This window comes from Parasphingomonas frigoris (assembly GCF_036663815.1).
In the GTDB taxonomy this organism is placed as follows: domain Bacteria; phylum Pseudomonadota; class Alphaproteobacteria; order Sphingomonadales; family Sphingomonadaceae; genus Sphingomonas.
On the sequence record NZ_JAXOJQ010000001.1, the window covers coordinates 1 to 57,671 of the forward strand.

Consider the following 57,671-nt stretch of genomic DNA (forward strand, 5'->3'; position numbering starts at 1 on the left):
TGGGCAACCGCGGCTCGATCACACGCCACTCAAAGTCCGTCAGATCATATCGGCTCATGCCGAGCATGAATCAGAAAATCCCGATCCTGGGAATCATATTTATGGGTTCACGGCCTAATGCGTGAACATCCGCGCGCCGATTACTGGATCGTCGAGCGTCGCGCGGATGGGCCCGGCCCGCACGCCCCCATCCCCATCGGCCGCTATTATCTCGATCGTCGCGGTCGCGTGTGGCGCGCGATGGACATGGGATTTCTGCCGGGCAGGCGCGGATTTGGCGGGGCGCTGCTCAGGTGGACGACGGCATCCGCGGTGGCGGCAGGCGCGCACGGGGTCGACCTGCATGTCGCACATGACAATCTCCGCGCGCGGAGATTGTACCTGCGCATGGGCTTTCGCGACGTCGATCCGCCGCTCGATTTCCATCAGCGGATGATCTGGCAGGCGGCGCACCAGGAGCATCGCAAGCGGCTCGACGGGTGACGGGCTCGCGGACGCGTGGTGCGCGCAGTGGGGACGTCAGCCGTCGCCGTCGGGCGCGCAGCGCAGCGTATCGATCAGCGCGCGCAGCGCCGGTGTGACCTGGCGGCTCGGATAATAGAGATAACAGCCGGGAAAGGGCGGGCACCAGGCGTCGAGCACCTGGATCAGCCGACCGTCGGCAATCTCGTCGGCGACATCGTGCTCCAGCATGTAACCGAGCCCGGCCCCGGCGCGCATCGCAGCGGCGGCGAGCGTTTCGTCGTTGACGATGAGCTGCCCGCTCGGGCGAAAGCGGATCTCGCGGTCTTCGCCGGTAAACTCCCACGGCAGCAGGCCGCCACCGCCGAGCAGCCGATAGTTGATGCAATTGTGCGCCTCGAGATCGGCCGGCACCGCGGGCAGCGATCGCGTCGCGAAATAGCCGGGCGTGCCGACCACCAGCGTGCGCAGCGCCGGCCCGACCGGCACCGCCACCATGTCGAGATCGACCGTTTCGCCGAGCCGGATGCCGGCATCGTAACCGCCCGCGACCAGATCGACCAGCCGGTCGTCGACGATCACCTCGACCGAGATGTCGGGATGTTCCTTCAGGAAGCGCGGCAGCGCCGGGGCGAGCACCGTTCGCGCGGCATAGCCGAAGGTGGTCAGCCGGATCGCGCCCGACGGCATGCCGCGCCAGTCGGCGAGCGCAGACAGGCCGCGCGCCACCTCCGCCAGCGCCGGGTCGAGCGAGCGCAGCAGGCGCTCGCCCGCCGCAGTCGGTGCGACGCTGCGCGTGGTGCGCGCGAGCAGGCGCACGCCGAGCCGCTGCTCGAGGCCGCGCATCGCGTGGCTCAGCGCCGAGGGGGACAGGCCGAGTTCGGCGGCGGCGCGGATGAAGCTGCGCGCGCGTGCGACCGCCGCGAAGGCTGCCAGATCGTCGAGATCGCCACGCTTCATTGCTGCATGTCCTTCACAAGCCCTTGCCGCCGATGACGGCTAATCCTAGCGTCAACAAGGGCTATCTTGCGAAGAGACTTTCCAAGGAGCCACAGCAATGACCCTCGCCACCTATCGCATGCTCGGACGCTCGGGGCTGGCGGTCAGCCCGCTCGCGCTCGGCACGATGACCTTCGGCGCCGGGCGCTGGGGCGCCGACGAAGCGACCGCGCGCGCGATCTTCGATGCCTATGTCGAGGCCGGCGGCAATTTCGCCGACACGGCGGATGTCTATTCGGGCGGGCAGAGCGAGGAGATGCTCGGGCGCTTCGTCGCCGAGCGCGGCAATCGCGACCGGATGGTGATCGCGACCAAGTCGGGCTTCCCGCGCACCGCCGGCACGCCGCTCGCCGGCGGCAATTCCGCGCGCAACATCCGCGACGGGATCGAGGGATCGCTCCGCCGGCTCGGCACCGACTTCATCGACCTGTACTGGACGCATGTGTGGGACCGCACGACCCCGCCCGAGGAAGTGCTGCGCGCGCTGACCGATGCGGTGCGGCGCGGCGATATCCTCTATTACGGCTTTTCCAATGCGCCGGCCTGGTATGCCGCGCAGATCGCGACGCTGGCGCGGGCGCATGGCCTGCCCGAACCGATCGGCCTGCAATATGCCTATTCGCTGCTCGATCGCGGGGTCGAGCTCGACGTGGTGCCCGCGGGGCAGGCGCTCGGCCTGGGGCTGGTCGCGTGGAGCCCGTTGGCGGCGGGGATGCTGACCGGGAAATATGGCCGCGAGAAGATTGCGCAAGCCGGGCCCGCCGGCAGCCTGCCCAATCGCGCCGGGGCGGCGGTGGCGAGCGGGAGCGACGGGCGGCTGAACGGCGACAATCCGTTTGGCGGCCTGCTGTTCACCACACAGAATTTCGACGTGGTCGATGTCGTGCGGTCGGTCGCGGCCGAGATCGGGCGGCCGATGGCGCAGGTCGCGCTGGCGTGGGCCGCGGCGCGGCGTGGGGTGGCGTCGGTGCTGGTCGGCGCGAGCCGGCCTGAGCAATTGCACGAGAATATCGCGGCGCTCGATATCGTCTTCAGTGCCGAGCAGCAGGCGCGGCTCGATGCGGTGGGGGCGCCGCCGCCGCTCAACCCCTATTTCATCTTCGACCTGCCGCGCGCCGGGATCTTCGGCGGGCAGACGGTCGAACCGTGGGCGCCGACCATCGTGTGACGCGATAGAGAGCGTAGCTGGCAGGGCATCGCGCGGAAACTTCCCGGCGCGACGCGGGTTGAGGGGCGGACTCGGCCACGCCCGGTGCGGGCGACTGCCGCCCCGACCATCGTCTGTCGACGGTCTCCACAGAAAGGAATTCCAATGCGAGCCATGATCTTGCAGGCGCCGACCGGACTCGACCGGCTCGAAGCCACCGATCGTGCCGATCCCGGCGCACCGGGCGCGGGCGAAATCCGCGTCGCGCTGCACGGCAGCACGCTCAACTTCCACGATCTCGGCGTCGCGACGGGCCGCATGGGCAGCCAGGCCGGGCGCATCCCGCTCGCCGACGGTGCCGGTGTGGTCGAGGCGGTCGGCAGCGGGGTCGACGAGTTCGCGCCGGGCGACCTAGTCGTGTCGTGCTTCTTCCCCGAATGGCGCGATGGCGGCGCGACGATCGGCGACTTTGCCGGCACGCCCGGCGACGGGATCGACGGCTTTGCGCAGGATGTCGTGGTGCGGCCGGCAACCGCGTTCACGCATGCGCCGAAGGGCTATGCCGCGGTCGAGGCGGCGGCGATCACCACCGCCGGGCTGACCGCGTGGCGCGCGCTGGTCGTGGATGGCGGGTTGAAGGCCGGCGACACGGTGCTGCTGCTCGGCACCGGCGGGGTGTCGATCTGGGCGTTGCAGATCGCCAAGGCAATGGGCGCGTCGGTGGCGATCACCTCGTCGTCCGACGAGAAGCTCTCGCGCGCGGCCGGACTCGGCGCCGATTTCACGGTGAACTATCGCACCACCACCGCGTGGGGCGCCGCCGTGCGCGACTGGACTGGCGGACGCGGGGTCGACCATGTCGTCGAGGTCGGCGGGCCCGGCACGCTTGCCCAGTCGATCGAGGCGGTCCGAGTCGGCGGGCATATCTCGCTGATCGGCGTGCTGACCGGGGGCAATGGCGACGTGCCGACCGCCGCGTTGATGAGCAAGCAGGCGCGGTTGCAGGGGCTGATCGTGGGCAGCCGCCGCCAGCAGCAGGATTTCGTGCGGGCGCTCGACGCCAGTGGCATCCGGCCGATCATCGATCGTCGCTTCCCGCTCGACCGGCTCGCCGATGCGTTCCGCTACGAGATGTCGGGCGGGCATTTCGGCAAGATCGGGATCGAATGGTAGCACGGCCGCCGGTGCCTGCGAGGTGACGGGGCGGGGGGGCTCCGTCGCCGTCGCAAGCAGACACCGATCTATATTAAAAAAAATAGGTGAACCGAAACTGAATAGGGCCGTTCAGGCCCGATCGTGGCGGGGTGGGTAGGCTCCGCGACTGTTTCCGCCGTCGGCGCGCCGCCGCACGGCCTGTAAGCGTGGAGCGTAACCAACGATGGGTGATCCAACGGCATCCGCCTCCGCGTCGCGGGCGGACACGGCGCGGGGCAAGACGGCGCTGCAGGCGCTCAATTTCTTCATGGCCGACATGCAGGCGGGGATCGGGCCGTTCCTCGGCGTGTTCCTGCAGCAGCGCGGCTGGACGACGGGGCCGATCGGCACGGTGATGACCGCCGGCGGTGTCGCCGGGATGCTGATGACGGCGCCGGCGGGCGCGTTCATCGACCATACCGAGAAGAAGCGCCTCGTCGTCATCGTCACCGGCATCTCGACCGTGGTGGCGTCGTTCCTGATCCTGTTGTCGCAATCCGCCTGGATCGTCACCGTCAGCCAGGTCGCGACCGCGATCGCGGGCGCGGCGATCGGCCCGGCGGTGGCGGGCATGACGCTGGGCATCGCGCGGCAGAAGGGCTTCAACGCGCAGAATGGGCGCAACCAGGCGTGGAATCATGCCGGCAACATGGTCGGCGCGGGGCTGTCGGGGTGGCTCGGCTACCGGTTCGGGATGCCGGCGATCTTCTATCTCGCCGCCGTGTTCGGCGTGCTGGCAATCGTCTCGGTGCTGGTCATCCCCGAGCGCGCGATCGACCACCGCGCGGCGCGCGGGCTCGAAGGCAAGGAAGGGGATGACAGTCGCGGAGGCAAGGCCGAGGGATTTCGCGCCCTGCTTGCCAACAAGCCGATGCTGATCCTCGCGGCGTCGCTCGCCTGTTTCCATCTCGGCAATGGCGCGATGCTGCCGCTCTACGGGCTGGCGGTGGTCGGCGCGGGGAAGGGCAATGCCGCGCTGTTCGTCGCCGAGACCGTCGTCGTTGCGCAGGCGGTGATGGTCGTCGCGTCGCTGCTCGCGATGCGCATGGCGTCGAACCGCGGCTATTGGCTGGTGCTTTTGATCTCCTTTGCGGCGCTGCCGCTGCGTGGCGCGCTCGCGGGGACCTTCATCGAACATTGGGGCGTGTGGCCGGTTCAGGCGCTCGACGGCATCGGCGCGGGATTGCAGAGCGTTGCGGTGCCCGGGCTCGTCGCCTGCCTGCTCAACGGCACCGGGCGCGTAAACGTCGGGCAGGGGGCGGTGATGACCGTCCAGGGCGTCGGCGCCTCGCTCAGCCCGGCGATCGGCGGCTGGCTCGCGCAGATGCTCGGCTATCACATCGCCTTCTACGTGCTTGGCAGCTTCGCGCTGGTGAGCGTCGGCTTGTGGGTCGGTTTCGCCGGCACTTTGCGCCCCGCCTGTGTGGGGCAGCGCGACGATGATGGGGAGGGCGCGCGATGACCGCCACGCTCAGCTGGGTCCATATCGGCGACCTCCACATGGACGAGGCCAATGGTTGGCAGAGCCGCGACCGGCTTGCCGCGATCGTCGCCGAGATCAACACGCAGATCGGCGATGCGGCGGATTTCGTATATCTGCCCGGCGACAATGCGAACCATGCGACGCCCGAACAATATCGCGTCATCATCGACACGCTCGCGCCGCTGCAGCGGCCATGGCGGGTGATCCCGGGCGACCATGATTTCGAGAGCGGCGATCTCGCGGCCTATGACGCGGCCTTTCCCACGGCCAATCGACCGGAGGTCGAGGTGATCGCGCAGCATCGCTGCATCTTCCTCGACATCGTCTCGGGCGGTGCCGGCGGCCCCGACTTCCGGCTGACGATGCACCACCGCAATCGCTTGCTCGAGGAGCTCGCACGCGCCGAAGCCGAGGGGCAGACGCCGGTCGTGCTGATGCACGCTTACCCCGCCGACCTCGCCGCCGATGGCGAGACGATCGCGCGAATCTTTGCCGATGCGCGCGTTGCCTTCGTCGATACCGGGCACACGCATTATAACGAACTGCTCAACGACGGCCGCGTCGTCTATGGCGCGACGCGCTCGACCGGGGAGATCGAGGAGGGCGACGGACGGCCAGGCTTCTCGCTCGTCACGGTCCGCGACGGCGTGCCGAGCTGGCGCTTCAAGGAGACCGGCGGGGCGTGGCCGTTCGTCCAGATCGTCGCGCCCGCCGACCTCCGGATGGTGACGCGTCCCGCCGATCCGCGCCAAGTGTCGCGGCCGGGCGCGGTCGAGATCGTCGCCAAGCTGTTCGGCCGCGTCGATGCGCCCGTCACGTTGCTGGTCGGTGATTCAGCCGGCGTGGAGATGGCGCCGGTGGCGGGCGACACCGCGCTGTGGCAGGCGCGCGTGACGCTCGCGGCCGGGCTGCACCGCATCACCGTGGCGTGCGGCGGCGATCGCGACACGATCGAGCTGCTCGTGCGTGCGCAGGACGATATCCCGCGCCGTGGCCCGCCGGTCGCGCTGGGCAATCCCAGCCATGCGATCGGCGCGTGGCCCGAGCATGGCATCGCCGGCACGCAGCTCGGCCCCAACAAGAACGGGATGCACTGGTGATCCTCGCGACGGGTGCGACCTGGGGGATTTGCGGCGCCGCGACCGCTGCGGTCATTACACGGCCGCTGCGCTTGCCCGAGGCGATCTGGGCGGTGCTCGGCGCGGTCCTGCTGGTGCTGCTCGGGCTGATGCCGATCCCGGCCGCGCTCGGCGCGGTGGGCAAGGGGCTCGACGTCTATCTGTTCCTGATCGGCATGATGCTGCTGAGCGAGACCGCGCGCGAGCAGGGCCTGTTCGACTGGGTCGCGGCGACTGCGGCGATCAACGCGAAGGGTTCGTCGACGCGGCTGCTGCTGCTCGTCTATCTGACCGGCATCGTCACCACGACCTTCCTCTCCAACGATGCCACCGCGGTGGTGCTCACCCCGGCGGTCTATGCCGCGGCGCGCAAGGCCAAGGCCGAGCCGCTGCCGCTGCTGTTCGCCTGCGCGCTGATCGCCAATGCGGCGAGCTTCGTGCTGCCGATCTCCAATCCGGCCAATCTGGTGCTCTATGGCGGCAAGATGCCGTCGCTCGGCACCTGGTTCGGCTCGTTCGCGCTGCCGTCGCTCGCGGCGATCGCGGTGACCTATGCGATGCTGCGCTGGGTCGAGCGCAAGCGGCTTGCAGCACCGTGCGCCAGCGACGTCACGCGCGAACCGCTGTCGCGCGGCGGCAAGCTCGCGCTCGGCGGGATCGTCGCGACGGCGGTGCTGCTCGTCGGGGTGTCCGCATTCGACCTGCCGCTCGGCGCGCCGACCTGCTTTGCCGGCGTCGCGACGATGCTTGGTGTGTGCGGCTTCACGCGCAGTTCGCCGCTGAAGCTTGCCGGCGCGATCTCGTGGAGCGTGCTGCCGCTCGTCGCCGGGCTGTTCGTGCTGGTCGAGGCGCTCGACCGCACCGGGGTGATCGCGCAGGTCGCCGCGGCGTTGCGTACGGCATCGGCCAATCCGACGCAGGGCGCGGCGGCGGCGGGCACGATCCTCGCCTTCGCCTCGAACGTGATGAACAACCTTCCCGCCGGGCTGGTCGCGAGCACTGCCGTGGCGCAGGCGCATCCGCCGCGGCTGATCGTCGATGCGCTGCTGATCGGGGTCGATCTCGGGCCCAACCTGTCGATCACCGGGTCGCTCGCGACGATCCTGTGGCTCCAGGCGATCCGCCGCGAGGGCGAGGATGTCGGCTTCTGGAGCTTCCTCAAGGTCGGCGCGGCGACGATGATCCCGGCGCTGGCGGCCGCGCTCGGCGCGCGGCTGCTAATCGGGTAGCGCGACAGAATATCCCGATCCATCCCCTTTTGCGGCAAACGCCGTGCTACACGCCGGGGGGGCGTGTGTTGAGCCGTGGCTGGAGTGCAAGTTGGAAACCGTATCGATCGTCCTGATCCTGCTGCTGGCGGTCGTCGTCAGCGGCGCCATCTCGCGGATGCTGCCGGTGGCGGTGCCGACCCCGCTGGTGCAGATCGCGCTCGGTTTCGTCGTCGGGCTCGCCGCGCATCTGCGGGTGGTGCTCGACCCCGAGCTGTTCATGTTGCTGTTCCTGCCGCCGCTGCTGTTCCTCGACGGCTGGCGCATCCCCAAGGATGCGCTGCTGAAGGATCTGTCGACCGTCGTCGAGCTCGCGCTCGGGCTCGTTTTGCTGACCGTGGTGGGGATGGGGTTCCTGATTCACTGGATGATCCCGCAGATGCCGCTGGCGGTGGCGTTCGCGCTCGCCGCGGTGGTGTCGCCGACCGATCCGATCGCGGTGTCGGCGATCGCCGCGCGCGTGCCGATCCCCAAGCGGATGATGCACATCCTCGAGGGCGAATCGCTGCTCAACGATGCTTCGGGGCTGGTCTGCCTGCGCGTCGCGATCGCCGCGGCGTTGACCGGCAGCTTCTCGGCGACCTCGGCGGCGCTGAGCTTCCTGTGGATGGCAGGGGCGGGGATCTGCGTCGGCATCGTGCTGACGCTCGTGGTGACGCGCGGCAAGGCGTGGGTGTCGCGTCGCTTCGGCGAGGAGACCGGCTCGCAGATCCTGATCAGCGTGCTGATCCCGTTCGGCGCCTATCTCATCGCCGAACATGTCCACGCCTCGGGTGTCCTCGCGGCGGTGGCGGCCGGCGTGACGATGAGCTTCGCCGAAATCTCGCGGCAGGCGCTGGCGGTCACGCGGATGCGGCGCAACTCGGTGTGGGACACGATCCAGTTCGCCGCCAACGGCATGATCTTCGTGCTGCTCGGCGAACAATTGCCCGAGATCCTCTCGGGGCTCGACCGCACCGTCGCGCTGACCGGCCATACCAATCCGTGGTGGCTCGCCGCTTATGTCGCAGCGATCATGGCGGGGCTTGCCGCGCTGCGGTTCGTCTGGGTGTGGGTGTCGTTCCGCATCACGCTGCTGCGCCGCGCGCCGGGCCGCGAATTGGGGTCGCGTCCGCCGTGGCGGCTGGTCGCGGCGATGTCGTTTGCCGGCGTACGCGGCGCGATCACGCTGGCGGGTGTCCTGACGCTGCCGCTGGTGATGGGCAACGGCACGCCGTTCCCCGGGCGCGAACTGGCGATATTCCTTGCGACCGGGGTGATCCTGGTCTCGCTGATCATGGCCAGCCTGGTCCTGCCATGGCTGCTGCGCGGCCTGACGATGCCGGCCGAGCCGTCGCAGCAGGCCGAGGAGGACATGGCGCGCGTCGCCGCGGCCGAGGCGGCGATCAAGGCGATCGAGCGCGTTCAGCATGCACTGGCCGAGGGGCGCAACGATGCCGACGTCTATGCGGCGGCGGGCGCGCGGATCATGGATGGCTATCGCGAACGGATCGAAAGCCGCAGCGCGAGCGGCGACGTCGCGCGGGCGGCGCGCGCCAGCGAACGCATCGAGCGCGACCTGCGGTTCGCCGCGGTGCGCGCCGAACGCAGCGAGATCGTCCGCATCGCGCGCGATCGCGGTATCGGCAGCGAGCTTGCGACCCGTCTGGTGCGCGAACTCGATCTGCTCGAGGTGCGCTACAAATAGGCGCGGACCGTCCGCCGGCAGCGCCGCTGCGCGACCGAATGTCCTCGCCAGACTGGGGCGTTTACCCCTCCATCGCCTCGAGCGCCTTGCCCTTGGTCTCGTGGATGAAGCGCTGCACCAGGAAGAAGCTGATCACCGCGCACACCGCGTAGAAGGAATAGCTCTTCGCCAGCCCGATGCTCCCGAGCATGATCGGGAAGGATTGCGCGACGAGATAGTTGGCGAACCATTGCGCAAAGCCGCACACCGCAAGCGCCGAACCGCGGATTTGGTTGGGGAACATCTCGCCGAGCATCACCCACATCACCGGGCCCCAGCTTATGTTGAACGCGAACGAGTAGGCCAGCGCCGCGCCGACCGCGAGTTGCCCCATATGCCCCGGCAGCGTGAGCTTGTCGGCGACGAGCGTGCCGGTCGAGAAGGCATAGACCATCGCGAACAGCGTGATCGCCATGCCGGCCGAGCCGATCAGCAGCAGCGGCTTGCGACCGATCTTGTCGACCAGCCCGATCGTGATGAAGCAGGCGACGATCGAGATCGAGCCCGAGATGATGTTGGTCATCAGCGCCTGCGATTCGGAAAAGCCCGCCGCCTGCCACAGCGTCGCGCCGTAATAGAAGATCACGTTGATGCCGACGAGCTGTTGGAACACCGCGAGCAGTAGCCCGGCCCAGACGACCGAGCGCAGCCCGAGGAAGCCGCTGCCGCCTGGTGGGGTCAGCACGTCGGACAGCCGCGGGCGATGGTCCTTGGAAAAGCTCGCCTGGATCTCGCCGAGCGTCAGCGCGCCCTCGCGGGCCCCGAACAGGCTGGTGAGGACGTCGAGCGCATCTTCGTTGCGGCGTTTTGACACGAGGAAGCGCGGGCTTTCGGGGATGAAGAACAAAGCGATGAAGAACACAACCGCGGGCACCGCCTGCAGCAGGTACATCCAGCGCCACGCCGCGATGCCGAACCACAAGGGATTGAGCGACGCGACGTCGGCGGGGTTGGCGGGGTTCGCCGCAGCTTCGGCCAGATAGTAATTGGCGAAGAAGGCCGCGGTCAGCCCGGTGATGATCATGATCTGCTGGACCGTCGTCATCCGCCCGCGGATTGCGGGGGGCGCGACCTCGGAAATGTAGGCGGGGGACAGCACGCTCGCCGCGCCGACCGCGATCCCGCCGCAGATCCGCGCGATCACGAACAGCGTATGGTCGTGCGCGAACCCCTGGACGAGCGCGCCGAGCAGGAACAGCAAGGCGGCATAGCGCATGACGTTGCGCCGCCCGATCGCATCGGCGAGCGTTCCCGCCGAAAAGGCACCGACGACGCAGCCGATCAGCAGCGAGCCGACGGTGAAGCCGAGCCCCGCATCGTCGAGCGCGAACGCCGCCTTGAGCCCGGGCTGTGTGCCGTTGACCGCACCGCTGTCATAGCCGAACAAAAGTCCGCCGATCGTCGCCACCGCCACGATCGCGGCGATGAAGCCCAGATTGCCCCGTTGGGCGTCGCTTCGCGCGCTTGCCATGTCGTTTCCCCGCTCCCTGATGTTGTTATCGTTGTGTTTTTCGTGTGATGTGTAGCGCTCAGCGCCAGCCGGCGTCGACGAAATAGTCGTGCCCGGTGATCATTCGTGCATCGTCCGATGCGAGGAACAGCGCCAGCGCGGCGACGTCGGAGGGCTGCAGGCGCCCGTCGAGGCATTGCGCCGCGACGATCTCGGCCTCGCCCTCGGGCGTGTACCATTGCTCCTGCCGCGGGGTTTGCACGTTGCCGGGGACGATCGTCGTGACGCGGATGTTGTCGCGCCCGAGATCGCGCGCGAGGCTGCGCGTCAGGCCCTCGATCGCCGCCTTGGCGGTCTGGTAGAGCACCAAATCGGGGAGCCCCAGATGCCAGCTGATCGATCCCAGGTTGAGGATCACGCCGCCGCCGTTCGCGCGCATGCCCGGCACCACCGCCTGCGCCGCAAAAAACAGATGGCGCAGATTGGTCGCCATGCGCTCGTCCCAATAGGCTGGCGTAACCTCGTCGATCGTGTGGCGATCGTCGCGCGCGGCATTGTTGACGAGGATGTCGATCCCGCCGAGCTCTGCCGAAATCGTCTTGATCGTTGCCGCCAGTGCGTCGAGATCGCGCAGGTCGCACTGATGGAAGCCGCCCGGCGCGAAGCGTGCGGCGGTCGCGGAACCCGCGTCGCTATCGACGTCGATGAAAGCGACGCGCGCGCCTTGCGCGGCGAACGCCTCGACCAGCCCGGCGCCGATCCCGCTGCCGCCGCCGGTGACCAGCACGCGCTTGCCGACAAGGCTCGGATAGACCGCACCGCTCACTGTGCGGCCCCCAGCAGGCCGCGCCGCGCGAGATTGGTCATCAGCGCGCCGATCCCCATTTCCCACGGTGCCGCATCGCGCGAGGTGACGACGCGATTGACCAGCCGACCGAGCCGCGCACTCTCGATCGCGACGCTGTCGCCGACCTTGTGGGTGAAGCCGCGGCCGGGCTCGTCGCGATCCTGCACCGGCGCGAACAGCGTGCCGAGGAACAGGATGAACCCGTCGGGATAATGATGCTCGCTCAGCGTCTGGCGGACGAGGTCGAGCGGGTCGCGGCTGATCTCGGCCATGTTGCTGGCACCGTCGAGGACATAGCCGTCCTCGCCCTCGATCCGCAGCCGCAGCTCGGCCGAGCGCACGTCGTCGAGGCCGAAGCCGGCGTCGAACAGCCTTACCATCGGCCCGAGCGAGCCCGAGGCATTGTTGTCCTTGGCCTTGCCGAGCAGCAGCGCCGAGCGCCCCTCGAAATCGCGCAGATTGACGTCGTTGCCGAGCGTCGCGCCGACCACCGTGCCGCGGCTGTCGACCAGCAGAGCGATTTCAGGCTCGGGATTGTTCCAGGTCGAGTCCGAGCGAATGCCGATCTCGGCGTCGGCGCCGACCGTGGCCAGCACCGGCGCCTTGGTGAAGACTTCGGCATCGGGGCCGATCGCGACTTCGAGATATTGCGACCACAGACCGTCGTCGATCAGCGCTTGTTTGAGCGCGGCAGCTTCGGGCGAGCCCGGCACGACCGCGCGGATCGACCCGCCGACGCGCGTCTCGAGCCGCTCGCGGATCGCGGCTGCGGCCGACGAATCGCCGCGCGCGCGCTCCTCGATCACGCGCTCGATCGCCGAGACCGCGAAGGTCACCCCGCATGCCTTGACGCATTGCAGGTCGATCGGGCTGAGCAGCGTGATCGCCGCCGGGTCGAAGCGGCCGAGCGAACGACCGCCGGCGCCGCTGAAATCGCCGGCCTCGACCAGTGCCGAGACCGTCGGATAGGCGCCGGCCATGTCGAACAGCTCGCCATGCAGCACGAGGATCGGGGAGGGACCATCGCTGGCGAGCATCCGCCCGACGAAGCGCCCGCTCGTCCAATCCGCGGCCAGCGCAGACGCGCCCGCGTTGCCAGTTTCCATCGTATCCGCTCCGAGCATTTTAAATCTGATAGCGCTATCAACCGAAGCGCTGGCAAGGAGTCAAGATTGTGTCGCGGGCTGCAGCGCGATCGTGCTGCGGCCCGCGCCGCGGATCAGCGCGCCGCCGCCGCAAAACGGTAGACGATGATGTTGCGATACTCCTGCCCGGGATCGAGGCGCGCCGAGCCCAGCGCCGGCTGGTTGGGCGTGTCGGGGAAGACCTGCGGTTCGAGCGCGAGGGCGTCGCCCTGGCGATAGGCATGGCCCGACTTGCCGACCGCGGTGCCGTCGAGAAAGTTGCCGGTATAGAGTTGCACGCCGGGCTGGTTCGTCAAAACTTCCATTGTGCGACCGGTGACAGGGTCGCTGACTCGTGCGGCCAGCCGTGGCGTCTTGCTGACGTCGCGCGCCAGCACATAATTGTCGTCATAGCCCTGGCCGAAGACGATCTGCGCGTCGCGGCCATCGCGGATGCGGCTGCCGATGACGGTCGCCGTGCGGAAATCGAACGGTGTGCCCGCGACCGGCCGGAGGCTTCCGGTCGGGATCAGGCTGCCACTGTCAGGCCAGCGTCGTGACGCGATCGCGCCCGCTGCGCTTGGCCTCGTACAGCGCGGCGTCGGCCTTGCGCAGCGCACCGCCGAGCGAGCCATAGTCGCGCGCGATCGCCAGCCCGCAGGAGAAGGTCACCGGCGTGTGCCGCGAACTGCCGACGCCATCCCGAGTGGGCACCAAGCGAAGCCGGTTCACGATCTCCGCGGCCTCGTCGAGATCGGTATCCGGCAGCAGGATCGCAAACTCCTCGCCGCCCCAGCGCGCCGCGACGTCCGAGCGCCGCAGCCCGCTTTCGAGGTGCATGCCGAACGCCCGCAGCACCTGATCGCCCTCGTCATGACCGAAGCGATCGTTGATCGCCTTGAAGTGATCGAGATCGATCATCGCGATCACCGAATTGCGGTCGTCGCGCAGCAACGGGCTGATCGCGTCGAGGAAACCGCGGCGGTTGCGCAGCCCGGTCAGGATGTCCTTCTCGGCGGCTTCGGTCAGGCGATCCATCCGCGCGGCGGTTTCGGCCGCGGCGATCGAGACGCCGGTCAGCAGTGCGCCGACCAGATCTTGCCCGCCGACGGAGACGGGATCGATCCGCTCGCCGCGCTGCACCGCGCGCAGCATCTCGGTTGCCCGCGCGATCGGCGCGAGCAGCGCCGACAGGCTCGCGATCGCCAGCACGGTGCCGATCAGCGTCGCGCCCAGCAGCGGGACGAAGACACGCCAATCCCACGCACCCAGCACCAGTTGCGTCACCAGGAAAGCGATCAGCGGAAGATGCACCGCTCCGAAGCAGACGGTGAACACGCGCAGCTGAAAACTGTGGGGGAACACGAACCGGGTCGCCTGGTAAAATCGCATCACATCATCCAACGCTGCACAATCCGAGAAAGCGCTATGCGGCGGATGTTGAACATTGGTTAAACCGTCCGCGTGGGGCTTTCGGACAGTCTGGCCATGCACAGGCTTTCGGCGGCGACAGAAGCAGCACGGATCGCACAAAATCAATCGCATTCGCGCGCGATCAGGGACTTTGACCACGCAGCGATGTCACGCGGAGATGGGGCGTGCTCATTTCACCATGACACGAAACTTGATCGAAAAGGTCGTTCCCGACAATTGCGCGCCGCTCGCCACCACGCGGATGTTGGTGACGCGCGCATCGTAGCCCGCGGCATCGGGGGAGGGGCGATATTTCCAGGTCGCGCCATTGTCGGCCGAGAAGCTCAAACTGTCGCCGTCGTCGGTGAACGACGTGAAGCTGTAGCTCAGCAGGCTCAGCCCGGCGGTGAATGCGACCGGGCCCGAATTGAGCAATCCATAATCGGCCACGCGCAACTTCGTGTTGGCGGGGATCGCATCGGTGAAGGTCATGCCGTTGACCGTCGCCAGCCCATTCGCCACCGGGTTGGTGATCGTTACGGTATAGTCGACCGCGGCGCCGGGCACCGCCTTGGGCGCGAGGTCCGCCTGCGGATCGCTGATCACCTGAGAGGTCTTGCTGACGGTCAGCGGCGCTGCGACCAGCGGCGCGGCGACAAACGTTGCGACCAGGGCGAGCAGTCGGCGGGCGAGGAGGGGGCGCATCACCGGCGGACTCCCAGCGCGCGCGCCGCCGCGCCGAGGAACGATTGTTCGAGCCGCAGCCGCAGCGTCAGATACGGCCCCTTGCGCGTCCAGCGCGCCGCCTCGAAATCACGATCCACAAACCCCGCCACATTGTACCCCGCCGTCACCCACAGCGCATTGGCCGGCGACACCCCGATCGAGGGACCGGCCGAGTAAGCCAGCGTCTTGCTCGTCCAGGCATGTTGCACGCTGACATTGCCGCCAATGTCGAAGTGCCGCCCGACATCCTTGCGCATTTCCACCCCGATCACGTCGATGAACCCGGCAATCGTCTCGTCGGCATAGCGCCCCCGCACATATTTCGCGCCGTAATACGCGGTCGCCACGAACCCGTGGCCGACGCCTTCGTTGCCGGTGCGATAGTTGAGCGCGAGATTGTTGATCGCGCGCGATGTCGTCTGGTCGCCTTGCGCGAAGGTCGGCACGGCGAGGCTGTTGTTCGACAGCGAGCCGATCCCCGCCGCCTCATGGCGCAGTTCGAAGCGTTCGAGCAGCGACCAGCGGCTGTCGAGCGGGCGCAGCACGAGCGCGAGGTCGCCTTGCGCCGAAGTGACCAGCGCACCGTTGGCCTGGCGGATGCGGTAGGCCTGGATGCTCGAGGCGAGCGTGTTGCCCGCGCCGAGCGCGCGCAAGAGGTTGCTCGTCAGCCCGACGCGCCGCTCGCCTTGGCCGGTGCGATATTCGAGCCGGCCGTTCCACGACCACAGCGGCGAGCGATAGGTCGCGCCGAGCGTGGTCGCGGTGAAATCGCCGTTGAGCCCGTTCTGCGCGGTCACCCCTCCGCCCGCCGCGAGCGGCTGGAACGGATTGACCGCGCCGGCCTTGGCCGCGGCGCCGGTGATCGTCTGGCTCGAATCGACCGTCGCGTCGATCGTCCAGCGCTGGCCCAGCGGCAGCGACTGGCTCAGCCCATATTGCGCGAAGCTGCGCGTGCCATTCTCGGCGAACTTGCCCTGGTTGAGCGTGGTCAGCAGATGCGCGCCGGCCCATGGCGCGAGATCGAAGCCGAGCCGCCCGGTATGCGCGGTGAAGGTCTTGCCCTTGGCATATTCCATGTCGCCGACGAGGCGCACGCTGTCGGTGATCCGCCACGTCGCGCCGAAATGCTGGCGTGCCGGGAAGTCGACGCTCGCCGGATCGCCGCCGAGCGCGACCTGGCCCTGCGCGTTGAGCGTCACCGCGCCGCCGAGAATGTCCTGCGACCCGCCAACCGTAAGCAATTGCGACTGGCGGCGCACCCCGTCGAGCCCGCGATCGGCGGCGATCTGCGCGCCGATGAAGGCGAGCCCGTTCGAGCGGCGGAATTCGAGCCGCGCATCGGCCGACAGGCGCCGCCCGCTGCCGACCAGGTCGCGCTCGTACCAGCCCGAGACCGTCGCCTGCAGCGCCTGCGTGAAGCGATAACGCGCGTCGATGCCGGTCTTCTGCGTTCCGGCCTCGCCGAAATTCTGCTGGCCGACGCCGTAGCCGTCGCTCTGGCGGTGATAATAAGCGAGGATGTCGGCGCGGCTGCCATGATGCTCGGCCTCGAACAGATAGGCCTGGCCGGTCTTGAGGCCCTGGCGCCCGCCGGTCGCCGCTTCGGCGCGGATCTCGGTGTCGCGCATCGGGCGAACGCGCAGGTCGACACCGGCGACGGTCGCCTTGCCGATCGATTCGTCGCGCAGCACGCTGGCGCCGAGCTCGACCTTGCCGAGCTTGACCGCCGCGCGGCCGCCGGCGGCGAGGCTGCGCGTGCCCTTTTCTGTCTCATATTCGACGACGATGAAGTTGGGGTTGAGCGCGCTGTCGCGGCTGAGGATCGGCTCGCGGAAGCGCAGCGTGCCGCCGACCGCGTCGATATCGTAGTCGATGTGGCGGACGAGCGTGCGCGTGTCGACGATCCGGTCCGAGCGATAGCGGTCGCGCGTCTCGATCCGCACCTTATCGCTGTTGGGGACGATGTCGCGCGCCGAGAGGCGATAGGGGCCCGACAGGCCATTGCCCTGGATTTCGTCGCGGCCGTAGAGCTGGTCGTCCTTGGCAGCAAAGGCGGTGGCGCGGACTCGGTCGGTGCCGAGCTCGGCCTTGAACCCGCTCATCGTGCGGCTATAGCGCATCAGCTTGGTGTCGGTCAGCCCGGTCTCGAAATCGCCGTACAGCGCGTAGAAGGAGCGGCGCTCGAGCCGCAGGTACAATTTGCCCTGCGTCGGGGCGTCGTACGCCTGCTGGGTGCCGTCGCCATAGACGGTGTAATAGCGGTTGGGGTCGATCACCCCGAGCAGCCCGCGATCGCGATCGACGCGGCGGTCGCTGTCGTAAGCGGCGGTCAGCAGCCACGCGCCCTTGATCCGTCCCTTGGCATAGAGTGCGAGCTGTCCGTCGGTGACGACGTCGTTGCGGCCCTTGCCGAGGCCCTTGGCGCGCGACAGCGTGTCGTAGCCGATCGTCCCGCGGCCGAAGCCGACGACGACCCACTTGCCCGCGGGGGCGCTCAGCCAGGTCTTGATCTCGCTGTCCTGCGTCAGCCCGTCCTGCTTGGTGGTGATGACGATCCGCACCGCACCCGGCTGGCGCGTCGGCTCGAGCGCGACGAAGGCAAGCCCGTCGTCGCCGACGACATGCGCGAGCGTCTTGACGCGCTCGATCCCGGCGAGCTGACGGCCCTGCTGCGCGCCGGCCTCCTGCGCGGCGAAATAGGGCGAATCGACGCGGTAGGGGACGGGGGTGCCGGCGCGGACCGGGTGGCCGTCGCGATCGGTCACGCGCACCGCGATCAGTGGACGGGTCATGCCGTCGGCGATCGGCCGCGAGACGTCGGCGGCGAGCGTCGCGCGCGACGGCATGTTGGCGTAATGCACGCTGCGCGTCAGCGTCGTCGCGACGCTGCCATCGGCGTTGAGCACGCGCGCTTCGAGCTGGTTGTCGCCATCGGTGAGCGCGAGCCCGGTCCAGCGCGACACCGCGACGCCGCGCGCCTTGTCGTCGTCGGTGCCGTCATAATTGAGCGGTTCGACCACCGCGCCGTTGAGCCGCAGCGCGACGCGCTGGCCGGGCGCATGCTTGATCACGGCGCGGACGACCGGCGCGCGCGGATTGTGATCGGCCTGCGGGAACAGCCAGTCGGTGCCGGGGGTCGCCGCGGCGAGCCAATCGTCGCGGTGGCCCGCCGCTATCGGATCGGCGAGCACGGTGATCGGCAGCGCATCGGCCGCATCAGCGGCGATCCCCGACGGCCGCAGCTGGAAATCGACGCGCTGGACGCCGCCGCCCTGGCCCTCGACGAAGCGCGACGTGGCGCTTCCGGCGGCGCGCGTGTCGCGGTCGCACGCGACGGGGAGATAGCTTTTCGGGATGCTCGCGGGGTCGATCTGGACGACGTGCGTGCCCGGACGGACGCCCTCGAAATGGTAGAGCCCGTCGCGATCGGTCAGGACGTAGCTGCCATCCTCCATCAGCAGGCGGATGTTGGCAATGCCCTTACGGCGGCGCGCCGGGTCGGCGCAATTGCCCTCGGTGATGCGGCCGATCAGCGTCAGTGCGTCGGTGAACAGCAATGGGCGGATTCGCACGGGTGCACTCGCCTCGTTGCTGCGCGAGAAACCGGGCGCCTGCGCGGTGGCGCGATTGACCGCCTCGCCGACGGGAGCTCCGGGCGTGATTTCAACGAGATAGGTGATGAACGTGCTCATGCCGGCAGCGAGGCTCGGCAGCGTGAAGCGCATCCCGCGACCATCGGGCGAAACCACCGCCTCGCTAGCACCGCGCGTCGAGCCGACCTTGTAGCGCAAGCCTTGCGGCAGCGCGTCGTCGATGCTGATCGTGCGCGCCGGCTCGGTGCCGATGCTGCGCAGGTCGAGCCGATATTGTACGAAATCACCCGGCGACGCCTCGCGGATCGAGGCGGTCTTCTCGATCAGCAACGCGCCGGTCCCGGCGGGGGGATCGACGGGCACGTCGACCTGCACCGGGGCGGCGCCGGCGACGGTGAAGGCGCGCCCGAACGATCCGTCGCCGATCAGGTAGGCGCCATCGGGCCCTTTCAGCGCGGCGATCGCCTCGGTCGACGCAGTCGACGGCGCGGTAAAGCCCGCGGGGGGCTCGACCTGGAGACGATATTGCCCGGCGGGCACGAGCGGAAAGCGGAATTGGCCGGGCAGGAAGGTGTAGACCGTCCCGCGCGCATCGGTGACGCTGCCGCCCGAGGTCACGCGGTTGGGATAGCGGCTGATCCCGTCGTCGCCGAACACCTGTGCCGCCGGCGCTCCGGTCGCGGCGTCGAGCAGCGTGACGGTCGCGCCGTCGATCACCGCGCCGGTCTTTGCGTTGAAGACGTAGCCGAGCGGATCGATCAGGATCGAATAGGTCGAGCCGAAGCTCGAATCGCTGCCCGCGAAGCTGAGCGTGATCGTGCCCTTGCGCAGGTAACTCAGGTCGCAGGCCGCGGTGGTCGCATCTTCCATCGCCGCGGGCACGCCGCCGGCGAAAACGCCGCTGTCGGGGGCCGTCTCGCGCAGCGTCACCGCGATCCCGCTGTCGCCGCGCATCACGTCGAGCGTCACCGTCTCGCTTCGCGTCGGATCGTGATTTTCCCCGGGCGCCTCGATCACCTGGATGAAGGGATTGTGCAGATCGAGCGATACCAGCGGCGGGGCGCGATCGAGCTCGTCGGCAGAAACGGGGGCGGTGCGGAAGGTGGGGGGCGCCCCTGGCAGGCACGCTTGGCCCGACAGGTCATAGCCGGGCGGCAAGCGGCGGAAACTGATCACCGTCGGCCGCTTGCTGCGGTCGAGCGTGACGGTGTTGGACGTGACGGTGCGCTCACGCCCCGGCGGTCCGACGAGGAGCGCGGCGGTGTTGCGGATCGTCGCCTGCGTCTGCGCGCGCACCGGGCTCGTGAACGAGCCGGCGATCGCGCACGCGAGGGCGATGCCAAGGGAAAGGCGGCGGAATCCAGCCATCGGGGTTCCATCCCCGGCGCGCATGAGAGGGGGGGGCGCGCGCCGGGGACGGATTCCTTACGCGGTCAGTTGATCGTGACGCGGAAGGAAGCTGCGAGCGGCACTAACGGTGTCAGAGTGCCCAAAGTCGCGCGGACCGTCGTACCGTCGAACGTGCCGGTACCGGTCTGGAGAAGGATGCAGGTGCCGAGCGGCCCGGCGGTGCCGAAGACGATCGAATTGGCAACGTAGGTGGTGTTCGCCGGGATCGCGTCGGCCAGGGTTACGCCGGAGGCGGTCCCCGGGCCGGCATTGCTCGCGGTCAGGCAATATTCGACCGTCGCGCCTGGGATTGCCTTGGGATTGAGCAGCAGATTGATCGGATCGGAAATGACCCGCGAGGTCTTGGCCAACGCAATCGCGGCATTGTCGATGACATATTGGTTGAAGGCGACCTTATGTCCGTCGCGGGCGCCATCGAGCGTCAGCAGCGGGCCGGCGGCATCGGCGAACACGATGTCGACGGCGTTGGGATTGTCGGCCGCGAGCGTCGAGGTCGCGACGAGGTCGGCCCCGAGGCCCGCCGAGCCGCCCGCCGCGACGACCGCGTTGAGTGCGACGATACCGTTGCGGATCCCGGCCGTGTTGGGGATGTTGGCGACGATGAAGACGTTGATCGTCGCGTCGGGCGCGAGCTCGTTGATGAAGGTCTGCGTGTCGGCGGCGTCATAGACGTGGTTGTCGTTCGAATCGACGAACACCCGCACCGTCGTCGGGGTGAAGTCACCGGTCCCGAGCAGCGGGATGGTCAGCGCAGTGGTCGACGCCTCGAGCCGGAAATCCTGGATCGCGTTGGTGTTGTTGGTGACGGTGAAGGTCGTCACCTGATCGTTGCTGCCGATCGCGACATAGGTCGGCGTGTTGACCGCCGCCACGGTGAGGTCGACCTTCTTATCGACCAGGAAGGTGGCGGCGTTCGAGGTGACCGACGCGGGCGATCCGCCGATCGAGTAGCTGACGGTCGCCTGGTTGGTGATGACCGTCCCCGATGTGGTGCCCGCGGGCGGCGCCGTCTGAGCAAAAGCCGGTGTCGCGCCCAAGGCCGCCAGTGCGGCCCCTGTCAGGAAGGTGACGCGCGTTCGATGTGACGACATGATATTCCCCTTGTTAATCGGCAGTTCGAAAATCACTTGAGGATGGCGCGGAACGCGAGCTTGCCGCTGCTACCGCCGGCGACTGGCGCGCCCAGGCGCCAGCGCACGACGCGCACGTCGGTGAGCGCGGCGGGGCGCAGCGTGCCGTCGGCGCTGCGCACGCGCAGTTGCCCGAGTGCGCCGAACGCCGAGCCATCTGTCGAGACTTCGGGAGCGGGGCTGCCCTCTGCCGGGCCAGCATATTGCAGTTGCGCGGGGATCGGATTGGCGACCACCACGCCGCTCGCGGCGACGCTGCCGGTGTTGCGATATTCGATGCGATAGACGATCCGGTCCCCCGGAATGATCTTTGCGGCGGGCATCAGCACGGTGCGTGTCGTACCGTCGGCCGCGGCCTGGCGCTGTTCGAGCAGGACCCTGGCGGTGATCTCGACCGGAGCAGCGAACGCCGGCACCGCAGCTGTCAGCGCGACGGCGCCGACCAAGAGTCTGGAAAACATCGGAAAGCTCCTCATTGGATGGTGACCTTGAACGTGACGGTGTGCGTGGCCGGGGCGGCGACGTCGCCGAGCGCGACGGCGATGCCAGCGGTGTCGACGCGGCCGGCGTCGGCATCGGCGGCATCCGAGAGGACCGTGCCGTCGAGGTTGAGGCTGCCGGCCACGTAGGTTGTGCCGGCCGGGATCGGATCGATCAGCCGCGCCGCGGGCGAGCGGCCCGATCCCGCGAAGGTCGCGACGATCGTGTAGGTGATCGTCGCGCCCGGGGTGGGGGTCGATGCGCCGTTGGGGCCCGCCACCGCTTGCGACTTGACCAGCGTGATCGCCTGATCGCCGCCGCTGCCGCCGCTGCCATCGACCACGGCGAGGGCGATACCGAGCGTGGCGGCTGCTCCGGTCGGGCCGGCGATCGCGTCGGCACCGCCATCGCCCCGTCCGGCGAAGAGCATGCCGGGCGCGCCCGATCCGGTCACGGCGGCCGCGCGGAGCGTCAGTGTGCCAGCCGTGCTGACGACGTTGCTGTGCAGCAACACGAGCAGCGCGAGCGACTGGCCCGCCGCGAGCGTCGGGGTGACGCCGGCTTGTGCGATCGCGAGATCGACCGCCGGATCGAATGCGCCATCGCCATTGCGATCGATCGCGAAGCCCTGGATCGTCGCGTCGATGCCGCTGAGCTGGCCCGCGAGGGCGAAGGCCTCGCTGCCATTGCCGCGATTGGTCAGCAGGAACGGGAGTGCGGCAATGCCGACCGGGATGGCGGCGGTCGGGCTGGCGGCTTGCAAGGCCACGTCAAGACGTTCGGCGACGGTGAGATGCGCGGGGTTCGACGATATGACGGTCTGCGCGGTATCCCGGCCGACGTTCAGCGTCGCGATATTGGTGATGACCGTACCCGCTTCAGCCGGCGATACTATAGTCTGGGCGCCGGCTGCATTAGAAGTGATGCCGGCCAAAGTGAAGACAGTTCCGATTACGCGGTGAACAGCACTCATTACCAATGGACTGCAGCGAAGCAGGACACGGCACTTCCCGACGTCTTCTCCACAAGATGTGGATCGACGGAGTGGGGGGCTGTTACCGGAAAGTGCCGTGCGCTTCGCATGGCACTGTATTAATTCGGACTATGAAAACAGGTTGTTACGTGTTCAAGCACGCCAAAGCTGGATTATACGCAGTAATCGTAGGCGTCGAACGATCGTTTCGGCTTATTTCTCGGAGATGTTACGAAGATTGCTTCGACTTTGTGTATTTTGGCGCACCGAGGCCATGTCGCCCAGCGATGCGCCGTGCATCGATTCAGTGTCGCTGCTGGTCGAGCAGCATGACTGCGATCACCGCGCCCTCGGTCGCATATTCGCCGCGCAGTTCGACGATCGACAGGCGAACGGGAAGTTCGAGCCCCGAATTGGCGAAGAGGCAGGTATCGATGCGGGCGGGGCCCTCGTGACGGAACACCGTTTCGAGCGCGTCGTGAAACGCGACGCGGTTGCGCGGCACCACGATCGTCGAGAATTTGACGCGCCGCATCGCGTCCTCGCTTAGCCCGAGCAGGTCGCACAGTACGCGATCGACGCCCTCGATCATCTCGCGCGGGGAAATGCGCGCATGGCCGAGGCGCCCATCAACCCCGACTGCCTCGATGATCGCCTGCTTCACGTCGGCCGATCTGTTAGCCTCGACGTCGCCGGTAATGTCGCGAAAGAAAATTGCGGCGCCCTCATCGACCGGAAAGGTCTCCATATGGAGCCAGATGCCGGGTTTCGTTACCGAAGGAACATCGGTCGCCGATCGTTCGCCGAAGGACAGTGTCCGTGCGATGTTGCGCAACGCGAACGACTCCTTGAGCTTGGGAATAGCCCGGTCGAGCGGCGCGCCCTGCAACTCGGTCGAGCTTAATTTGAAAAAGTCGCATGCCGCGGCATTGGCCCGCCTCACAATGAGATCCTGGTCGACGATCACGACACCGTCGCGAAATCGGTCAAACAAAGCATTCATGCTGGAATAGGCGCTGTCCGACTGTTGCGGTAGTCTGGCATCGCTGGAGATTTCTGCGAACGCGCGTGACGACAACAGAACATGCGTGTCACGACCGTGGTTGGTGATGGTAACGGGTGTCTCACTCGCGCGCTCGCGCCAGATCCCGAAGCTACGCACGAAATCCGCCGCGGACACACGATGGGCGGGAACAATATCTGACAACATGCCGTCACACTCCCTTTAAGCAACGCTACCAATAGAAACAATGATACTATAATAGGTTGCATCATGCGCACAAATTACGACTATGCGCTAGGCCTGTCTTAATGTGCGCTGCAGCATCTGATTGAACGGTGCGACGACTTGACGCTGTGAAAGACAATTATATTAAGTTATTGATAAATAACATCAAACTCTGAAACTTCTGCCGCGCGCTTGGCTGCGGGGCCGGCTGACCCATCCAGAAAAGGTTCAATACTTACGGGAACGCACGATTCCGTGCGAACCAGCCAAGCGTCGCTCGTGCATTTTTTTGCGGAAATTCTGTAGATCGTATAATGTTTTAGCTTCGGGGCGCCGCAGCGAAGGCTTCGGCGGCATGTAGCGTCACCAGATCGCATCATCGCTGCCGATCGCTCCCGGCGGTGTCGCCGTCTGTTATGGCCAAATTACATATTTTATGAAGTAAAGGCGGAACGGTCGCTCTATCTTTACTTTGTCTGTTAACCGAATGAACGTTGCAATCGATTGATGCGGCGTCACCGGCCCTTTCCCGATGGCGGGTTTCGAATTGGCCTCGCCTGGTCTACGCGCATATGCAGCCGCGCAAAGGGAGCATCCATTATGTCCGCAAGCAAGCAGAGCGGCTCGAACTTCGTCATCATCGCAGCGCTGGTCGCCAATCTCGGGATCGCGGTCGCCAAGTTCATCGCTGCCGCGCTGACCGGGTCGTCGTCGATGTTGACCGAGGGCTTCCACTCGGTGGTCGACAGCTTCAATCAGGTGCTGCTGCTCTACGGCCAGCATCGTGGCCGCCGGCCGCCCGATCAGGCGCATCCGTTCGGCTACGGCCGCGAACTGTATTTCTGGAGCTTTGTCGTCGCGATCCTGATCTTCGCGGTCGGCTCGGGCGTCTCGATCTATGAAGGCTGGGAGCATTTCAAGCATCCCGAACCGCTGCGCGACCCGCTGATCAACTATATCGTCCTCGCCGTCTCGTTCGCGCTCGAGGGCGGCTCCTGGTTTTTCGCGATCCGCGAATTCGCCGCTGCCAATCGCGGGCGGAACTGGTGGGTTGCGGTACGCCAGTCGAAGGATCCGGCGGGCTTCATCGTGCTGTTCGAGGATTCGGCGGCGCTCGCCGGGCTGATCATCGCAGCGGTCGGCGTAACCGCGAGCATGCTGCTCGACGATCCGCGGATCGACGGCATTGCCTCGATCGTGATCGGGCTGGTGCTGGGCATCGTCGCGGTGCTGCTGGCGCGCGAGGCGAAAGGGCTGCTGATCGGCGAGGGGGCCGATCCCGAGATCGTCGCCAAGGTTCGCGCGATCGTCGATCGCCGGCCCGAGATCACCGCGGTCAACCACGTCCGCACGATCCACACCGCGCCCGAGAGCATCTTCGTCGCGATCAGTGCCGATTTCCGCGATTCGCTGACGATGGGTGAGGCCGAATTGCTGATCGAGCGGATCGAGACCGAGCTGAAGGCCGCCGAGCCGATGCTGTCGTCCATCTATATCCGTCCCGAGCGGCGCGAGGACGCCGCGGTCCTGCCGACGGCGCCGACGGACTGAGCCGCGCGGCGGATCAACCGCGCCGGGCGGGAACGATCTCGACCACGTCCAGCAGCGATTCGAAACGCGGGCGCGGCAGGACCAGGCGCCAGCGACGCGTGCCGATGCGCTCGACATAGCCGGCGAGGTCGCGGTTGATGTCCTGCCCGTAGTTGAGCGGCTTGGTCTCGTCGCCGAGCACCATCGTGCCGAGAAAGACGCTGCGCGCCGCCGAGTCCGGATAGACCAGCCCGACCGGTCGCTGCGCCCCCGAGACCTTGTAGAGCGCCGAGACGCTGCCCTCTGCGGTGACGTGGCAATCGACCGCGGGATAGGCCGTGACGTTGCGCATCGCGGTGCCGTTCGCGCCGAGCTTGATCACGCGGCAGCGATAGGCGCCTGGCGGCGGCGTCGCCTCGGACAGCGCGCGATCGGGATCGAACAGGTCGGGGTCGCTCGCGATCACGGCGGCGTTGGCGCTGGTCGAGACCTTGGCCAGCGCATCGATCCACGCCTGTCGCCATCCGCGCAACCGACGCCGGTCGGCGACGGTAGCAACGCGCCGCCAGTCGGTCGCATCGGTCGGCAGGCCGACCAGCGCGCGGGGCGACGCGATCCGTGGCTGGATCGTCTGCGTCGTCTTACCGCCGCAACCGCCGAGCAAGCCGAAGGGGAGCGCGCACAGCGACGACCCCAGGATCTGGGCAAATATCTTCAAGGAAACCGTTCTTTCGTTGCGACCTGAGCCCAACGACCCACGGCTCGGCAAGGTTGCAAAGATCGGGTGCGGCCGCGTCAGCCGGCCGTCCAGCCGCCGTCCATCGAGAGGTTTGCGCCAGTGATTGACGCGGCCTCGTCGCGGCACAGGAACAAAGCCAGCGCGGCGACCTGTGCCGGCGTAACGAATTCCTTGGTCGGCTGCGCCGCCAGCAGCACGTCATTGAGCACCTGGTCGCGCGTCAGCCCGCGCGCCGCCATCGTGTCGGGGATCTGGCTCTCGACCAATGGCGTCCAGACATAGCCGGGCGAGATGCAGTTGACCGTGATGCCATCGGTCGCGGTTTCGAGCGCGATCGTCTTGGTCAGGCCGGCAAGGCCGTGCTTGGCCATGACATAGGCCGACTTGTTGGGGCTCGCGACGAGCGAATGCGCCGAGGCGGTCGAGATGATCCGGCCCCACTTCGCCGCTTTCATCAGCGGTACGGCGGCCTGCATCATGTACCAGGCCGAGTTGAGGTTGATCTTGATGATCGCCTCGAACTTGTCGGCGGGGAAATCCTCGATTTTCGCGACGTGCTGGATGCCGGCGTTGTTGACGATGATGTCGGGCCCACCGAGCTCGGCATGGCAGCGCGCGACGAGCGCGGCGATCTCTTCGGGCTTAGTCATGTCGGCGGCATCGTAGAGCGCGCGGGCGCCACTGGTCGCTTCGAGCTTGGCGCGCTCCGCCTCGATCGCGGCAGCATCGCCGAAGCCGTTGATGACGACGCTGGCGCCCTCGGCTGCGAAGACCTTGGCATATTCGAGCCCGATGCCCGAGGTCGAGCCGGTGATGATGGCAGTCTTGCCCTTGAGGAACATGGAACTCTCCGTGATGGTCAGGGAAGGGGGATGCGTTTGACGGTGAGATCGAACGAGGCGCTCTTGCCCGTCTCGATATTCTCGGCGACGAGTTGCGCATTGGCCATCGTCTCGGCGACGGCCTCCTGGCCGGCCTCCCAATGCTCGCGCATCGTCCGGGCGGAAAATTCGAAGTCGCGGCTGCCGCCCTCCCACGCATTGGCGCGGTAGATGAGGTGGACGAGGTTGACCGGATCCTCGTTCGATTGCGCGCGCAGCGCCATGACGTCAGGATCGTCGTGCAGCGCAGTCGGCAGCTTGGCGAGCACGCGCCGGGCGAGCTCACGGTCCTTGCGGATCCGCATCACCTGGTCGGAGACCTGGCGCGTGCGGCTCGAGAAGCGGATCTCTTTTTCGCGCGCCATCACGTCCATGATCGTGCGCGGGCGCTCGGTTGCGGCGGGGAACAGATCGATCTGGAAGGCGAGCAGGGCGCCCTGCTGGTGGTCGAGCACATGCGTCAGCGGGGTGTTCGACACCGGGCCACCGTCCCACCACAGCCGCCCGTCAATTTCGATCGGCGGGAGGCCGGGGGGCAGCGCACCTGACGCCATGATGTGGCGCGCGTCGATCACCGTATCGGTGGTGTCGAAATAGCGGAAATTGCCATTCTCGACATCGACCGCGCCGACCGACAGGCGGACTGGGCCGTGGTTGAGCAGATCCCAGTCGATCAGCGAGTCGAGCGTCTCCTTGAGCGGCGCCGAATCGTAGTAGCTCATCGCTGCGGGCGTGCCCGGCGCGGCGAACATCGGTGACACCGTGCGCGGGCGGAAAAAGCCCGGAACCCCCGTCGCCAGCACGAAGCCGGCCGACCATTCGTGGAGAAATTCGCGGATCCGGTCGTCGGGGAAGATCGGGAAGCTCGGTAGTGCCGAGGTCATCTTGTCCCAGAAGATATTGAGCCGTTCGACCCGCCGCTCGGGCGGGTTGCCCGCGACGATCGCGGCGTTGATAGCGCCGATCGAGATGCCCGCGACCCAATCGATCTCGATCCCGCTCGCCGCCAGCCCCTCGATCACGCCGGCCTGATAGCTGCCGAGCGCACCGCCGCCCTGCAGGACCAGCGCGACGCAGTCGGGGAGGGGAAGGGCCTTCGCCTTGCGCTTCGGCCGGATCGTGTCTGCGTCTGCCATCGCCCCGACATGCGCGACTTGGCGGTCGCGATCAACACCGGCTTGCAACAACTGCGGCCGCCAAGCATTCATGCCGCAGCGGCAACGACCCCGGGAAGTGACACGATGCGCCTCGACGATTTCGATCCCAATATCAACGTCGAGGACCAGCGCGGCCAAGGCGGCGGCGGTGGCTTCGGTGGCGGCGGCGGGCTTTTGCTCGGGCTGGTGCCGATGGTGTTCAGCCGGTTCGGCTGTGGCGGCGTCGCGATTCTGCTCGCTGTGCTGTTTTTCTTCGGCGGCGGTCTCGGCATGCTCGGCGGCGGGAGCCAGTTGTCAGCACCGACCGAGCAAGTCGGCCAGCCGAGCGGCGGCAAGGGTGCCGCGGCGAGCTGCACGGTCAATGCCGAGAGCAAGGCGGCGTGCAACGCGTTCAGCTCGGCCGACAAGACGTGGGGCTCGATCTTCCAGCGCGAAGGCAAGCAGTTCCAGCAGCCCAAGCTCGTCTTCTATGGCGGCAATGGCCGCTCGGGTTGCGGCGCGGCGCAGAGCGCGATGGGGCCGTTCTACTGCCCGCGTGACCAGGGCATCTATCTCGACACGAGCTTCTTCGCCGAGCTCGCCAATCGCTTCGGCGCGAAGGGCGATTTCGCGCAGGATTATGTGATTGCGCACGAATTCGGGCATCACATCCAGAATCTGCTCGGCACGTCCGATCAGGTCGCGTCGATCCAGCAGCGCGGCAGCCAAGTCGAGGGCAACCAGGCCTCGGTCAAGCTTGAGCTGCAGGCTGATTGCTATGCCGGCGTGTGGGCCGCGCAGAATAAGGATCGGCTCGAAAATGGCGATATCGAGGAAGGCATGACCGCCGCCAATGCGATCGGCGACGACACGTTGCAGAAGCAGTCGCAGGGCCGCGTCGTGCCCGACAGCTTCACGCACGGGACGTCGGCGCAGCGGATGGCGTGGTTGCGCAAGGGGCTCGAGAGCGGCGACCCTGCGCAATGCGACACCTTCTCGGGCGCGCTCTGAAGCGCGCGATGCCCTCTCCCGCGGTCGCGGGAGAGGGCAAGCATAGGTTTCGGTCGAGTGCTCATCTAAACCCGTTCGGGCTGAGCTTGTCGAAGCCCTGCCCTCAGCAGGCGGAGTGTTTACCTGCTGAGAGGTGCCCTTCGACAGGCTCAGGGCGAACGGGGGTGGGACACCTGAGCGTTTACAGCTTTACCAGCATCTTGCCGGTGTTCCCGCCGCTGAACAGCGCGAGGAAGGCATCCGGCGTCGCCTCGAGGCCGTCGAACACCGTCTCCTGGTTCTTGAGCTTGCCCTCGGCGAGCCAGCCCCCCATCACGCGGTAGAATTCATCGGCCTTGTTCATATGGTCGCTGACCAGCAGCCCGGTCATGCGGATCCGCATCCCGATCAGCCGCGCGAGATAGCGCAGTTCGGTCGGCTTCGACGAATTGTAGACGTCGATCATCCCGCAGATCGCGAAGCGCGCGTGGAGGTTGCCGGTGGCGAGCGCGGCATCGAGATGGTCGCCGCCGACATTGTCGAAATAGACGTCGATGCCGTCCTTGCCGAGCCCCTGCAGCGCGGCGAGCAGCTTCTTCACCAGCGGCCCCTCGCTCTTATAATCGATCACCGCGTCGGCACCGAGATCGGTCACCAGCGCGCATTTGTCGGCACCGCCGGCCGAGCCGATCACCGTCATCCCGCTGGCCTTGGCGACCTGCACCACGGTCGAGCCGACCGCGCCGGCGGCGGCGGACACGAACACGACGTCGCCGGGCTTTGCCTCGGCGACATGCAGCAGGCCGAAATAGCCGGTCATCCCGGGCATGCCGAGCAGACCAAGAAATTGTTGTGGCGGTACGCCGAGGTCGGGGAGCTTCTGCACCTGCTTGGCGGGGAGCACGGCTTCGTCGCGCCAGCCGAGCATGTGCTGGACGAGATCACCGACGGCCAAGCCCTCGGCGCGGCTCTCGACCACTTCGCCGATCGCGCCGCCCTGCATCGGATCGCCGAGCACGAAGGGCGGAACGTAGGATTTCACGTCGTTCATCCGGCCGCGCATATACGGATCGACCGAGAGAAAACGGTTGGCGACGCGCACATCCCCGTCGCCGAGCGCGGCGGTGGGCGTGTCGATCAGTTCGAAATCGCTCGCAACGGGCATGCCGTTGGGGCGGGATTTCAGGGTCCAGGCACGAGTCATTATAAGCCTCCTCATCAAATTCGAAGGTGGGGTATGCCGATGCGCGAGCGTTGGCAACGAAAAAGCCCCTCTCCCGCGGGCGGGAGAGGGGCTCATTCACGAGCGCGGACGCTCAGCGCTTACGATGTGCGCGACGTGCTCCAGCTCGACGCCTGGCTCGTCGTGCCGACTTCCTGGTCCTTGTGCGACCCGTCCTCGTTGAAGAAGGCCTGGTTGCGTTCCTCGTCGCGCCAATGCGCCTTGGCGTCATCGGCGGTCTTCGAGATCGTCACGCGGGTGTCGACCGAGTGGAGCCAGCGCGACGGGATCGAATGGTGGCGGCCACCGGCATCGGCATCGGTCTTGGTGAGGATGATGCGATCGCCACGCACCTTGTCGACCGTCCCGACATGCGCGCCGTCCGAGCCGACGACTTCCATATGCTCGGTCACCTGCGACAGCGAGCCGCGCTGGGTCTGGCGCTGGTTGCGCCACGTGCCGAATTCACTGTCGAACTTGGTGCGATTCTCCTGGCGATACTCGTCATAATCGCGGTCGAGCGCCTCGATCTGCGTGCGGCGCCAGTTGTGATAATGGTCGTCGCCGTGCGAGGTGCCATAGCGCTGCTCGTCATAGCGCGCGTCGAGATCGCGGCGACGGTTCGCCTCATCGTCGCCGAACCAGGAGCGGACTTCGTCGCCCGCACGGTCGAAGAAGCCGCGCTCGTCATAGTCGTAGCCCTGCGGCTGGCGTCCGTAGCCCTGCTGGCCGCGGTTCCCCTGCGATCCGCGGTCCTGCTGGGCGCGGTCTGGCTGGAAGCGATCGCGGTTGCCGTACATGTCGGGGCGACCATAATCGCGCGCGCCGTAGCGATCATCCTGGCTGCCGCCCTGGCGATAGCCGCTCTGGCTGTAGCTGCCCTGGCTGGCGTTACCCTGACCATAGCTGTCCTGACCCTGGAAGCCGCCGTCACGGCGATAGCGCGACGCGCGCTCGTTTTGGCCGTCGTCGCTATACCGGTCGCGCTGGCCGAATTCGTCGTACGCGCCCCATGGCTGGCTGTCGCCGCGCCCGCCGTGATCACGATTGGGGTCGCGGTTGGATCCGTAGCTGCCGCGGCCATAGTCCTGGCGCTGGTCGCGATCGTCATACCCACCCGAGCTGTTTCGGGGATAGCGTTCATAACCCATGATAACGTCCTCCTGAGACGGTGAGGCCGCTCCGCACGCGGTGCCGCGTGTCGATGTGGCTGGGGCTAAAAGCGCAGGAAAAGCCTATCCGTTCCGTTCGTTACGGGCGCGACGAAACGGACCGGCGCATCGCGCACGCGCTTGGTCGCAGCGAAAAGCGCGGTGACCGGCGGTGGTGTGTTGCGTCGCTGAAAAAGCGTCGCTATGGCGGAATCTCCGCCCGGACGGCGGTTCGGCGTGGTGCGGGGCTGTAGCTCAGATGGGAGAGCGCTGCAATCGCACTGCAGAGGCCAGCGGTTCGATTCCGCTCAGCTCCACCACGCCTTCTCCGAGCTGAGCGCCGACCGACGTGCCGAGCCGTGGACCCTATCGGCCGGTCGACCATTCAGGCATCATGTCCGTCATGTCACCCGCCGATCGCCTGTCCCGCCCGCTCAAGGGGTTGATCGTCGGGCAGGTGCGCGCGCTGTTCAACGACAAGACGCGCGGCGAAAAGCCGGTCGAGCGCCGCATGGACGCGCTGTTTCCGCCCGATTCGGTCGCCTGGCGCGTGCATGGGGACGTCACGACGATGCTGGTCGGGGGTATCGCTGCGCTGCTGCTGCAGATGCTCCACCCAAAAGTGCTCGCCGGCGTGTGGGACCATTCGGGCTTTCGTGACGACATGCAGGGGCGCCTGCGCCGGACCGCACGCTTCATCGCGGTGACGACCTTCGGTGCGCCCGATGATGCCCGCGCGATGCTCGCCAAGGTGCGGCGGATCCACGACCATGTCGGCGGCACGCTGCCCGACGGTACGCCGTATCAGGCGGGCGATCCCGCGCTGCTCGCCTGGGTGCATGTCTGCGAGGTGCTGAGCTTCCTCGACGGCTGGATCCGCTATGGCGAGCCGTCGATGCGCCGCGCCGACCAGGACCGCTACGTCGCCGAGATGGCGCGGATCGCCGAGCCGCTCGGCGTGTCGCCGATCCCGCATACCCGCGCCGAGGCCGAGGCGATTCTCCAGTCGATGCGCGGCGACCTGCGCGTCGATGCGCGCACGCGGGACGTCGCCACGGTGCTGCTCGGGCAGCCCGCGCCGTCGCTCGCCGCCGGGCCGTTCCAGGCGATCACGCTGCAGGCGGGCGTCGACCTGCTGCCCGGGTGGGCGCGGACGATGCACGGGCTTGCGCAGCCGGGGCTGGGTGTCCCGCTGATCCGCGCCGGTACCTTCGGCGTCGCGAGCACGTTACGCTGGGCGTTCCGGACATGAGCGAACCGATCCCCGCCGCGACGCTGGTGCTGTTCCGCGAGGGGGAGGGGGCGCCGGAGCTGCTGTTCGTCGAACGGTCGAAGGCGATGGTGTTCGCAGGCGGCGCGCTGGTCTTTCCCGGTGGGCGGATCGACCCGGGTGACCGCGCGCTCGCGCTCGAACTCGGCGGCGACCCCGACGACACCGCCGCCCGCATTGGCGCGATTCGCGAGACGATCGAGGAGGTTGGCGTGGCGGTCGGCCTGCCGGCGATCGCGCCGACGACGCTGGCCGCGTTGCGCGCCGGGCTCCATGCCGGCGCGACGTTCGGCGCGATGCTGCGCGATCTCGGTCTTGCGCTCGATCCTGCGGCGTTGACCGGGTTCGCACGGTGGGTGCCGGCGCATGCCGAACGGCGGATCTTCGATACGCGCTTCTACCTTGCGCGCCTGCCGGCGGATGCGCCGCCGGCGGTCGTCGATGATACCGAGAACGTCCACGTCTTCTGGTCGAGCGCACAGGAGGTGCTCGCGGCGGCGGATGCGGGGTGGGCGAAGATCATCTTTCCGACGCGGCGCAACCTCGAGCGGCTCGCGCAATTCGGTAGTTTCGACGAGGCGGTCGCGCATGCCGCGGCGCACGCGATCCGCACGGTCACGCCGTGGATCGAGGAACGCGACGGGGTCGAGCATCTCTGCATCGCCGACGACCTGGGGTATCCCGTCACCTCGGAGCCGCTCGGACGCGCGGTTCGGGGGTAGGCTCGCGCCCGCGATCACGCGGGCGCCATGCTCAGTTCGGCAGCGCTGCCGTCTCGACCTTCTCGACCCATTTGGGGAAGAATGCCGGCTGGCGGTTCGACCAGCCCGACGCGGTCGCCGCGGCTTCGCTGATCGACTGGAGCAGCGTGCGCCGCATCTCGGGATGGAGATGCGGGAGCGCCGCCGCCGAACAGAAGGCTGCCGGCAGCCATGGCCGCACCTCGGCGCCGACGAGGCGTTCGTAGAGAAAGCGGTAAGCCGAGAAGGTGGTGAGCCGTCCCTGGCCGAGATCGAACGCGGTCACCGTCATCAACGAGGCGAGAAACGGTTCGATCGCGTCGAGGCCGCTATCGTCGGGGAGCAGGGCGCGGATTTGCGGGAGCCGGGCGTAGAGCCGGGCCTGGGCGCGGATGCTGGCGGCTTCGACGACATCGCGCGACCAGCGTTTCATCGCATCGTCGCGATCGAGGCCGACATCCAGCGAGCGGCGGACATAGCGTTGCGTCGCGGATGCGAAGCTCGCAAATTCCTTCATCTCGGCCAACGACATCGCCCCAGTGGCCGGCTTCCTTTGAGAACCCATCACGTCACCCCGCGCTACAAGTGCAGTCGGACAACGATGCGCCCCAAGGCTTTACGCTATGGTTAACGCGCCGTCGTCCGGCGGATACAAGCGACCACGTTTTGTGGTGCGACGCAACATACCTTGCGATGAACGGCGTGGGAATATCGGGAAAAGACCTAAGGTGCGGCGATTACGCAAGATTAGCGCGATCGCCGCGTTCCTTCAGGCCTTATTGGCGAGTGCCGCCTCGGCATCGGGGTCGAAGCCCGACGATTTCGGCGCGGTATCATTGTCGCCGGGCTTGCTGGTCGAGGGCGGATCGGACGCGTCCATCGATTCGTCGAGCGCATTGTCGCGCGCCGCATCGGCACTCTTGGGATCGCGCTCGAGTCGCTTGGCAATCGACTCGTCCTGCCCGGCATTCTGCCGTGGATCGTGGATGTCGTGGCCCTCCTCGGGCTCACCCGGGGCAACCGAGATGCCGTCCAAGGCCTTTTCGTCGACCAGCTTGGTATCTTCGGTCATTGTCGCTCTCCTGAAATGGTCCAGCAACAAAACGATCGAGCGGGCTACGGTGTTCCGTCAGCCCAGGCGCGTGACCGAAACAGTCTGCTGGTTGAAGGTCGCGGTGCCGAACACCGTCATGAAAGCGATGTCGGTCGCATCACGACCGACCGCGACGCGGACGAGGTCGGCGCACGACGCCATCCGCGTCGCATCGATCAGGTGCCATGCCCCGCCGATCCACACTTCGGCAACGGCATGGAAGTCGGGTGGATCGACGCCGGGCGCATAGGCCGAAACGCAGCGTGCGGGGATTCCGCCGGCACGCGCCAGCGCGACGAGCAGGTGCGCATAATCGCGACAGACGCCGCGCCGCTCGGCGAAGGTCATCATCGCGGTGGTGGTGCCGGTCGACGTGCCGCACGCATAGGTCAGATGCCCGGCGACCCAGTCGCTCAATGCGGCGGCGAGCGGCCCGGCGGTGAGACCGGGAAACTCCTGCTGGACGAAGCCTTCGAGCCGATCCGATTCACAGTATCGGCTGGGCAGGAGATAGGGGATCGTCTCGGGCGGCATCAGCCGGATCGGCGTGTCGCCGAGTGAGGCGAAGGCGATCGGCGTGCGCACGACCTCGACGATCGCGCGATAGTCGGCGCGGAACGGACCTGTCGCGCGCGCCCAGCAGCGCTGTCCGATGCCGTCCTCGCCCGGCACCGCACGGATCGGATCGTTGCTGTAGACGCGCAGGTCCTGCAGCTCGAGCCGCTGGTCCGGACCCTTGGCGGCTTCGACCAGCAGCAGCACGTCGGCTGCGCCATCGATGGTGTAGGCGAGCGTGACGTCGATCGCGAGGCGCATTCGCTATGGTCCGGGCAAAAGAAAAGGCCCGACGGAGCGATCCGTCGGGCCCGATCAAGGAGGGTAGGCGAGCGCTTAGTTGCGGTTCCCGAACAGGCGCAGGATGAACAGGAACATGTTGATGAAGTCGAGATACAGCGTCAGCGCCGACATGATCACCGTGCGCGATTCATCCTGCGTCCCGGCGACATGCGCGTACATGCTCTTCACGCGCTGCGTGTCGTAAGCGGTGAGCCCGGCGAACAGCAGCACCCCGACGATGCTGATGACCAACGTCATCACGCTCGACTGGAAGAACAGGTTGAGCAGGCTGGCGACTATCAGGCCCACCAAGCCCATGATCAGGAACGTGCCGAACGCCGACAGATCGCGCTTGGTGGTGTAGCCGTAGAGGCTGAGACCTCCGAACGCCGCAGCCGTCGCGAAGAAGGCCTGTGCGACCGACGCGCCCGAATAACGCAGGAACACCGTCGAGAGCGACAGGCCCATCGCGACCGCGAAGCCCCAGAACATTGCCTGCAGCGTCGCCGGCGACATGCGCTGCGCGCCGAAGCTCATGCCGAAGACGAAGCCGAGCGGCGCGAGCATGATCACCCAGGCGAGCGGCCCGCCACCGAGCAGCACGCGTGCTGCCGGCGATTCCATCCCGCCCCACGAAAAGGCCATTGCGACTACCCCCGTCAGCAGCACCGCCGACAGCATGTAATTGTAGACCGACAGCATGTAGCTGCGCAGCCCGGCATCGTAAGTGGCCGTGCCAACGGTCCCGGCCGTCTGGAACGCGGATGCGCTCGGACGGGGATCAGACCAGTTTGCCATTGCGAAAAGCTCCTCAAGACCGGCCAAGTGCCGGATCACTGCAATATCGGCCCTCGACGAGGGCATTTCAAGCGAATCCGCAGGACGGTTTCGGGCGGATCGCGCGACAGCATCACTTTGTAACAATGCGCCGGAGCCCAGCCGGCGTGCGCACGCTCGGTTTGCCTCCGCTGCCGCCGCGCCGGAACCCGGTCGAAATCGCTTTCGTATTTCCGGTATGCTCTGCTAGGCCAGGTGGCAGAGCAGAAAATGCCGAGAGGAACGATCGATGGCCAGCCTTCCGTCCGCAGGGCAAGCGCGCGCGCCCGCTTATGCCTGGTATGTTCTGGGGGTCCTGTTCCTCGTTTACGTGCTGAATTTCGTCGATCGGCAGATCATCTCGATCCTTGCCGAGGACATCAAGCGCGACCTGCATTTGAAGGATGAGGATCTCGGCTTCCTCTATGGCACCGCGTTCGGCGTGTTTTATTCGTTGTTCGGGATTCCGCTCGGCCGGCTCGCCGACAATTGGCACCGGGTCCGCTTGATGACGCTCGGGCTCGCCTTGTGGTCTGCGATGACGGCGTTTTCGGGGATGGCGCGCAGCGGCGGGATGCTCGCCGGCGCGCGGATCGGCGTGGGGGTGGGCGAGGCGACGGCGAGTCCGTCGGCCTATTCGCTGATCTCGGACTATTTTCCCAAGCGGCTGCGCGCGACCGCGCTCGCGATCTATTCCTCCGGGCTGTACGTCGGCGGCGGTCTCTCGCTCGGCATCGGCGGGCTGATCGTGCAGCGCTGGAACCAGGCCTATCCAGGCGGCGGACCGTTCGGGCTGCACGGCTGGCAGGCGGCGTTCATGATCGTCGGGGTGCCCGGGCTGCTGCTCGCCTTGCTGATCGCGACGCTGCGCGAGCCGATCCGCGGCGCGGTCGAAAACCTGCCCGAGCCGCCGGCGCATCCGGCGCCGTTCAAGGCGTTCCTCGGCGAACTGGTGACGATCCTGCCGCCGCTGACGCTGATCGGCGCGGCGCAGGGCGGGGCGCGGGCGTTGCTCGTCAACCTGCTCGGGCTCGGCGTGGTGGTCGGCGCGGTGTGCGTCCTGCTCGCCTTTGGCGAGCCGTGGCCGCAATGGGTCGCGATCGGCATCGGAGTCTATGCGGTCTTCTCGTGGGGCTGCGCGCTGAAGCGGCGCGATCCGCCGACCTTCCGGCTGATCGTCGGCAATCCGGCGTTTCTCTGCGTGGTCGTCGCCTACGGTCTCAACGCCTTCGTCAGTTATGCGGTGAGCTTCTGGGCCTCGCCTTATGTGCTGCGCACGCTGCACGAGACGCCCGCGCTGGCCGGGCTGATGGTCGGCTCGAGCGGAGCGCTCGGCGGGTTCCTCGGCGTCACGCTCGGTGGGATCGCGGCGGACCGGTTACGGCGGCGCAATCCGGCGGGGCGGGTGCTGATGATCCTGTTCGGCGCGACGGTGCCGATCCCGTTCGTCATCCTCGCGTTCACCGCCACCTCGACGCTGGTCTTCTATCCGGCGATGTTCGTTGCCGGCATCTGCGCGAGCAGCGCGCTCGGCGCGGCGGGCGCGACGATGCAGGATCTCGTGCTGCCGCGGATGCGCGGCACCGCGACGGGCACCTTCTTCATCGGAACGACGCTGCTCGGGCTGGCGATGGGCCCGTATCTCGCCGGGCGCATCTCGACGCTGTCGGGCAGCCTGTCGGTCGGCGTGCTGTCGCTGCTGCTCGCCTCCCCGATCACGCTCGCTGCCGCGATCGGGGCGTACAAGCTGGTCCCGCGCGCAGAGGCCAATCGTGAGACCTGGGCGCGCGAGGCCGGCGAGCCGATCTGACGATCAGCCTGCGGCGAACACGCCGCAGGCGACGCGCGCGCCGCTATTGCCCGACGGATCGGTCATCAGGTCGTCGGGCTTGTCATGCACGACGATCGCGGCGCCGTCCGCGTCGAGCAGGCCAGCCATCGTCGCGCCGGGCAGCACGGCGCCGATCGTCCCGCGGCCGCCCGGGCCGACGATCAGGTTGGGCATGTCACCTTCGTGCGGGCCTTGCGCGTTCATCGATCCGTGCTTGGTGCCGGCCGGGTTCCAGTGGCCACCCGCGGTCGCGAAATCGGGCGCGTCGCAGCGGCCGACGGCATGGATATGCGCGCCATGCGTACCAGGTGCGACTCCGGTGACGTCGAGCGTGATGCGCAGGCCGCCGGTCACCTCGGTCGCCGTCGCGCGGCCGACATCGGCGCCATCGGCGGTGCGCAGCATCGCGACGGCGCGGGCGCCCTGCGCCATCGGTGCGCCGACCGCGTCGACGTGGGCCTTGTCGCACGCTGCCAGGCCGAGCAGCGCCAGCGCCGTGGTGGTGATCAAGACAGTTCGCATCGTTCTTCTCCTGTTGCCGCCGAGCCCGACTGCTGCGCGTCAACGGCGAAGCGCGCAACCGGGACTACGCACGAGCCACGAAAAAAGGGCCGTGCGACAGGTCGCACGGCCCCGAAAGACGAACAGGAAGCGCGCTTAGCTGGCGGCGCTCGTCCGGATATTGCCGTTGATGCCGTTCGGGAAGAAGCCGCCACCGACCAGCGCCGACTTCGACAGATAGACGATGTTGAGCACCTGGCCGGTCGTCCGGCTGTAGGCGAGGCCGTTATTGTCGGTTGGCACGATGTTCGACTGCGACGCATCGGGGCCGGCGATGCCCTGGTCGTCGTCGCTCGCGCCGTCGAGGCTGTCGCGGGCGTCGCTGATCTTGCCAGCTGCGGTGATCAGCGCAGGGATCGCCGCCATCGTCGGTGTTCCGATACCCTTCGCGTAGAGCACCGTGCGGACCAGCCCGGCGTGATACGCTTCGGCGGCGAGGATGCCGGCGGCAGCCTCGAGATAGGTCTTGTTGGTGATCAGCGGCGATGCGCCCTTATAGGCCGACACGCCGACGTCTTCGAAGATGAAGGCGCCGAGCAGGAAGTTGGTGTCGCTGGCGTAGGGATCGAACGTGCCGTTGGTGTTGTCGATCGCACCGCTGGCATTGGTCGCGATTCCGGCTGCGCGGGCTGCCGCGGTGAAGGCGCCGGTAGCGCCGCCATCGATGTTGATCGCGGGCTGTGCGACCGCTGCCGAGCCCAGCACCGAGCGCAGGAAGTTGACGTGCGCCGCCTCGTCCGCCGCGATTTCGCGGGCATATTGTGCGACGACCGGGTCGGTGAAGGTGACCTGACGGCCGCCGACGACGGCGCCCTGCGTGCCCGTGCCGGTAAGAACGGTGTCAGGCAGGCCCTGGCCGTAGACCGCGCGCACATAGAATTGTGCCTCGAGATATTCGAGGTTGAGCGCGAAGTTGAGCACGTCGAGATCGGTCTGCGCGCTCGACGTCGGGGTCGAAGTTGCGGTCGGGGTAGGGGTCGGCACCGGAGTATTGTCGTTGCCGTTGCAGGCCGCGAGCAGCGAGAGCCCGCCGGCGGCGACGGTCGCCGAGGCGGCGGTGCGCATGAACTGGCGGCGTTCGTGGCGACGGCGCTCGCCGGCTTCGAGCACTTGCGCGAGAATGGTCTGATCGGTCATTTCGGTATCTCCCTGGAGGGGAACGGCGCGGCTTAGTTCGCGGCGCTCGTCTTGATGTTGCCATTCACGCCGGCCGGGAAGAACCCGCCCATGGTGACCGAAGCGTTGTTCAGATAGACGATGTTGAGCACCTGGCCCGTCGTCCGACTATACGCGATGCCGTTGGGGTCGAGCGGCACGATGTTCGACGCGAGCGCGCCGTTGAGCGTGGTCGGCGAGATACCCTGATCGAGATCGCTCGTGCCATCGAGCGAGTCGCGCGCGTTGGAGATGGCATCGGCCGACGTGCGCAGCGACGGCGTCGCAACGCCGCGGGCGTAGAGTGCGGTGCGCACCAGGGCCGCGTGATAGGCCTCGACCGCGAGGATGCCGGCGGCCGCCTCGATATAGGTCTTGGTCAGCAGCGGTGCTGCGCCCTTGTAGGCGGTGACGCCGACGTCCTCGAAGATGAACGCGCCGAGCAGGAAAGCGTCGTCGCTGGCATAGGGATCGAAGAAGCTCGTCTGTGCGGTGCCGGCCGGGGCGGAGGCGATCAGGCCGGCGGCGCGGGCGGCCGAGCTGAAGGCGCCGGTCGGCGAGACGCCGATGTCGATCGTCGGCTGGGCAACCGCCGAGCTGCCGAGCGCGGTGCGCAGGAAGCTGACGTGGGTGATCTCGTCGGCGGCGATTTCCTTGGCGTAGGCGGCGACGAGCGGATCGGTGAACACCACCTTGCGGCCGCCGGTGGCGGCGCCCTGCGTGCCGGTGCCGGACAGCATCGACGCGGCGAGCCCGGTGCCGTTGACGGCGACGCTGTAGAATTGCGCCTCGAGATATTCGAGGTTGAGCGCGAAATTGAGGATGTCGGGGTCGGTCGGGGTGGTCGGATCCGCTGCCGAGGCGCGCGAGCCCAGCGACATGGCGCCGATCCCGGCGCCGGCGACCGCGGCTGCGCCAAAGGCGGTTCGGAAGAATTCGCGGCGCTCGTTGCGGCGCTCGACACGCCGGTCGAGAACGTCGATCATTTGCTGGCTAACGTCGTCGGTCATAGGTCAGACCTCCCCTGATGGGTGGTTCGCCGCAGACCGGTCGACCTCGGATACGCATCCCAAAGCGGCCTAGTACACGGCGTAACCACTTGGCGTTCACACGACACCTCGCCCGCAGCAGGATTGCGACGGATCAGCATGTCGGGACTAGGAACGTTCGCGAACGGCAGCCGGATGCGCGGGGCGACAAATAAACCCCGCGATCGCGCCGATCGTGACCAGGCCGATCGTGACCGGGCGGCGGGGTGGGTGCGTTAGAAACCGATCTTGTGGGCGCGCTCGGCGACCTTTGGATTGATGCTCAATGCCAGCGCGCGGTCGCTTTCGGCCTGCGCGGTCGCGCCGGTCTTCGTCTCGACGACGCTGCGCATGTAGAGCGACCAGCCGTTGCGCGGATCGAGCTTGAGCGCCGCGCTATAGTCGGCGAGCGCCTTGTCGGTCTCGCCGCGGCGCAGCCGGATCAGGCCGCGACTGTCGAGAAAGGATGCATTGCCCGGCTGTGCCCGCACTGCGGCGTTGCAGTCGGCGAGCGCCTTGTCGATGTCGCGCCCGAGCAGTCCGCGCGCCCAGCACCGCCCGTTCAGTGCGCGCGGGCGCGAGCTGTCCTCGGCATGGCTGGCGAGCCACTGCTCGTAATTGGTGATCGCCGCCTCGTAGCGATCGAGCTCGGTGTAGAGGCTCGCTACCATCAAGCGCTTGTCGGACGACGGCGCGAGCGCGTGGTCGGCCGCGGTGACATCGTCGAGTGCGCTCGCCTGTGTCTTCTCGTGGATCGTGAGCCCGGCGCGTTCGATGTGCGCGTCGGGATCGTTCGGGGCGAGCTGAATCGAGCGATCGAGATCGCCGAGCGCGGCATCGCGCTGACGATTGAGCAAGCGCGCTTGCGCCCGCTGGTAGAAATAGCGGCCCTCGGTCGGTGCGAGCGTGCAGGCCTTGTCGAAGTCGAGCAGGGCGTCGGTGATCTTGTGGTTCGAGAGGGCGATCGCGCCGCGGCGGCTATACTCTTCGGCGCCGGTCGGTTCGGCGGCCTTGCTGGTCAGATCGAGCTTCGTGCCGTCGGACGACATCGCGCCCTTGGGCGACAGGTTGAACACCGGGCCACCCTCATAGGTGATGTAGATCGCGCGGTTGGCGTTCGAGACGAACATGCGGTGCGTCAGGAAGAAGTCGGCGCCGACCAGCATGTCGACGCCCTCGAGCCCGATCTCGGAAATCGCGATGCGCGGGCGGCGGATCGCTTCGCCACCGATATCGATACTGTCGAACGGCGCGAGCCATGACGGCACCTGACGCGTGCCGAGACCGCGGCTGAACCCGGTGCGGACCACGCCGGCGGAGTCCGGGGTGATGCCCGCGCGCTTTGCCGCGCCCAGCGACACCACCGAGCTGTAGGCGCCGCTGTCGAACATCGCCCGGATCTTGACACCGTTGAGCAGGATCGTGCCGATCGTATGCGGTTTCCACAGGCCCGCTGGCGGGACGATGAGCGGGACCAGCGTGACCGGTTTGTCGCCGGCCCAATACGCGAGCGCCATCTTGGCGCAGCCGGTCGTCTTCATGAGCCGCACCGAGCCGTGCGGGAGATCATATTCCACGTCGGCGAGCCCGAGGATATTCTGGCCGAGCAGGCCGGCGGTGCCGGTGTCGCTGCCGCCAACGACGAAATTGGCCTTGGGGATCGTGACGCTGCCGAGCGAGAAATTGTTCGAGACGATATAGCCCGCCGACGTATCGCCGCCGATGCCCTGCAAGCGGAACCAGGCCGGGGCGGTCTCGACGCGCTGGCCGAACTCGGCGGCACTGGCGCGCGAGAGCGTGCTGTAGAAAGCGCCGCTGTCGAGAATGAAGCGCGCTTCCTTGTCGCCGAAGCGTCCCGAAACCATCGGTTGGCGCCCGTTCATCGTGACCGGAATGTCGAGCATCTTCGCGACCTGGCAGGCCGCCATCGCCGGCATCGGTGCGATCAGCGCCGCCGCAGGAAGGATCAGGCGCAAGTATCGCATCGACGGCCCCTCTGTATCGCTCTCGAGCGGTTGCGCCGGAGCGAAAATCGCCAATCGACTCAACGCCAAGCCATCATGCGGCCTGGCTCAGGCGTAGCGTGCTCGATGGTTGGGGGAATAGTGAAAAAAAGCTCATCTGCCGAAGATTGATCACGACGCGGCTGTACGCCACCGTCACGCCCTTCCCCAAGCGACACCTCGCTGCTATCGGCCTCCCGACTCTCGCATTCGCATAGTCGGTCGCGCCCGCGCGGAACCTCCAAGGTTTCGCCTCCCCGCCGCGGCCAGACGCAAAGGGAAGGACCCGCTGCTTATGACCGCCATCGGCCAGGATACACTCGGCACCCGCACCACGCTCGACGTGGGCGGCACCTCGTACGACTATTACAGCCTCGCCACCGCTGCCGAGAAACTGGGCGACATCAGCCGTCTGCCGTTCTCGATGAAGGTGCTGCTCGAGAATTTGCTGCGCTTCGAGGACGGCAAGACCGTCACCACCGAGGATCTTCAGGCGATCATCGACTGGCAGCAGGAGCGCAAGTCCGACCGCGAAGTCCAGTATCGCCCCGCGCGCGTGCTGATGCAGGATTTCACCGGCGTTCCCTGCGTCGTCGATCTCGCGGCAATGCGCGATGCGATCACCAAGCTCGGTGGCGATGCCGCCAAGATCAACCCGCTCGTGCCGGTCCATCTCGTGATCGATCACTCGGTGATGGTCGACGAATTCGGCACGCCCAAGGCATTCGAAGATAACGTCGAGCTCGAATATCAGCGCAACAACGAGCGCTACGAGTTCCTCAAGTGGGGCTCGAAGGCGCTCGACAACTTCAAGGTCGTGCCCCCAGGCACCGGCATCTGCCACCAGGTCAACCTCGAGAACCTCGCTCAGACGGTGTGGTCCTCGGTCGCCCCCGACGGCAAGACCATCGCGTATCCCGACACCTGCGTCGGCACCGACAGCCACACGACGATGGTCAACGGCCTCGGCGTGCTCGGCTGGGGCGTCGGCGGGATCGAGGCGGAAGCCGCGATGCTCGGCCAGCCGGTCTCGATGCTGATCCCCGAGGTCGTCGGCTTCAAGCTGCACGGCTCGCTCGCCGAGGGCATCACCGCGACCGATCTCGTGCTCACCGTCACGCAGATGCTGCGCGCCAAGGGCGTCGTCGGCCGCTTCGTCGAGTTCTATGGTCCGGGCCTCGATGCGCTGTCGCTCGCCGATCGCGCGACGATCGCCAACATGGCGCCCGAATATGGCGCGACCTGCGGCTTCTTCCCGATCGATGACGCCACGCTCACCTATCTGCGCCTGACCGGCCGCAGCGAAGAGAACATCGCTCTGGTCGAGGCGTATGCCAAGGCGCAGGGCATGTGGCGCCTCGCCGACGCGCCCGATCCCGTCTTCACCGACACGCTCGAGCTCGATATGGCGAACGTCGTGCCGTCGCTCGCCGGCCCGAAGCGCCCGCAGGACAAGGTCATCCTCACCGAGGTCGACGACACGTTCAACGCCGATCTCGCCAAGATCTATCATCACGCCACCGCCAAGCGCGTCGCGGTCGAAGGCCGTGACCATGATATCGGTGACGGCGACGTCGTGATCGCCGCGATCACCAGCTGCACCAACACCTCGAACCCTTCGGTGCTGGTCGCCGCTGGCCTCGTCGCCCGCAAGGCGAACGCGTTCGGTCTCAAGCCCAAGCCGTGGGTCAAGACCTCGCTGGCGCCGGGTTCGCAGGTCGTCACCGACTATCTCGACAAGGCTGGCCTGACCGAGGACCTCAACGCGGTCGGCTTCAACCTGGTCGGCTATGGCTGCACCACCTGCATCGGCAATTCGGGCCCGCTCGCGCCCGCCATCTCGGCGGCGATCAACGGCAACGACATCGTCGCGGCCTCGGTGCTCTCGGGCAACCGCAACTTCGAGGGCCGCGTGTCGCCCGACGTGCGCGCCAACTTCCTCGCCTCGCCGCCGCTCGTCGTCGCTTATGCACTCAAGGGCACGGTGACCGAGGACTTCACCACCACCCCGATCGGCCAGGCGACCGACGGCACCGACGTCTATCTCAAGGACATCTGGCCTTCGAACGCCGAAGTCCGCGAAGTGATGGACGCGAACATCGACCGCGGCATGTTCCAGTCGCGCTATTCGAGCGTGTTCCTCGGCGACAAGAAGTGGCAGGCGATCGCGATCGAAGGCTCGGACACCTACGCGTGGCCGCCGGCATCGACCTACATCGCCAACCCACCCTATTTCGACGGCATGTCGATGACCCCGGCGGCGGTGCAGGACATCGTCGAGGCGCGTCCGCTCGCGATCCTCGGCGATTCGATCACCACCGACCACATCTCGCCGGCCGGTTCGATCAAGGCGGATTCGCCCGCCGGCGCATGGCTGATGGAGCGGCAGGTCAATCGCGCCGACTTCAACTCCTATGGCGCACGTCGCGGCAACGATAACGTGATGGTCCGCGGCACGTTCGCCAACATCCGCATCAAGAACGAGATGGTCCCCGGCGTCGAGGGCGGCATGTCCTCGTATAAGGGCGAGACGATGCCGATCTACGACGCGGCGATGCGCTTCAAGGCGGACGGCGTTCCGCTGATCGTCATCGCGGGCAAGGAATATGGCACCGGCTCGTCGCGCGACTGGGCGGCGAAGGGCACCAACCTGCTCGGCGTGCGCGTCGTCATCACCGAGAGCTTCGAGCGGATCCATCGCTCGAACCTGGTCGGCATGGGCGTGCTGCCGCTGCAGTTCGCCGACGGCGTCGACCGCAAGACGCTCAACCTCGACGGGTCGGAGAGCTTCACGATCATGAAGGTCGCCGAGATCCGTCCGCGCCAGGACGTCGAAGTCGTGATGACGCGCGCCGACGGCACGGTCGAGACGTTCCTGACGAAGTGCCGGATCGATACCGTCAACGAGCTGGAATATTTCCTCAACGGCGGCATCCTGCAGTACGTGCTGCGCAAGCTGGCCGCTTGAGCCTGCTGATCGAGGTGATCGGATGGGCAGCGGCGCTGCTCATCCTCGCCTCGTATCTTCTGGTCTCGATGGGGCGCCTCTCGGGGCAGTCGGCGGTGTTCCAGTGGATGAACGTCGTCGGCGCCTCGGGCTTCGTGCTCAACAGCGGGGCGCACGGCGCGTGGCCGTCGACCACGCTCAACATCGCCTGGGCGGCGATCGGAATTGCGACGCTGTGGCGGATCTGGCGGGTGCGGACCCCGCGCCCTTGATACTTGGCGGCCGGTCATAGTGACGACGCGTGCCTGCGCACATGGAAATGCCCGCCGCACACGAGGCGCGACGGGCATCCTTTCCTCCCCAGGAAACTTTCAAAGCCATTCGATCTGTGGCGCTTTTTACAAGCTGCCGACCGGTCGTTGCGCCAATAGGGGTGATGTCGATCCACCGGCTAGCGGGATTCTGCGCCCTCATCGGTAAAGGCGTGACCAAACCGGACGTAAAGCAGGGTGATCTTGTAAAGATATGACAGATTGGGGCATGATGCCGTCGCGACTCCCGCGGGAGCGCGTAGCAGGGGACGTGCCATGGCCGATCGCAAACTCTTCGCCGGCCATGCCATTCGCCGGTTGCGGCGCCAGGCCGGGCTGACGCAGGCGGCGATGGCCGAGGTGCTGACGATCTCGCCAAGCTATCTCAACTTGGTCGAGAAAAACCAGCGTCCGCTGTCGGGCTCGCTGATCGTTAAGCTGGCCGAGAGTTTCGACTTCGACCCGCGCGCGCTGGCGGCAGGCGAGCCCGGCGGGGGCGAGGCGGCGCTGCGGCGGCGGCTGGCTGACCCGATGTTCGCCGATCTCGAGATCGACCGCAACGAGCTCGAGGAGTGGCTCGCGGGTGCACCGGGTGGCGCCGAGGCGTTCGCACGCGCGTTCGACCGGATCGGGGCGGGGGCCGCAGTCGCGCCCGGCGCGCTCGACCCGGTCGGCGAGGTGCGGCGCGAGATCGAGCGCTGGCGCGGCTATTTCTCCGATCTCGATACGGTCGCCGAGACGCTTGCCGACGAGCTGCGGCTGGGCGCGGGCGACCTGTACGGAGCGATCGCCGAGCGGCTGCGCGTGAAGCATCAGCTGACGATCCGCGTGCTGCCGGTCGACGTGATGCCCGACCTGTTGCGCCGCACCGATCTCCATGCGCGACAATTGCAGGTGTCGGAGATGCTCGATCCCGCGTCGCGCACCTTTGCGGTCGCGTTCCAGCTCGCCGAGATCGAGGCGCGCACCGAGATCGACGGGCTGGTCAAGGGAGCAGGCTTCACCGATCGCGCGGCCGAGCGGCTGTATCGCCGGCACCTCGCGAGCTACTTCGCGGCGGCGGTGATGATGCCCTATGCCCGTTTCCTGCGCGCGTGCGAGGCGACCGGATACGACATCGAGCTGTTGCAACGCCGCTTCGGCGCGGGCTTCGAGCAGGTCGCACACCGGCTGACGACGCTGCAACGCGTCGGCGCGCGCGGCTTGCCCTTCTTCCTGGTGCGGATCGATCGCGCAGGGCAGGCGTCGAAGCGTTTCTCCGGGGCGAGTGCGTCGCCGCTGGCCGAGGCCGACGGGCGCTGCCCGCTGTGGCAGCTCCACGCCGCGTTCGATCGACCGGGCAGGTTGGCCGTGCAACTGGTCGAGCTCGAGGACGGCGCGCGCTGGCTGACGCTCGCGCGAACGGTGACGCCGCAGGGGCGTCGATTCGGCGCGGTGTCGGCGGAGTTCGTCGTCGGTCTGGGGGTTGCGGCCGAGCATGCCGGGGGGCTGGCGATCGCGCGCGGCGTCGACCTGAAAGGGGAAGCGATGCCGATCGGGCTGGGGTGTCGCGCGTGCGGCCGCGGGCATTGCCCACAGCGCTCGCTGCCGCCGGCCGGGCGCGCGCTGGTGCTCAACGAGCGCGAGCGCGGGGTGAGCGCGTTTACCTTCGGCGGGGATTGATCGCGGGATTTGCGGCGCGCGGCGCAAACGGCTAGGATGCGCGCGCTACCGGAGTGAGATCGATGAACACGCAGCCGACTGCCTGATTATCCCGCCGCGCCATCGCGGCCTCTCATTTCTGGGGTCTATCGTGAAACGACTGGAAGACAAACTGTGCGTCGTGACCGGCGCAGGGCGCGGCATTGGCGCGGGGATCGTGCGCGCCTTCGTCGCCGAGGGTGCGCGCGTGGTGGTGACCGACAAGGACGGCCGGAGCGCGCAGGCGCTCGCGGCCGAGCTCGGCCAGGCGTGGATGGTGCTCGACGTTGCGCGCGAGGCGGACTGGACGCGGTTTGCCGCCGCCTGGCCGGCGATCGACGTGTTGGTCAACAATGCCGGCATCACCGGGTTCGAGGAAGGCGTTGCCGCTCACGATCCCGAGCATGCTGCGCTCGAGGATTGGCGGGCGGTCCACCGCGTCAACCTCGACGGCACCTTCCTCGGCTGTCGCTATGCGATCGGCGCGATGCGGGCGACGGGGGCGGGGTCGATCATTAACATCTCGTCGCGATCGGGGATGATCGGGATCCCGGCGGCCGCTGCCTATGCGTCGTCGAAGGCGGCGGTGCGCAATCACAGCAAGACCGTGGCGCTCTATTGCGCGCAACAGGGGCTCAGCGTCCGTTGCAACTCTATCCACCCGGCGGCGATCCGCACGCCGATGTGGGCGCCGATGCTCGGAGACGGGACTGATCGCGCGGCGCGGGAGGCGGCATTGGTCGCCGACACGCCGCTGCGCCGCTTCGGCGAGCCCGAGGAAGTCGCGGCGCTGGCGGTGCTGCTGGCGAGCGACGAGGCGCGCTACATGACCGGGTCCGAACTCACGATCGACGGCGGGATTCTTGCCGGGTCGGCCGCTAGTCCCGAGCGCTAGGCGAGCCGCTGCCGTGTCGTATATTTACAAGATGACACGGCAGCAGGATGGGATTTGACAGAGCAACCCTGTGGTTTGGCGTTTATCTGCTCGATGGAATGTCAATTCATGTACCTATCTCGCCATACACACAGAGCGAGGGGCATCCCCATGACCTACCAAACCGACATCGCCCAGACCAAGAGCCTGATCCAGCGCTACAACGGCACGTGGGACGGCATCGACGCCGAGAGCGTCGCGCGGATGCGGGTGCAGAACCGGTTCCAGAGCGGGCTCGACATCGCGCGCTACACCGCTGCGATCATGCGCAAGGACATGGCTGCGTACGATGCCGATTCGTCGGCCTACACCCAGTCGCTCGGCTGCTGGCACGGCTTCATCGGCCAGCAGAAGATGATCAGCATCAAGAAGCATTTCGGCTCGACCGAGCGCCGCTATCTCTACCTCTCGGGCTGGATGATCGCCGCGCTGCGCTCCGAATTCGGCCCGCTGCCCGACCAGTCGATGCACGAGAAGACCAGCGTGCCCGCGCTGATCGAGGAGCTCTACACCTTCCTGCGCCAGGCCGACGCGCGCGAGCTGGGCATGATGTTCCGCGACCTCGATGCGGCGCGCGCCAGCGGCAACCAAGTCGAGGAGCAGCGCCTGCTCAACGCGATCGACGGCTATCAGACGCATGTCGTGCCGATCATCGCCGATATCGATGCTGGCTTCGGCAATGCCGAGGCGACCTACCTGCTCGCCAAGAAGATGATCGAGGCGGGTGCGTGCGCGCTGCAGATCGAGAATCAGGTGAGCGACGAAAAGCAGTGCGGCCACCAGGACGGCAAGGTCACGGTGCCGCACGAGGACTTCCTCGCGAAGGTCCGCGCGTGCCGCTACGCCTTCCTCGAGCTGGGCGTCGAGGACGGGATCATCGTCACGCGCACCGACTCGCTCGGCGCGGGGCTGACCAAGCAGATCGCGGTGTCGAAAGAGCCGGGCGATCTCGGCGACCAGTACAACAGCTACCTCGATTGCGAGGAGATCGACCCCGCGACCGCGCGCAACGGCGACGTCATCCTCAACCGCGACGGCAAGCTGCTGCGCCCGAAGCGGCTCGCATCGAACCTGTTCCAGTTCCGCGCCGGCACCGGCGAGGACCGCTGCGTGATGGACTGCATCGCCAGCTTGCAGAACGGTGCCGACCTGCTGTGGATCGAGACCGAGAAGCCGCATATCGAGCAGATCGCGGGCATGGTCGACCGGGTGCGCGCGGTCATTCCCAATGCAAAGCTGGTCTACAACAATTCGCCGAGCTTCAACTGGACGCTCAATTTCCGCCAGCAGGTCTATGATGCCTGGGCGGGCGAGGGGAAGGACGTCTCGGCCTATGACCGCGCGCGGCTGATGTCGGTCGATTATGACGGGACCGAACTGGGCGACGAGGCCGACGAGCGGATCCGCACCTTCCAGAAGGACGCCGCGGCGCGAGCGGGGATCTTCCATCACCTGATCACGCTGCCGACCTATCACACCGCGGCACTGTCGACCGACAATCTCGCGAAGGAGTATTTCGGCGATGCGGGGATGCTCGGCTATGTGAAGGGCGTGCAGCGCAAGGAAATCCGCGAGGGGATCGCGTGCGTGAAACACCAGAACATGTCGGGATCGGACATTGGCGACGATCATAAGGAGTATTTCGCGGGCGAGGCGGCGCTCAAGGCGGGCGGCGCGCACAATACGATGAACCAGTTTGCGGCCTGACGCAGCCGGCGGAGCGAAGCTCCGCCGCGCCCGCGGCAGGCCCGGCCGGCGGGGCGCGCAGCCCCGTCCGACGACGCGGCTTTGCCGCGGCGGGGTTTGAGCTCCCCCTCGAACCCGCCGCAGCATCCGGCCGGTCCGGAACCAACAGCATCCATCGCGGCTTGTGCTGCGATGGATGTTGCGTTTCCGGCCTTGGCGCCTCGACTTGCCAGGGTGCGCGCACGGTGGCGGATCTACCTGACCTACTGGTGGCGCCACGGACGCTGGCCGCGGCTCGATGACCCGCAGACCTTCACCGAGCTGGTCCAGGCGCGCAAGCTGGCCGGAGCCGACCGCGCGATGGTCAGGATGGCGGACAAGCTCGTCGCGAAGGCGATCGTGGCGGAACGGCTCGGCGTCGACTGGATCATCCCGACGCTGTGGCACGGGACCGAGCTACCCCCGATTCCAGCATGGCCGACGCCGTTCGTCGTCAAGGCGCGGCACGGATGCAACCAGACCGCCTTCGTCTTCGATGATGCCGCCGACTGGGACGACGTCCGCCGTCGTGCGGCCGGCTGGATGCGCTCCACTTATGGCTATTGGCTCGACGAGGATCTCTACGCCCGCATTCCGCGCGGCCTGGTGGTCGAGCCGTTCGTGGGCGCGCCGCCGGTGTTGCCGATCGACTATAAATTCTACGTGTTCGGTGGGCGCGTCGAATATGTCCAGGTCCACCTCGGTCGCGGCGGGCGGCATCGCTGGATCCTGTTCGACCGCCAGTGGCGGCGTGTGTCTTCGGCGACAGACGATCGCGATCCGACGCCGCCTGTCACGCTCGGCCAGATGATCGTCGCGGCCGAGCGCCTCTCCGACGGGCGCGACTTCGTGCGGGTCGATCTCTATGAAATCGACGGGCGGCCGTTGTTTGGGGAGATGACCTTCTATCCGGGGTCGGGGCTCGACCCGTTCAGCCCCGTCTCGCTCGACGCCGAGCTTGGCGCGCACTGGCTGCGCGCCAAGCTCGCCTTGCTCGAACCGCTCCGCGCGGTCGCCTGACGCTCAGGCGCCCGCGACGGACAAGCGGTCGATCTGTTCCTGGCTGAGATCGAGGGTCATCGCGCCGAGCAATTCCTCGACCTGCGCGACGCTGGTCGCGCTCGCGATCGGCGCCGTGACGGCGGGCTGTTCGGCGAGCCACTTGAGCGCAATCTGGGCGAGGCTCGCGCCGGTCTCGGCGGCGATCTCGTCCATCACGGCGAGTACCGCGGGCCCCTTGCCGTCGAGGAACGCCTGCATCCGCCCGCCGCGCACGCTCTTGCCGAAATCGTCGGCGCTGCGATATTTGCCGGTCAGGAAGCCCGAGGCGAGCCCGTAATAGGGAACTGCGCCGATGTTGTGCTCGACGCAATAATCCTGAAGTTGGCCCTCGAACTTGTGGCGGCTGACGAGATTATATTCGGGCTGGAGTACGTGATAATGCGGCAGGCCGTGCGCCCTGGCGGCATCGTTCGCCGACTTGAGCCGCGCTGCATGGAAATTGGATGCACCCAGCGCGCGGATCTTGCCCGCGTCGATCAGCTTGCCGAACGCGGCGAGCGCGTCTTCCTGCGCGACGGCATCGTCATCCTGATGCGCGAAATAGAGGTCGATCGTTTCGACGCCGAGCCGCTGCAGCGACGCATCGCATGCCGCGGCGATCCGCGCGGGCGCTAGTTTTTCGCCACCTTCGCCGGGCAGCATGCCGACCTTGGTTGCGATCTGCACCTGATCCCGCTTGCCCGACTGCTTGAGCCACGCGCCGAGCACGCTCTCGGATTCGCCGCCCTTATGCCCCGGTGCCCATGCGGAATAGACGTCCGCGGTGTCGATCATCGTGCCGCCGCCAGCGACGAAGGCGTCGAGCACAGCGAAGCTGGTCGCTTCGTCGGCAGTCCAGCCGAACACGTTACCGCCCAGGACCAGGGGGGCAATGTGGAGATCGGTCGCGCCCAGGCGGCGAAGGGTGGTCATTGCGGCTGGTCCTCATTGCCCGTCTCGTCGGCATCGACGACGATGGCAGCATTGGTATCGGGGGAATTGGCGTCGAGCGAGGCCGCGGCGTCGTCGAGCGCGCGATCCTCGCCCGGCGGCGCGCCGGTCGAGGAGGTGCCGCCCGAACAGGCGGCCAGCGCCAGGCAGGCGAGCAGCGCGGCCCGGCGCATCAGTCGCGAATGTCGTTGCCGACATCCGAAATCGCGGCGCCTGCGCGATCGGCGGCGCGATCGGCCTTTTCGGACAGACGATCGGCCTTGTTGCTGAGCACCGCGCCGGCATTGTCGAGCCGAGTTTCCGCCGCGCCGAGCGCAGCATCGGTATCGTCGACCGCCTTGGCGCCGGTCGCGTTGGCGTCGGCCGCGACCGAATTGGCGGCGTCGCTGATATCGGCGTTCGTCTTGGGGCTGCAAGCGGCGAGGCCGATCGCGGCGAGGACGGTCAGCGGCAGGAGGATACGGGTCTTGATCATGAGATGGTCCTTGGCTCCCGAAAGGTCGGGAACACGCTAGAGGATGGGGTCGGGGGCTTCAACTCCGCCCAGGCCAGGTTGTTGCGGTACAATTGTGGATTATCGCGGTTCGATCCGCGTTGACCGCATATAAAGATATCTTTATATGTTATTCCACAATGACCATCGCTCTCGACATCTTTCGCGCGCTTGCCGACGCGACGCGGCTGCGCATCGTGGCCCTGTTGCGCACGATGGAGCTTTCCGTCGGTGAGCTCGCGCAGGTCCTCGGGCAGAGCCAGCCGCGCGTTTCGCGCCACGTCAAGATCCTGTGCGACGCCGGGCTTGCCGAGCGGCGTAAGGAAGGCAGCTGGGTGTTCGTCGCGCTGGGCAGCGGCGCGACGGTCGGGCCGGTGATTACCGCGCTCGACGAATGGTCGGCGATCGAGCCGGACCATTGGGCGGTGGCGGATGCCGCGCGGCTGGCAGCGGTGCGCGCCGATCGCGCGGCTTCGGCAGCGAGCTGGTTCGAGGCCAATGCCGGGCAATGGGATGCGATCCGCTCGCTCCACATCGCCGAGAGCGAGGTCGAGGCGGCGATGTCGGCGGTGCTGGGCCTCGACGACAAGAATGGAGCGCCGATCGGCCAGTTGATCGACATCGGGACGGGGACCGGGCGGATGCTCGAGTTGTTCGCGGGCCGCGCCGGGCAGGCGCTGGGGATCGACCGCAGTTCCGAAATGCTCCGGCTCGCGCGGGTGAAGCTGTCCGAGCGCGGGCTCGGCAATGCCGAACTGCGCCAGGCCGATCTTTATGCGCTGCCGCTCGGCGACGATGCAGCGGACGTGGCGATCGTCCACCACGTGCTGCACTTCGCGCAGCAACCCGGCGCGGCGATCGCCGAGGCCGCGCGCGTTTTGAAACCGGGTGGCCGCCTGCTGATCGCGGACTTCGCGGCGCATGACCGCGAGGATCTGCGCAGCAAGGATGCGCATACCCGCCTGGGCTTCGCCGACGATCAGATCGAAACGTGGTTCGCCGCGGCAGGGCTGGCGCCGGCCCGGATCGAGACGCTCGAGGGCGGGGAATTGACGGTCAAACTGTGGCTCGCCCGCAAGGTCGGCCAGCGCGTAGCAGAGGTGAAGGCGGCATGACGGTTTCGGTAAAGCAGATGCAGGAAGCGCGGCTCGCGCTCGCAGCGCCGTTGTTCGCCGATATCGCGGGCGATGCGCGGGTGAGCTTCGAATTCTTCCCGCCCAAGACCGAGAAGATGGAAGAGACGCTGTGGGCGTCGGTCCAGACGCTGGCGCCGCTCGGGCCGCGCTTCGTCTCGGTCACCTATGGCGCGGGCGGCACGACGCGCGAGCGCACGCATGCGACGGTCGCACGGATCGCGCGCGAGACCGACATCCCGGCGGCGGCGCACCTCACCTGCGTGGATGCGACGCGCGAGGAGATCGACGCGATCGCGGACGAATATTGGCAGGCGGGGGTGCGCCACATCGTCGCACTGCGCGGGGATTCGCCTGTGGCAGGGCAGGCGTTCCAGTCGCCGGTCGGTGGCTATGAGAATGCCGCGGCGCTCGTCGCGGGTCTGCGCAAGCTCCACCCGTTCGAGATTTCGGTCTCGGCCTACCCCGAATGCCATCCGGATTCGCCGAGCGAAGCGGCCGATCTCGACAATCTCAAGCGCAAGCTCGATGCCGGCGCGACGCGCGCGATCACGCAATTCTTCCATGAGGCAGAGACCTTCTTCCGCTTCCGCGATGCCGCCGCCAAGGCCGGGATCGACGCCGAGATCGTGCCCGGCATCATGCCGGTGATGAATTTCGGAGCGGTGCAGCGCATGTCGGCGATGTGCGGGACGGTGGTGCCCGAGTGGATGGGGACGCTGTTCGACGGGCTCGACGATCATCCCGCGGCACGCCAATTGGTGTCGGCGACGATCGCTGCCGAGCTGTGTCGGCGGCTATACGCGGGCGGGGTGCGCGATTTCCATTTCTACACGCTCAACCGCGCCGAGCTGAGCTACGCGATCTGCCATCTGCTCGGCATCCGTGCGCAGCCGGCGCTGGTTGCGGCGCAAGCGGCGTAACGGATTTCACCCCTCCCCTTCAGGGGAGGGGCAGGGGGTGGGGGGATGTCTCACCGAGCGGTCGGCTTGCCGGACTTCCCCACCCCAACCCCTCCCCTGAAGGGAAGGGGCTTAGAAGGAACAAGATCATGACCACCCGCCAGACCTTCCTCGCCGAAGCCGCCAAGCGCATCCTCATTACCGACGGCGCGTTCGGGACGGAGATCCAGAACTGGAAGCTGTCCGAGGCCGATTATGCCGGCGACCTCGGCCTTGCCAAGGACCAGAAGGGCAATAACGACATCCTCGCGCTGACGAAGCCCGAGGTGCCCGAGGCGATCCATCGCGCCTATTTCGAGGCCGGTGCGGATATCGCCGAGACCAACACCTTCTCGGCAAACCGCATCAGCCAGGCCGATTATGCCGCCGAGCATCTCGTGCGCGAGATCAATGTCGAGAGCGCGAAGCTCGCCCGCCGGCTGGCCGACGAGTTCCAGGCGAAGGACGGCCGCCCGCGCTTCGTCGCGGGTGCGGTCGGGCCGACCAACAAGACCTTGTCGCTCAGCCCCGACGTCAACGATCCGGGCTTCCGCGAGATCGATTTCGATTATCTGAAGGACGTGTATCGCGAACAGGTCGACGCGTTGATCGAGGGGGGCGCCGATTTCATCCTGATCGAGACGGTGTTCGACACCTTGAACGCCAAGGCCGGGATCATGGCGGTGCTCGAGGCCTCGGACGATCTCGGTCGCGACGTGCCGATCATGCTGTCGATGACGCTGACCGATCTTTCGGGGCGCAACCTGTCTGGGCATACCGTCGAGGCGTTCTGGCACGCGGTGCGGCATGCCAAGCCGGTGACGATCGGGCTCAATTGCTCGTTCGGTGCCGAGCAGCTGCGGCCGCATGTGCGGACGCTGTCGGACATCTGCGATACGCTGATCATGGTCTATCCCAATGCCGGGCTGCCCAACGAGCTCGGCGAATATGACGAGCAGCCGTCGACCACTGCGGGCCTCGTGCGGGAATGGGCGGCCAACGCGCAGGTCAATGTCCTCGGCGGGTGCTGCGGGTCGACCCCGGCGCATATCGCGGCGATCGCCAAGGCGGTGGCGCAGCTCACCCCGCGCGCGCTGCCGGTGCCGCCGGTGGTGACGCGGCTCGCCGGGCTCGAACCGATGACGATGGCGGCGTAACGCCCAATACGCCTTCTTCGCCTCTCCCGCATGCGGGAGAGGTCGGGTGAGGGCCTTCTTCTTCTGCTATATTTTTAACTGGGTCCTGCGTCGCGCAGAAGAAGACCCTCACCCCAACCCTCTCCCGCGAAAGCGGGAGAGGGAGAAGCAGGCAAAATGACGAACACGACCTCCTCCACCAATTTCGTCAATATCGGTGAGCGCACCAACGTCACCGGCTCGGCGCGCTTCAAGAAGCTGATCATGGCGGGCGACTACCCCGCCGCGGTCGAGGTCGCGCGCCAGCAGGTCGAGAGCGGCGCGCAGGTGCTCGACGTCAACATGGACGAGGGCCTGCTCGACGCCGAATATGCGATGACGACGTTCCTCAAGCTGATCGCCGCCGAGCCCGACATCGCGCGCATCCCGTTCATGGTCGACAGCTCGAAATGGTCGGTGATCGAGGCGGGGCTCAAGTGCGTCTCGGGCAAGCCGATCGTCAATTCGATCAGCATGAAAGAAGGCGAAGACCAGTTCCTCGCCCAGGCGCGCAAGGTGATGAACTACGGCGCCGCGGTAGTGGTGATGGCGTTCGACACCGTCGGGCAGGCCGACACGCGTGCGCGCAAGCTCGAGATCTGCGGCCGGGCGTATGACCTGCTGATGGAGATCAGCTTCCCGCCCGAGGACATCATCTTCGATCCCAACATCTTCGCGGTCGCGACGGGGATCGAGGAGCATAACAATTACGCCGTCGACTTCATCGAGGCGTGCCGCGACATCAAAGCACGCTGCCCGCACGCGCATATCTCGGGCGGGCTGTCGAACCTGTCGTTCAGCTTCCGCGGCAACGAGCCGGTGCGCCGCGCGATGCACTCGGTGTTCCTCTATTATGCGATCCCCGCCGGGCTCGACATGGCGATCGTCAATGCCGGCCAACTCGACATTTACGACGCGATCGACCCAAAGCTGCGCCAGGCGTGCGAGGACGTCATCCTCAATAGCGACGACGGCGCGACAGAGCGGCTGATCGCGATGGCCGAGAGCTTCAAGGGCACCGATGCGGTGGCCGAGAAAGCCGCGGCCGAATGGCGCAGCCTCGATGTCGGCAAGCGGCTCGAATATGCGTTGGTCAAGGGCATCGACGCGCATGTCGTCGAGGATACTGAGGAGTGCCGCCAGCTGTTCGCGCGGCCGATCGAGGTGATCGAGGGCCCGCTGATGGACGGGATGAACGTCGTCGGCGACCTATTCGGATCGGGCAAGATGTTCTTGCCGCAGGTGGTGAAGAGCGCCCGCGTGATGAAGAAGGCGGTGGCGCATCTGCTTCCCTTCATCGAGGCGGCGAAGGAGCCCGGCGCGCGCGGCAAGGGCAAGATCATCATGGCGACCGTGAAGGGCGACGTGCACGATATCGGCAAGAACATCGTCGGCGTCGTGCTCCAGTGCAACGGCTTCGATGTGGTCGACATGGGCGTGATGGTGCCGTGGTCGGACATCCTGAAGTCGGCCAAGGAGAATGACGCCGACATGATCGGCCTGTCCGGCCTGATCACGCCCTCGCTCGACGAGATGGTGACCGTCGCCGAGGAGATGAAGCGGGCAGGGATGACGATGCCGCTGCT

General features: G+C 67.2%; 49 protein-coding genes, 1 tRNA gene and 1 pseudogene (1 of these 51 running past the window's edge). 23 read left to right on the forward strand and 28 right to left on the reverse strand.

The features are described from left to right. The first annotated feature begins 117 nt into the window (after nt 1–117). Nucleotides 118–483, forward strand: coding sequence for a GNAT family N-acetyltransferase (locus tag U1872_RS00005; protein WP_332790838.1), 366 nt, complete (start codon nt 118–120; stop codon nt 481–483). Nucleotides 484–519: 36 nt separating this feature from the next. Here U1872_RS00005 and U1872_RS00010 read toward each other — a convergent pair whose 3' ends face one another. Then, the gene (locus U1872_RS00010; protein ID WP_332790839.1) at nt 520–1,422 is read right to left on the reverse strand and encodes a LysR family transcriptional regulator; all 903 of its coding nucleotides are present in this window, start codon (nt 1,420–1,422) and stop codon (nt 520–522) included. 97 nt (nt 1,423–1,519) lie between these two features. On the opposite strand from U1872_RS00010, the gene U1872_RS00015 reads away from it, so the two are divergent. From U1872_RS00015 to U1872_RS00040, 6 genes are all read left to right on the forward strand, one after another. Next, nucleotides 1,520–2,629: an aldo/keto reductase gene (locus tag U1872_RS00015; RefSeq protein WP_332790840.1), complete on the forward strand. Its 1,110-nt coding sequence runs from the start codon at nt 1,520–1,522 to the stop codon at nt 2,627–2,629. A gap of 144 nt (nt 2,630–2,773) precedes the next feature. Continuing rightward, nucleotides 2,774–3,781 carry a zinc-dependent alcohol dehydrogenase family protein gene (locus U1872_RS00020; RefSeq protein ID WP_332790841.1) on the forward strand — a complete coding sequence of 336 codons (1,008 nt, stop codon included), beginning with the start codon at nt 2,774–2,776 and terminating at the stop codon, nt 3,779–3,781. Nucleotides 3,782–3,986: 205 nt separating this feature from the next. Continuing rightward, nucleotides 3,987–5,264 carry an MFS transporter gene (locus U1872_RS00025; protein ID WP_332790842.1) on the forward strand — a complete coding sequence of 426 codons (1,278 nt, stop codon included), beginning with the start codon at nt 3,987–3,989 and terminating at the stop codon, nt 5,262–5,264. After that, nucleotides 5,261–6,385: a metallophosphoesterase family protein gene (locus U1872_RS00030; RefSeq protein ID WP_332790843.1), complete on the forward strand. Its 1,125-nt coding sequence runs from the start codon at nt 5,261–5,263 to the stop codon at nt 6,383–6,385. The genes U1872_RS00025 and U1872_RS00030 overlap by 4 nt, the downstream gene beginning before the upstream one ends. Then, nucleotides 6,382–7,632 carry an arsenic transporter gene (locus U1872_RS00035; RefSeq protein WP_332790844.1) on the forward strand — a complete coding sequence of 417 codons (1,251 nt, stop codon included), beginning with the start codon at nt 6,382–6,384 and terminating at the stop codon, nt 7,630–7,632. Before U1872_RS00030 ends, U1872_RS00035 begins: the two co-directional genes overlap by 4 nt. A 91-nt stretch (nt 7,633–7,723) precedes the next feature. Then, a complete protein-coding gene (locus U1872_RS00040) occupies nt 7,724–9,358 on the forward strand; it encodes a Na+/H+ antiporter (protein WP_332790845.1) in 1,635 nt (544 codons plus the stop codon). A 61-nt stretch (nt 9,359–9,419) separates the two neighbouring features. Here U1872_RS00040 and U1872_RS00045 read toward each other — a convergent pair whose 3' ends face one another. The 11 genes and pseudogenes from U1872_RS00045 to U1872_RS00095 all read right to left on the reverse strand — a co-directional run bounded on the left by U1872_RS00045 (nt 9,420) and on the right by U1872_RS00095 (nt 23,753). Continuing rightward, complete coding sequence (locus U1872_RS00045) at nt 9,420–10,868, reverse strand: sugar porter family MFS transporter (protein ID WP_332790846.1); 1,449 nt, start codon at nt 10,866–10,868, stop codon at nt 9,420–9,422. Between the two features lie 58 nt (nt 10,869–10,926). Continuing rightward, nucleotides 10,927–11,673, reverse strand: a complete 747-nt coding sequence (xylB, locus tag U1872_RS00050) for a D-xylose 1-dehydrogenase (protein WP_332790847.1) — start codon at nt 11,671–11,673, stop codon at nt 10,927–10,929. Next, nucleotides 11,670–12,800, reverse strand: coding sequence for a fumarylacetoacetate hydrolase family protein (locus U1872_RS00055; RefSeq protein ID WP_332790848.1), 1,131 nt, complete (start codon nt 12,798–12,800; stop codon nt 11,670–11,672). Before U1872_RS00055 ends, xylB begins: the two co-directional genes overlap by 4 nt. A gap of 113 nt (nt 12,801–12,913) precedes the next feature. Further along, nucleotides 12,914–13,366, reverse strand: a pseudogene (locus U1872_RS00060) (aldose epimerase family protein); the annotation flags it as partial. Further along, a complete protein-coding gene (locus U1872_RS00065) occupies nt 13,362–14,210 on the reverse strand; it encodes a GGDEF domain-containing protein (protein ID WP_332790849.1) in 849 nt (282 codons plus the stop codon). The gene U1872_RS00065 and the pseudogene U1872_RS00060, both read right to left, overlap by 5 nt. Nucleotides 14,211–14,420: 210 nt before the next feature. Then, nucleotides 14,421–14,936 (reverse strand): hypothetical protein, encoded by a 516-nt coding sequence (locus U1872_RS00070; protein ID WP_332791786.1) that lies wholly within the window; start codon nt 14,934–14,936, stop codon nt 14,421–14,423. Next, nucleotides 14,936–19,918, reverse strand: coding sequence for a hypothetical protein (locus tag U1872_RS00075; protein ID WP_332790850.1), 4,983 nt, complete (start codon nt 19,916–19,918; stop codon nt 14,936–14,938). Before U1872_RS00075 ends, U1872_RS00070 begins: the two co-directional genes overlap by 1 nt. A 65-nt stretch (nt 19,919–19,983) precedes the next feature. After that, entirely contained in the window at nt 19,984–21,051 is a 1,068-nt protein-coding gene (locus U1872_RS00080) for a hypothetical protein (RefSeq protein WP_332790851.1), read from the reverse strand. Nucleotides 21,052–21,083: 32 nt separating this feature from the next. Beyond that, a complete protein-coding gene (locus tag U1872_RS00085) occupies nt 21,084–21,551 on the reverse strand; it encodes a hypothetical protein (protein ID WP_332790852.1) in 468 nt (155 codons plus the stop codon). 11 nt (nt 21,552–21,562) lie between these two features. Continuing rightward, nucleotides 21,563–22,504: a hypothetical protein gene (locus U1872_RS00090; protein WP_332790853.1), complete on the reverse strand. Its 942-nt coding sequence runs from the start codon at nt 22,502–22,504 to the stop codon at nt 21,563–21,565. Between the two features lie 343 nt (nt 22,505–22,847). Then, nucleotides 22,848–23,753, reverse strand: coding sequence for a PAS domain S-box protein (locus U1872_RS00095; RefSeq protein ID WP_332790854.1), 906 nt, complete (start codon nt 23,751–23,753; stop codon nt 22,848–22,850). 618 nt (nt 23,754–24,371) lie between these two features. On the opposite strand from U1872_RS00095, the gene U1872_RS00100 reads away from it, so the two are divergent. Further along, the gene (locus tag U1872_RS00100; protein WP_332790855.1) at nt 24,372–25,322 is read left to right on the forward strand and encodes a cation diffusion facilitator family transporter; all 951 of its coding nucleotides are present in this window, start codon (nt 24,372–24,374) and stop codon (nt 25,320–25,322) included. 13 nt (nt 25,323–25,335) lie between these two features. Here the strand turns inward: U1872_RS00100 and U1872_RS00105 are convergent, their stop codons facing one another. From U1872_RS00105 to U1872_RS00115, 3 genes are all read right to left on the reverse strand, one after another. Further along, nucleotides 25,336–26,019: a DUF4893 domain-containing protein gene (locus tag U1872_RS00105; RefSeq protein WP_332790856.1), complete on the reverse strand. Its 684-nt coding sequence runs from the start codon at nt 26,017–26,019 to the stop codon at nt 25,336–25,338. A gap of 77 nt (nt 26,020–26,096) precedes the next feature. Further along, nucleotides 26,097–26,882: a 3-hydroxybutyrate dehydrogenase gene (locus tag U1872_RS00110; protein ID WP_332790857.1), complete on the reverse strand. Its 786-nt coding sequence runs from the start codon at nt 26,880–26,882 to the stop codon at nt 26,097–26,099. Between the two features lie 17 nt (nt 26,883–26,899). Then, entirely contained in the window at nt 26,900–28,057 is a 1,158-nt protein-coding gene (locus tag U1872_RS00115) for a patatin-like phospholipase family protein (protein WP_332790858.1), read from the reverse strand. Nucleotides 28,058–28,162: 105 nt separating this feature from the next. On the opposite strand from U1872_RS00115, the gene ypfJ reads away from it, so the two are divergent. Next, a complete protein-coding gene (gene ypfJ, locus U1872_RS00120; RefSeq protein ID WP_332791787.1) occupies nt 28,163–29,068 on the forward strand; it encodes a KPN_02809 family neutral zinc metallopeptidase in 906 nt (301 codons plus the stop codon). A 181-nt stretch (nt 29,069–29,249) separates the two neighbouring features. On the opposite strand, the gene U1872_RS00125 is transcribed toward ypfJ, so the two are convergent. Together U1872_RS00125 and U1872_RS00130 are read right to left on the reverse strand one after the other, a co-directional pair. Then, a complete protein-coding gene (locus U1872_RS00125; RefSeq protein WP_332790859.1) occupies nt 29,250–30,251 on the reverse strand; it encodes an NADP-dependent oxidoreductase in 1,002 nt (333 codons plus the stop codon). 119 nt (nt 30,252–30,370) lie between these two features. Continuing rightward, entirely contained in the window at nt 30,371–31,420 is a 1,050-nt protein-coding gene (locus tag U1872_RS00130; RefSeq protein WP_332790860.1) for a DUF2171 domain-containing protein, read from the reverse strand. Nucleotides 31,421–31,664: 244 nt separating this feature from the next. Here U1872_RS00130 and U1872_RS00135 point away from each other — a divergent pair. From U1872_RS00135 to U1872_RS00145, 3 genes are all read left to right on the forward strand, one after another. Next, a tRNA-Ala gene (locus U1872_RS00135) sits at nt 31,665–31,740 on the forward strand. 83 nt (nt 31,741–31,823) lie between these two features. Continuing rightward, nucleotides 31,824–32,672 carry an oxygenase MpaB family protein gene (locus U1872_RS00140; protein WP_332791788.1) on the forward strand — a complete coding sequence of 283 codons (849 nt, stop codon included), beginning with the start codon at nt 31,824–31,826 and terminating at the stop codon, nt 32,670–32,672. Next, nucleotides 32,669–33,412: an NUDIX hydrolase gene (locus U1872_RS00145; RefSeq protein WP_332790861.1), complete on the forward strand. Its 744-nt coding sequence runs from the start codon at nt 32,669–32,671 to the stop codon at nt 33,410–33,412. The genes U1872_RS00140 and U1872_RS00145 overlap by 4 nt, the downstream gene beginning before the upstream one ends. Nucleotides 33,413–33,443: 31 nt before the next feature. On the opposite strand, the gene U1872_RS00150 is transcribed toward U1872_RS00145, so the two are convergent. The 4 genes from U1872_RS00150 to U1872_RS00165 form a co-directional block, all read right to left on the reverse strand. Next, on the reverse strand, nt 33,444–33,995 hold the full coding sequence (locus tag U1872_RS00150) for a hypothetical protein (RefSeq protein ID WP_332790862.1): 552 nt from the start codon (nt 33,993–33,995) through the stop codon (nt 33,444–33,446). A gap of 204 nt (nt 33,996–34,199) precedes the next feature. Beyond that, complete coding sequence (locus U1872_RS00155; protein WP_332790863.1) at nt 34,200–34,502, reverse strand: hypothetical protein; 303 nt, start codon at nt 34,500–34,502, stop codon at nt 34,200–34,202. A gap of 57 nt (nt 34,503–34,559) precedes the next feature. Beyond that, nucleotides 34,560–35,339 carry a transglutaminase-like domain-containing protein gene (locus tag U1872_RS00160; protein WP_332790864.1) on the reverse strand — a complete coding sequence of 260 codons (780 nt, stop codon included), beginning with the start codon at nt 35,337–35,339 and terminating at the stop codon, nt 34,560–34,562. A 75-nt stretch (nt 35,340–35,414) separates the two neighbouring features. Continuing rightward, the gene (locus U1872_RS00165; protein WP_332790865.1) at nt 35,415–36,158 is read right to left on the reverse strand and encodes a Bax inhibitor-1/YccA family protein; all 744 of its coding nucleotides are present in this window, start codon (nt 36,156–36,158) and stop codon (nt 35,415–35,417) included. A gap of 268 nt (nt 36,159–36,426) precedes the next feature. Here U1872_RS00165 and U1872_RS00170 point away from each other — a divergent pair, with 268 nt between their 5' ends. Further along, nucleotides 36,427–37,986: a spinster family MFS transporter gene (locus tag U1872_RS00170; RefSeq protein ID WP_332790866.1), complete on the forward strand. Its 1,560-nt coding sequence runs from the start codon at nt 36,427–36,429 to the stop codon at nt 37,984–37,986. Between the two features lie 3 nt (nt 37,987–37,989). On the opposite strand, the gene U1872_RS00175 is transcribed toward U1872_RS00170, so the two are convergent. The 4 genes from U1872_RS00175 to U1872_RS00190 all read right to left on the reverse strand — a co-directional run bounded on the left by U1872_RS00175 (nt 37,990) and on the right by U1872_RS00190 (nt 42,736). Then, the gene (locus tag U1872_RS00175) at nt 37,990–38,529 is read right to left on the reverse strand and encodes a superoxide dismutase family protein (protein ID WP_332790867.1); all 540 of its coding nucleotides are present in this window, start codon (nt 38,527–38,529) and stop codon (nt 37,990–37,992) included. 135 nt (nt 38,530–38,664) lie between these two features. Beyond that, nucleotides 38,665–39,705 carry a ferritin-like domain-containing protein gene (locus U1872_RS00180; RefSeq protein WP_332790868.1) on the reverse strand — a complete coding sequence of 347 codons (1,041 nt, stop codon included), beginning with the start codon at nt 39,703–39,705 and terminating at the stop codon, nt 38,665–38,667. Between the two features lie 32 nt (nt 39,706–39,737). Then, nucleotides 39,738–40,733 carry a ferritin-like domain-containing protein gene (locus U1872_RS00185; RefSeq protein WP_332790869.1) on the reverse strand — a complete coding sequence of 332 codons (996 nt, stop codon included), beginning with the start codon at nt 40,731–40,733 and terminating at the stop codon, nt 39,738–39,740. A 254-nt stretch (nt 40,734–40,987) separates the two neighbouring features. After that, the gene (locus U1872_RS00190) at nt 40,988–42,736 is read right to left on the reverse strand and encodes an aspartyl protease family protein (RefSeq protein WP_332790870.1); all 1,749 of its coding nucleotides are present in this window, start codon (nt 42,734–42,736) and stop codon (nt 40,988–40,990) included. Between the two features lie 313 nt (nt 42,737–43,049). Here U1872_RS00190 and acnA point away from each other — a divergent pair, with 313 nt between their 5' ends. From acnA to U1872_RS00220, 6 genes are all read left to right on the forward strand, one after another. Further along, complete coding sequence (acnA, locus tag U1872_RS00195; protein WP_332790871.1) at nt 43,050–45,722, forward strand: aconitate hydratase AcnA; 2,673 nt, start codon at nt 43,050–43,052, stop codon at nt 45,720–45,722. Further along, complete coding sequence (locus U1872_RS00200) at nt 45,719–45,973, forward strand: CBU_0592 family membrane protein (RefSeq protein ID WP_332790872.1); 255 nt, start codon at nt 45,719–45,721, stop codon at nt 45,971–45,973. Before acnA ends, U1872_RS00200 begins: the two co-directional genes overlap by 4 nt. Before the next feature lie 315 nt (nt 45,974–46,288). Beyond that, a complete protein-coding gene (locus U1872_RS00205) occupies nt 46,289–47,674 on the forward strand; it encodes a helix-turn-helix domain-containing protein (protein ID WP_332790873.1) in 1,386 nt (461 codons plus the stop codon). A 130-nt stretch (nt 47,675–47,804) separates the two neighbouring features. Next, a complete protein-coding gene (locus tag U1872_RS00210; protein ID WP_332790874.1) occupies nt 47,805–48,587 on the forward strand; it encodes an SDR family oxidoreductase in 783 nt (260 codons plus the stop codon). A 150-nt stretch (nt 48,588–48,737) separates the two neighbouring features. After that, entirely contained in the window at nt 48,738–50,333 is a 1,596-nt protein-coding gene (locus U1872_RS00215) for an isocitrate lyase (protein WP_332790875.1), read from the forward strand. 213 nt (nt 50,334–50,546) lie between these two features. Continuing rightward, nucleotides 50,547–51,371: an ATP-grasp fold amidoligase family protein gene (locus tag U1872_RS00220; RefSeq protein WP_332790876.1), complete on the forward strand. Its 825-nt coding sequence runs from the start codon at nt 50,547–50,549 to the stop codon at nt 51,369–51,371. Between the two features lie 3 nt (nt 51,372–51,374). Here the strand turns inward: U1872_RS00220 and U1872_RS00225 are convergent, their stop codons facing one another. From U1872_RS00225 to U1872_RS00235, 3 genes are read right to left on the reverse strand one after another with little or no spacing between them, the layout of a single operon-like run. Continuing rightward, a complete protein-coding gene (locus tag U1872_RS00225) occupies nt 51,375–52,325 on the reverse strand; it encodes an aldo/keto reductase (protein WP_332790877.1) in 951 nt (316 codons plus the stop codon). Continuing rightward, nucleotides 52,322–52,516: a hypothetical protein gene (locus tag U1872_RS00230; protein ID WP_332790878.1), complete on the reverse strand. Its 195-nt coding sequence runs from the start codon at nt 52,514–52,516 to the stop codon at nt 52,322–52,324. The genes U1872_RS00225 and U1872_RS00230 overlap by 4 nt, the downstream gene beginning before the upstream one ends. Then, the gene (locus tag U1872_RS00235; RefSeq protein ID WP_332790879.1) at nt 52,516–52,818 is read right to left on the reverse strand and encodes a hypothetical protein; all 303 of its coding nucleotides are present in this window, start codon (nt 52,816–52,818) and stop codon (nt 52,516–52,518) included. The genes U1872_RS00230 and U1872_RS00235 overlap by 1 nt, the downstream gene beginning before the upstream one ends. Nucleotides 52,819–52,976: 158 nt before the next feature. Here U1872_RS00235 and U1872_RS00240 point away from each other — a divergent pair, with 158 nt between their 5' ends. The 4 genes from U1872_RS00240 to metH form a co-directional block, all read left to right on the forward strand. Next, nucleotides 52,977–53,951 (forward strand): ArsR/SmtB family transcription factor, encoded by a 975-nt coding sequence (locus U1872_RS00240; RefSeq protein ID WP_332790880.1) that lies wholly within the window; start codon nt 52,977–52,979, stop codon nt 53,949–53,951. Continuing rightward, on the forward strand, nt 53,948–54,892 hold the full coding sequence (metF, locus tag U1872_RS00245; RefSeq protein ID WP_332790881.1) for a methylenetetrahydrofolate reductase [NAD(P)H]: 945 nt from the start codon (nt 53,948–53,950) through the stop codon (nt 54,890–54,892). Before U1872_RS00240 ends, metF begins: the two co-directional genes overlap by 4 nt. 128 nt (nt 54,893–55,020) lie before the next feature. Continuing rightward, nucleotides 55,021–56,067, forward strand: a complete 1,047-nt coding sequence (locus U1872_RS00250; RefSeq protein ID WP_332790882.1) for a homocysteine S-methyltransferase family protein — start codon at nt 55,021–55,023, stop codon at nt 56,065–56,067. Nucleotides 56,068–56,223: 156 nt separating this feature from the next. After that, on the forward strand, nt 56,224–57,671 hold the 5' portion of the coding sequence (metH, locus tag U1872_RS00255; protein ID WP_332790883.1) for a methionine synthase. 1,234 nt of this gene lie beyond the right edge of the window; only the first 1,448 of its 2,682 coding nucleotides appear in the window; its start codon is at nt 56,224–56,226; its stop codon lies beyond the right edge, outside the window.

Bases quoted from the DNA above. Each gene is read 5' to 3' on its own strand.
- U1872_RS00250 (WP_332790882.1), top strand. From the start codon at position 55,021: ATGACCACCCGCCAGACCTTCCTCGCCGAAGCCGCCAAGCGCATCCTC.
- U1872_RS00020 (WP_332790841.1), top strand. From the start codon at position 2,774: ATGCGAGCCATGATCTTGCAGGCGCCGACCGGACTCGACCGGCTCGAA.
- U1872_RS00100 (WP_332790855.1), top strand. From the start codon at position 24,372: ATGTCCGCAAGCAAGCAGAGCGGCTCGAACTTCGTCATCATCGCAGCG.
- U1872_RS00240 (WP_332790880.1), top strand. From the start codon at position 52,977: ATGACCATCGCTCTCGACATCTTTCGCGCGCTTGCCGACGCGACGCGG.
- U1872_RS00205 (WP_332790873.1), top strand. From the start codon at position 46,289: ATGGCCGATCGCAAACTCTTCGCCGGCCATGCCATTCGCCGGTTGCGG.
- U1872_RS00010 (WP_332790839.1), bottom strand. From the start codon at position 1,422: ATGAAGCGTGGCGATCTCGACGATCTGGCAGCCTTCGCGGCGGTCGCA.
- U1872_RS00030 (WP_332790843.1), top strand. From the start codon at position 5,261: ATGACCGCCACGCTCAGCTGGGTCCATATCGGCGACCTCCACATGGAC.
- U1872_RS00140 (WP_332791788.1), top strand. From the start codon at position 31,824: ATGTCACCCGCCGATCGCCTGTCCCGCCCGCTCAAGGGGTTGATCGTC.
- U1872_RS00130 (WP_332790860.1), bottom strand. From the start codon at position 31,420: ATGGGTTATGAACGCTATCCCCGAAACAGCTCGGGTGGGTATGACGAT.
- U1872_RS00055 (WP_332790848.1), bottom strand. From the start codon at position 12,800: ATGGAAACTGGCAACGCGGGCGCGTCTGCGCTGGCCGCGGATTGGACG.
- U1872_RS00160 (WP_332790864.1), bottom strand. From the start codon at position 35,339: ATGCGCCTCGCGATCGACGTCACGCTCGCCTACACCATCGATGGCGCA.
- U1872_RS00085 (WP_332790852.1), bottom strand. From the start codon at position 21,551: ATGTTTTCCAGACTCTTGGTCGGCGCCGTCGCGCTGACAGCTGCGGTG.
- U1872_RS00145 (WP_332790861.1), top strand. From the start codon at position 32,669: ATGAGCGAACCGATCCCCGCCGCGACGCTGGTGCTGTTCCGCGAGGGG.
- U1872_RS00080 (WP_332790851.1), bottom strand. From the start codon at position 21,051: ATGTCGTCACATCGAACGCGCGTCACCTTCCTGACAGGGGCCGCACTG.
- U1872_RS00185 (WP_332790869.1), bottom strand. From the start codon at position 40,733: ATGACCGACGACGTTAGCCAGCAAATGATCGACGTTCTCGACCGGCGT.
- U1872_RS00155 (WP_332790863.1), bottom strand. From the start codon at position 34,502: ATGACCGAAGATACCAAGCTGGTCGACGAAAAGGCCTTGGACGGCATC.
- U1872_RS00005 (WP_332790838.1), top strand. From the start codon at position 118: ATGCGTGAACATCCGCGCGCCGATTACTGGATCGTCGAGCGTCGCGCG.
- U1872_RS00215 (WP_332790875.1), top strand. From the start codon at position 48,738: ATGACCTACCAAACCGACATCGCCCAGACCAAGAGCCTGATCCAGCGC.
- U1872_RS00095 (WP_332790854.1), bottom strand. From the start codon at position 23,753: ATGTTGTCAGATATTGTTCCCGCCCATCGTGTGTCCGCGGCGGATTTC.
- U1872_RS00165 (WP_332790865.1), bottom strand. From the start codon at position 36,158: ATGGCAAACTGGTCTGATCCCCGTCCGAGCGCATCCGCGTTCCAGACG.
- U1872_RS00230 (WP_332790878.1), bottom strand. From the start codon at position 52,516: ATGCGCCGGGCCGCGCTGCTCGCCTGCCTGGCGCTGGCCGCCTGTTCG.
- U1872_RS00115 (WP_332790858.1), bottom strand. From the start codon at position 28,057: ATGGCAGACGCAGACACGATCCGGCCGAAGCGCAAGGCGAAGGCCCTT.
- U1872_RS00065 (WP_332790849.1), bottom strand. From the start codon at position 14,210: ATGCGATTTTACCAGGCGACCCGGTTCGTGTTCCCCCACAGTTTTCAG.
- U1872_RS00025 (WP_332790842.1), top strand. From the start codon at position 3,987: ATGGGTGATCCAACGGCATCCGCCTCCGCGTCGCGGGCGGACACGGCG.
- U1872_RS00045 (WP_332790846.1), bottom strand. From the start codon at position 10,868: ATGGCAAGCGCGCGAAGCGACGCCCAACGGGGCAATCTGGGCTTCATC.
- U1872_RS00125 (WP_332790859.1), bottom strand. From the start codon at position 30,251: ATGACTCGTGCCTGGACCCTGAAATCCCGCCCCAACGGCATGCCCGTT.
- U1872_RS00110 (WP_332790857.1), bottom strand. From the start codon at position 26,882: ATGTTCCTCAAGGGCAAGACTGCCATCATCACCGGCTCGACCTCGGGC.
- U1872_RS00015 (WP_332790840.1), top strand. From the start codon at position 1,520: ATGACCCTCGCCACCTATCGCATGCTCGGACGCTCGGGGCTGGCGGTC.
- U1872_RS00190 (WP_332790870.1), bottom strand. From the start codon at position 42,736: ATGCGATACTTGCGCCTGATCCTTCCTGCGGCGGCGCTGATCGCACCG.
- U1872_RS00075 (WP_332790850.1), bottom strand. From the start codon at position 19,918: ATGGCTGGATTCCGCCGCCTTTCCCTTGGCATCGCCCTCGCGTGCGCG.
- U1872_RS00225 (WP_332790877.1), bottom strand. From the start codon at position 52,325: ATGACCACCCTTCGCCGCCTGGGCGCGACCGATCTCCACATTGCCCCC.
- U1872_RS00175 (WP_332790867.1), bottom strand. From the start codon at position 38,529: ATGCGAACTGTCTTGATCACCACCACGGCGCTGGCGCTGCTCGGCCTG.
- U1872_RS00180 (WP_332790868.1), bottom strand. From the start codon at position 39,705: ATGACCGATCAGACCATTCTCGCGCAAGTGCTCGAAGCCGGCGAGCGC.
- U1872_RS00170 (WP_332790866.1), top strand. From the start codon at position 36,427: ATGGCCAGCCTTCCGTCCGCAGGGCAAGCGCGCGCGCCCGCTTATGCC.
- U1872_RS00070 (WP_332791786.1), bottom strand. From the start codon at position 14,936: ATGCGCCCCCTCCTCGCCCGCCGACTGCTCGCCCTGGTCGCAACGTTT.
- U1872_RS00235 (WP_332790879.1), bottom strand. From the start codon at position 52,818: ATGATCAAGACCCGTATCCTCCTGCCGCTGACCGTCCTCGCCGCGATC.
- metF (WP_332790881.1), top strand. From the start codon at position 53,948: ATGACGGTTTCGGTAAAGCAGATGCAGGAAGCGCGGCTCGCGCTCGCA.
- ypfJ (WP_332791787.1), top strand. From the start codon at position 28,163: ATGCGCCTCGACGATTTCGATCCCAATATCAACGTCGAGGACCAGCGC.
- U1872_RS00150 (WP_332790862.1), bottom strand. From the start codon at position 33,995: ATGGGTTCTCAAAGGAAGCCGGCCACTGGGGCGATGTCGTTGGCCGAG.
- acnA (WP_332790871.1), top strand. From the start codon at position 43,050: ATGACCGCCATCGGCCAGGATACACTCGGCACCCGCACCACGCTCGAC.